The 42,419-nt window shown below is 72.2% G+C and carries 37 protein-coding genes and 1 pseudogene; 10 read left to right on the top strand and 28 right to left on the bottom strand.

Annotated features, from left to right (window positions below):
* The 16 genes from BZZ08_RS29160 to BZZ08_RS29235 form a co-directional block, all read right to left on the bottom strand.
* Positions 1-209 (bottom strand): flavodoxin-dependent (E)-4-hydroxy-3-methylbut-2-enyl-diphosphate synthase (locus tag BZZ08_RS29160; RefSeq protein ID WP_198601749.1); only part of this gene is annotated, 209 nt, incomplete at its 3' end.
* A gap of 4 nt (positions 210-213) precedes the next feature.
* Positions 214-1,236 (bottom strand): adenosyl-hopene transferase HpnH, encoded by a 1,023-nt coding sequence (gene hpnH, locus BZZ08_RS29165; RefSeq protein ID WP_104635199.1) that lies wholly within the window; start codon positions 1,234-1,236, stop codon positions 214-216.
* Positions 1,237-1,242: 6 nt separating this feature from the next.
* Positions 1,243-1,884 carry a phosphorylase family protein gene (locus BZZ08_RS29170; RefSeq protein ID WP_104635200.1) on the bottom strand — a complete coding sequence of 214 codons (642 nt, stop codon included), beginning with the start codon at positions 1,882-1,884 and terminating at the stop codon, positions 1,243-1,245.
* On the bottom strand, positions 1,884-3,926 hold the full coding sequence (shc, locus tag BZZ08_RS29175; RefSeq protein WP_104635201.1) for a squalene--hopene cyclase: 2,043 nt from the start codon (positions 3,924-3,926) through the stop codon (positions 1,884-1,886). The genes BZZ08_RS29170 and shc overlap by 1 nt, the downstream gene beginning before the upstream one ends.
* A 114-nt stretch (positions 3,927-4,040) precedes the next feature.
* Complete coding sequence (locus BZZ08_RS29180; RefSeq protein ID WP_198601758.1) at positions 4,041-5,105, bottom strand: polyprenyl synthetase family protein; 1,065 nt, start codon at positions 5,103-5,105, stop codon at positions 4,041-4,043.
* A 68-nt stretch (positions 5,106-5,173) separates the two neighbouring features.
* Positions 5,174-6,610 carry a hydroxysqualene dehydroxylase HpnE gene (hpnE, locus tag BZZ08_RS29185; RefSeq protein WP_104635203.1) on the bottom strand — a complete coding sequence of 479 codons (1,437 nt, stop codon included), beginning with the start codon at positions 6,608-6,610 and terminating at the stop codon, positions 5,174-5,176.
* Positions 6,607-6,765: a DUF6380 family protein gene (locus BZZ08_RS39690; RefSeq protein WP_104635204.1), complete on the bottom strand. Its 159-nt coding sequence runs from the start codon at positions 6,763-6,765 to the stop codon at positions 6,607-6,609. The genes hpnE and BZZ08_RS39690 overlap by 4 nt, the downstream gene beginning before the upstream one ends.
* A complete protein-coding gene (gene hpnD, locus BZZ08_RS29195; protein WP_198601750.1) occupies positions 6,765-7,715 on the bottom strand; it encodes a presqualene diphosphate synthase HpnD in 951 nt (316 codons plus the stop codon). The genes BZZ08_RS39690 and hpnD overlap by 1 nt, the downstream gene beginning before the upstream one ends.
* The gene (hpnC, locus tag BZZ08_RS29200) at positions 7,712-8,641 is read right to left on the bottom strand and encodes a squalene synthase HpnC (RefSeq protein WP_104635205.1); all 930 of its coding nucleotides are present in this window, start codon (positions 8,639-8,641) and stop codon (positions 7,712-7,714) included. Before hpnC ends, hpnD begins: the two co-directional genes overlap by 4 nt.
* Positions 8,642-9,000: 359 nt before the next feature.
* Positions 9,001-9,789, bottom strand: a complete 789-nt coding sequence (locus tag BZZ08_RS29205) for an ABC transporter ATP-binding protein (RefSeq protein ID WP_198601751.1) — start codon at positions 9,787-9,789, stop codon at positions 9,001-9,003.
* Positions 9,782-10,711, bottom strand: a complete 930-nt coding sequence (locus BZZ08_RS29210; RefSeq protein WP_104635206.1) for an ABC transporter permease — start codon at positions 10,709-10,711, stop codon at positions 9,782-9,784. Before BZZ08_RS29210 ends, BZZ08_RS29205 begins: the two co-directional genes overlap by 8 nt.
* 98 nt (positions 10,712-10,809) lie before the next feature.
* On the bottom strand, positions 10,810-11,682 hold the full coding sequence (locus BZZ08_RS29215; protein WP_104635207.1) for a glycosyltransferase family 2 protein: 873 nt from the start codon (positions 11,680-11,682) through the stop codon (positions 10,810-10,812).
* Positions 11,683-11,690: 8 nt separating this feature from the next.
* Positions 11,691-12,470, bottom strand: coding sequence for a CDP-alcohol phosphatidyltransferase family protein (locus BZZ08_RS29220; RefSeq protein WP_198601752.1), 780 nt, complete (start codon positions 12,468-12,470; stop codon positions 11,691-11,693).
* A complete protein-coding gene (locus BZZ08_RS29225; protein WP_104635209.1) occupies positions 12,448-13,509 on the bottom strand; it encodes an iron-containing alcohol dehydrogenase family protein in 1,062 nt (353 codons plus the stop codon). Before BZZ08_RS29225 ends, BZZ08_RS29220 begins: the two co-directional genes overlap by 23 nt.
* Positions 13,497-14,249: a phosphocholine cytidylyltransferase family protein gene (locus BZZ08_RS29230; protein WP_104635210.1), complete on the bottom strand. Its 753-nt coding sequence runs from the start codon at positions 14,247-14,249 to the stop codon at positions 13,497-13,499. The genes BZZ08_RS29225 and BZZ08_RS29230 overlap by 13 nt, the downstream gene beginning before the upstream one ends.
* Entirely contained in the window at positions 14,246-16,102 is a 1,857-nt protein-coding gene (locus BZZ08_RS29235; protein ID WP_104635211.1) for a DUF5941 domain-containing protein, read from the bottom strand. The genes BZZ08_RS29230 and BZZ08_RS29235 overlap by 4 nt, the downstream gene beginning before the upstream one ends.
* Before the next feature lie 477 nt (positions 16,103-16,579).
* Here BZZ08_RS29235 and BZZ08_RS29245 point away from each other — a divergent pair, with 477 nt between their 5' ends.
* Positions 16,580-17,518, top strand: a complete 939-nt coding sequence (locus BZZ08_RS29245; RefSeq protein ID WP_104635213.1) for a cation diffusion facilitator family transporter — start codon at positions 16,580-16,582, stop codon at positions 17,516-17,518.
* Positions 17,519-17,762: 244 nt separating this feature from the next.
* Complete coding sequence (idi, locus tag BZZ08_RS29250; protein WP_104635214.1) at positions 17,763-18,356, top strand: isopentenyl-diphosphate Delta-isomerase; 594 nt, start codon at positions 17,763-17,765, stop codon at positions 18,354-18,356.
* 1 nt (position 18,357) lies between these two features.
* Here the strand turns inward: idi and BZZ08_RS29255 are convergent, their stop codons facing one another.
* Positions 18,358-18,810, bottom strand: a complete 453-nt coding sequence (locus BZZ08_RS29255) for an ATP-binding protein (RefSeq protein ID WP_198601753.1) — start codon at positions 18,808-18,810, stop codon at positions 18,358-18,360.
* Between the two features lie 195 nt (positions 18,811-19,005).
* Between BZZ08_RS29255 and BZZ08_RS29260 the strand changes: the two genes are divergently transcribed.
* A complete protein-coding gene (locus tag BZZ08_RS29260; protein WP_198601754.1) occupies positions 19,006-19,761 on the top strand; it encodes an enoyl-CoA hydratase/isomerase family protein in 756 nt (251 codons plus the stop codon).
* Here BZZ08_RS29260 and BZZ08_RS29265 read toward each other — a convergent pair.
* Entirely contained in the window at positions 19,748-20,383 is a 636-nt protein-coding gene (locus BZZ08_RS29265) for a DJ-1/PfpI family protein (protein WP_104635216.1), read from the bottom strand. The two genes, BZZ08_RS29260 and BZZ08_RS29265, sit on opposite strands and share 14 nt — an antisense overlap.
* A 48-nt stretch (positions 20,384-20,431) precedes the next feature.
* Entirely contained in the window at positions 20,432-21,400 is a 969-nt protein-coding gene (locus BZZ08_RS29270) for a GlxA family transcriptional regulator (protein ID WP_104635217.1), read from the bottom strand.
* A 114-nt stretch (positions 21,401-21,514) separates the two neighbouring features.
* Between BZZ08_RS29270 and BZZ08_RS29275 the strand changes: the two genes are divergently transcribed.
* The 3 genes from BZZ08_RS29275 (at position 21,515) to BZZ08_RS29285 (ending at position 25,063) form a co-directional block, all read left to right on the top strand.
* Entirely contained in the window at positions 21,515-22,384 is an 870-nt protein-coding gene (locus BZZ08_RS29275; protein WP_198601755.1) for an SCO6745 family protein, read from the top strand.
* Between the two features lie 107 nt (positions 22,385-22,491).
* Entirely contained in the window at positions 22,492-22,623 is a 132-nt protein-coding gene (locus tag BZZ08_RS39880) for an LPFR motif small protein (RefSeq protein WP_010042827.1), read from the top strand.
* A 112-nt stretch (positions 22,624-22,735) separates the two neighbouring features.
* Positions 22,736-25,063, top strand: coding sequence for a Tex family protein (locus tag BZZ08_RS29285; protein ID WP_104635219.1), 2,328 nt, complete (start codon positions 22,736-22,738; stop codon positions 25,061-25,063).
* A gap of 100 nt (positions 25,064-25,163) precedes the next feature.
* Here BZZ08_RS29285 and BZZ08_RS29290 read toward each other — a convergent pair whose 3' ends face one another.
* Together BZZ08_RS29290 and BZZ08_RS29295 are read right to left on the bottom strand one after the other, a co-directional pair.
* The gene (locus tag BZZ08_RS29290; RefSeq protein ID WP_104635220.1) at positions 25,164-26,810 is read right to left on the bottom strand and encodes an ABC-F family ATP-binding cassette domain-containing protein; all 1,647 of its coding nucleotides are present in this window, start codon (positions 26,808-26,810) and stop codon (positions 25,164-25,166) included.
* 35 nt (positions 26,811-26,845) lie between these two features.
* On the bottom strand, positions 26,846-27,892 hold the full coding sequence (locus BZZ08_RS29295; RefSeq protein WP_104635221.1) for an oxidoreductase: 1,047 nt from the start codon (positions 27,890-27,892) through the stop codon (positions 26,846-26,848).
* A 66-nt stretch (positions 27,893-27,958) separates the two neighbouring features.
* Here BZZ08_RS29295 and BZZ08_RS29300 point away from each other — a divergent pair, with 66 nt between their 5' ends.
* Entirely contained in the window at positions 27,959-28,909 is a 951-nt protein-coding gene (locus BZZ08_RS29300) for an FAD-dependent oxidoreductase (protein ID WP_104635222.1), read from the top strand.
* A 32-nt stretch (positions 28,910-28,941) separates the two neighbouring features.
* Here the strand turns inward: BZZ08_RS29300 and BZZ08_RS29305 are convergent, their stop codons facing one another.
* Positions 28,942-30,678: a BCCT family transporter gene (locus tag BZZ08_RS29305; RefSeq protein ID WP_104635223.1), complete on the bottom strand. Its 1,737-nt coding sequence runs from the start codon at positions 30,676-30,678 to the stop codon at positions 28,942-28,944.
* A gap of 80 nt (positions 30,679-30,758) precedes the next feature.
* Positions 30,759-32,057, bottom strand: a complete 1,299-nt coding sequence (locus tag BZZ08_RS29310) for a M14 family zinc carboxypeptidase (protein WP_104635224.1) — start codon at positions 32,055-32,057, stop codon at positions 30,759-30,761.
* A 455-nt stretch (positions 32,058-32,512) separates the two neighbouring features.
* Between BZZ08_RS29310 and BZZ08_RS29320 the strand changes: the two genes are divergently transcribed.
* Positions 32,513-34,009 (top strand): M1 family metallopeptidase, encoded by a 1,497-nt coding sequence (locus tag BZZ08_RS29320; protein WP_198601756.1) that lies wholly within the window; start codon positions 32,513-32,515, stop codon positions 34,007-34,009.
* Positions 34,010-34,022: 13 nt separating this feature from the next.
* Here the strand turns inward: BZZ08_RS29320 and BZZ08_RS29325 are convergent.
* Both BZZ08_RS29325 and BZZ08_RS29330 read right to left on the bottom strand, forming a co-directional pair.
* Positions 34,023-34,265 (bottom strand): annotated as a pseudogene (locus tag BZZ08_RS29325) (Appr-1-p processing protein); the annotation flags it as partial.
* A gap of 33 nt (positions 34,266-34,298) precedes the next feature.
* Positions 34,299-35,765, bottom strand: coding sequence for an amino acid permease (locus BZZ08_RS29330; RefSeq protein WP_104635227.1), 1,467 nt, complete (start codon positions 35,763-35,765; stop codon positions 34,299-34,301).
* A gap of 231 nt (positions 35,766-35,996) precedes the next feature.
* Between BZZ08_RS29330 and BZZ08_RS29340 the strand changes: the two genes are divergently transcribed.
* Complete coding sequence (locus BZZ08_RS29340) at positions 35,997-36,719, top strand: MerR family transcriptional regulator (RefSeq protein WP_198601757.1); 723 nt, start codon at positions 35,997-35,999, stop codon at positions 36,717-36,719.
* Between the two features lie 6 nt (positions 36,720-36,725).
* Here the strand turns inward: BZZ08_RS29340 and BZZ08_RS29345 are convergent, their stop codons facing one another.
* From BZZ08_RS29345 to BZZ08_RS29355, 3 genes are read right to left on the bottom strand one after another with little or no spacing between them, the layout of a single operon-like run.
* Entirely contained in the window at positions 36,726-38,906 is a 2,181-nt protein-coding gene (locus BZZ08_RS29345; RefSeq protein WP_104635229.1) for a 3-hydroxyacyl-CoA dehydrogenase NAD-binding domain-containing protein, read from the bottom strand.
* A gap of 43 nt (positions 38,907-38,949) precedes the next feature.
* Positions 38,950-40,164, bottom strand: coding sequence for an acetyl-CoA C-acetyltransferase (locus tag BZZ08_RS29350; RefSeq protein ID WP_104635230.1), 1,215 nt, complete (start codon positions 40,162-40,164; stop codon positions 38,950-38,952).
* Between the two features lie 11 nt (positions 40,165-40,175).
* The gene (locus BZZ08_RS29355; RefSeq protein WP_104635231.1) at positions 40,176-41,357 is read right to left on the bottom strand and encodes a CaiB/BaiF CoA transferase family protein; all 1,182 of its coding nucleotides are present in this window, start codon (positions 41,355-41,357) and stop codon (positions 40,176-40,178) included.
* A gap of 207 nt (positions 41,358-41,564) precedes the next feature.
* Between BZZ08_RS29355 and BZZ08_RS29360 the strand changes: the two genes are divergently transcribed.
* On the top strand, positions 41,565-42,419 hold an 855-nt coding region (locus BZZ08_RS29360; RefSeq protein WP_104635232.1), incomplete at its 3' end, for a saccharopine dehydrogenase family protein.

Here is a 42,419-nt window from a genome sequence, read left to right on the forward strand (position 1 = left end):
CGGACGATCTGGCAGCCCGACGCCGTCAGCTCGGCGATCTGCTGGAGCGTCGCCCCGATGTCGGACGTACGGGTGGTCGTCATCGACTGCACCGACACCGGGGCCCCGCCCCCGACCGCCACCGGCCCGACCTGGATCCGCCGCGACACGCGCCGCTCGGCGATCGGCCGGACCGGTACCTCGGGGAGCCCCAAGGGGATGGCGGTCATGACATCACTCCCGGTTCGAGGAGACGGTCTCGCGCATGGCGCGCAGGGACTCCTTGAGCGAGCCCATGGTGGCCAGGACGGCGGTGGGCTCGTAGCCGCAGTGCGCCATGCAGTTGTCGCAGCGCGGGTCCTTGCCCCGGCCGTACTTGTCCCAGTCGGTTTCCTCGATCAGCTCCCGGTAGGTCGGGACGTATCCGTCGCTCATCAGGTAGCAGGGGCGCTGCCAGCCGAAGAGGGAGTAGTTGGGGATCGCCCAGGCGGTGCACGGGAAGTCGACCTTGCCCTCGAGGAAGTCGAGGAACAGCGGGGAGTGGTTGAGCCGCCAACGGGCGCGGTTGCCGCCCGAGAACGCCTTCTTGAACAGCTCGCGGGTCTGCTCCACGCCCAGGAAGTGCTCCTGGTCGGGTGCCTTCTCGTAGGCGTAGGCGGGCGAGATCATCATCTCGTCGACCTTGAGGTCGTCGTTGAGGAAGTTGAGCACCTCGACGATGGTCTGCGGGGTGTCGGTGTTGAAGAAGGTCGAGTTGGTGGTCACCCGGAAGCCGCGCCGCTTGGCCTCCTTGATGGCCTCCACGGCCTCGTCGAACACGCCCTCCTTCGCCACGGACTCGTCGTGCCGCTCGCGCAGTCCGTCGATGTGCACCGCGAAGGCGAAGTACGGCGAGGGCGTGAACTTGTCCATCTTCTTGCGCATGAGCATGGCGTTGGTGCAGAGGAAGACGTACTTCCGCTTGGCCACCAACTGCCGCACGATCTCGTCGATCTGCGGGTGCATCAAGGGTTCGCCACCGGCGATGGAGACCATCGGCGCGCCCGATTCCAGCACCGCCCCGACGGCCTGCGCGACCGGCATGCGCTGCTTGAGCACACCGGCGGGGTGCTGGATCTTGCCGCACCCCTCGCACGCCAGGTTGCAGGCGAAGAGCGGTTCCAGCTCCACGATGAGCGGGAACTTGTCCCGTCGGCGAATCTTCTGTTCGGCCAGGTATGTAGCGACCTTGATGGACTGGCGCAGGGGCATGGCCATCTGGGCTCACCTCCGGGGGAGCAACAAAGAACGGTGCCATTCGAAAAATGCGGGAAGAACGGATCGAAGAACGCGGAAAGCCGATATTCCACCGCGCACGGTGCCGATCCGGACGAGTTCGTGTTCTGGAGCGTCCACGACCACTCGGACGGCCGCAACCGGGCGCGGGCCCGTGCGGACGGCGCTCAGGAGCGTGGCCGCGGACTCCATGTCCACGGCGATCGCGCCGGTCGCGAGCAGGTCGGCGCGTTCGGGGCCGCGGACGACGTGGTCCGAGCCGGTCAGCGGCCCGGTGTGGACGGTGCGCCCGGGGACGGCTCGTGCGAGTTCCTTGACGAGCCGGTCGGTCGCGACGCAGGCGACGGTGGAGCGCGGGTCCCGGGTCTCCTCGGCGACGACCAGGTCGCCGGGGTGCATGCCGGGGGCCAGTCCCGCGCAGAAGCCGGTGGCGAGCACCGCGGCGGATTCGAGACCCGGGTCGGCGAGGACCCGGGTGACCGAGCGTTCGGCCGCCTTGGGGCCCATGCCGGTGCGCAGGACGGTGACCGGCCCGCCGGCGCCGGCGCGGTCGCCGGTGCGCAGGGCGAAGTGCTCGATGCCCAGCGCGCAGGCGATCAGCAGCGGGGACGGGCCGGTCCGTGGGGTCATCAGCTGCCCTTCACCTCGGCCGTGGCGGGCTCGGTGGGTGCCTCGGCCGCGCGGGGCTTCTTGGCGAAGGGCTCCCCGTGGACGTACCGGCCCAGCGCGGTGAGGGGGAAGACCTGGCGGTAGAGGTGGTAGTTGATGGAGAAGTCCCACGGGAAGCCGGTTCCCGTGAAGTAGGGCTCGTCCCAGGAGCCGTCCTCCCGCTGGGTGGCCGCGAGCCACTCGATGCCGCGCTCCACGGCCCTGGACTCCCGCTCCCCCGCCGCCAGCAGGGCCATCAGCGCCCAGCCGGTCTGCGAGGGGGTCGAGGCGCCCCGGCCGCTCCACTCCCGGACGTAGCGGTAGGAGCGCAGGTCCTCGCCCCAGCCGCCGTCCTCGTTCTGGACGGACTCCAGCCAGCGCACCGCGCGCCGGATGGCCGGGTGCGAGGTGGGCAGCCCGGCGGCGGTCAGGGCGGGGATCACGGACCCGGTGCCGTAGACGTAGTTGACGCCCCAGCGGCCGAACCACGAGCCGTCCGCCTCCTGCGCGTCCAGGAGCCACTGGATGCCGCGGCGGGTGCGCGGATCGTGGGCGAGGCCCTCGACGGCGAGCATCTCGACGACGTGCGCGGTGACGTCCGCGGACGGCGGGTCGATGACCTCGCCGAAGTCGCAGAACGGCAGCCGGTTCGGGAAGGCGCTGGTGTTGTCGACGTCGAAGGCGCCCCAGGCGCCGTTCTTGGACTGCATGCCGAGGTTCCAGCGCACCCCGCGGCCGATGGCCTTCTCCACCCGCTCCGGGTCGTGGTGCTTGACCCGGCGCAGGGCGAGCACCACCTCGGCGGTGTCGTCGATGTCGGGGTAGTTGTCGTTGTGGAACTCGAACGCCCAGCCGCCGGGCGGGAGTCCGGGGCGTTTCACCGACCAGTCGCCGGGACGCACGATCTGTTCGCCCAGCATCCAGTCGGAGGCCTTGACCAGTTGCGGGTGGTCCTCGGGCACGCCCGCGTCGGCCAGCGCGATGGTGGCCAGGCAGGTGTCCCACACCGGGGACTGGCAGGCCTCGATCATCCGGGCCCCGTCCTCGCGCCACACGGCGAAACGGTCCAGCGACTCGAGTCCCGCGCGCATCACGGGGTGTTCGAGGTCGTAGCCGAGCAGGTAGAGCGCGATCACCGAGTAGACCGCCGGGGGCTGGATGCCGCCCCAGCAGCCGTCGTTCTCCTGCCGCTCGATGATCCAGCGGGCGGCGCTGTTCATCGCGGCCCGGCGCAGGCGGCGCGGGGCGACCTTGCGGTAGGCGTGCAGGGCCTTGTCGATGCGCTGGAAGGCGCCGTCCCAGCTGGCCACCGGTGCGAGCGGGCGCGTGGGGTTGGGACGGGCCGGGTCGGTGTGCAGTTCGTCCAGCGGGAAGGGCGCGGGACGCACCGGCCGCTTGGCGGACACGATGGTGAGCGGCACGATGGTCTGCCGGGCCCAGCAGCCGAAGTCGTAGATGTTGAGCGGGGCCCAGGTGGGGAAGTAGATGAGCTCCGGTGGGAGTTCGGGCAGGTCGTCCCACTTCCACCAGCCGAACAGGGCCAGCCAGATCCGGGTGAAGACCCGGGCGGAGGCGATGCCGCCGCGGGACCTGATCCACTCGGCGGCCCGCGCCATGTGGGGCGCGTCGGGCGCGTCGCCGGCCAGGCGGAGGGCGAGGTAGGCCTCGATGGTGGTGGACAGTTCGCCGGGGCCGCCGTAGAAGGTGGCCCAGGTGCCGTCCTCGCGCTGCTCGCCGCGGATGAACAGGGCGGCGGCGCGGGTGGTCTCCTCGTCCTGGATGCCCAGGAACTGACGCAGGAGCAGGTCCTCGGCGTCCATCGTGACGTTCGTCTCGAGGTCGCCCTTCCACCAGCCCTCGTCGTCCTGCTGGGAGAGCAGGAAGTCGGTGGCGCGCCGGGTGGCGCGTGCGGCGGCTTCTGGTGCCCCGGCCGCCGCGGCGGGGATCGTGATGTCGGTGTCGCTGGCCGAGGCTGCCAGGGGCCTCAGGGAGGCCCCGGTGCTTCCGTCGGTCGTCGCTGTCATGGCTTCCCCTTCGTGCAGTGTGCGTGGTGCGTCTGCTGGGTCCGCCGTCGGCCGGTGCTCGTGTCTCCACGACACCGGCCGGCGACTACGCGAGGGCTATTCGACCGATAATGATCATCTCTTTCGTACGACGACGAAGTCCGCGAGTGCCGTGAACCGGTCCCGCACCCGGTCGGGCATGTCGACGGCGTCGAGGGCTTCGATGGCGATGGTGTGCTGGCGACGCGCCTCGTCGGCGGTCCACTCCCGCCCGCCCGCTTCCTCGATGAGGGCGGCGCGGGCCGCGAACTCCTCCTCCGAGAAGTTCGCGAAGTCACTGGCCTTGGCGTCGGCGGCGAGGATCTCGCCGAGCCGCTCGGAGGCAGGCCCCCCGGCGGCGAGGGCGGCGACGACCGGCAGCGACTTCTTGCGCTGGCGCAGGTCGCTCCAGGTCTGCTTGCCGGTGGCGTCCGGGTCGCCCCAGATGCCCAGCAGGTCGTCGACGGCCTGGAAGGCGAGGCCGAGGTGGTAGCCGTACGTCTCGAGGGTGTCGGCGGTGCGCTCGTCGGCGCCGCCGAGCACCGCGCCGATGGAGCTGGCGGAGGCGAGCAGGGCGCCGGTCTTGTTGCCCTCCATCTCCAGGCACTCCTCGACGCTGACGCGGTCGCGGTGCTCGTAGGAGATGTCCTGGGCCTGACCGTCGATCAGGGCCCGGGTGGCGCTGGTGAGGCGGCGGGTGGCGCGGCCGGCCTCGACGGTGCCCAGTTCCAGCAGCACCTCGTTGGCCAGGGCGAACAGGGCGTCGCCGACCAGGATGGCCTGGGCGGGGCCGTGCACCTTCCAGACGGTGTCGCGGTGGCGGCGCTGCTCGTCGCCGTCCATCAGGTCGTCGTGCAGGAGGGAGAAGTTGTGCACCAGTTCCACGGCCACCGCGCCGGGCACGCCGACCTCGGGCGCGGCGCCGGTCACCTCGGCGGAGAGCACGGCGAGCGCGGGGCGGACGGCCTTGCCGCCGTCACCGTGCGCGGGGTTGCCCTGGGCGTCGATCCAGCCGAAGTGGTAGGCGGCGACGGTGTCCATGGGAGGGGCCAGTCGGTCGACCGCCGCCCGCAGGACCGGCGTGGCCAGGGTCCGGCCGCGCTCCAGAAGCGCGGTCACGTCCACCGTGGTCCGTCGATCGGCCTTGGGGGCCGGGGGCACAGTGGGCACAGTCTTTCCTCCAGTTGCGGTGCCGGGAGTGCGGGAGCCGGTCCCGCGTGGATCGGCTCTCACGCCGCCTCCTCGAAGAAGTCGGGCAGGAGGCCGCGGGACCGGCCCGGGGTGCCGAGCGCGGCGGCCGCCGCTCCGACACCGCTGCGAACCGCACTCTCCATGGTCGCGGGCCACCCGGTGGCGGTCCACGCCCCGGCCAGGTAGAGGCCGGGTGCCTTGGTGCGGGCGCCGGGCCTCAGGCGGCCGACGCCGGGGGCGGGGGCGAACGTCGCGGTGCGCTCCCTGGTCACGAAGAAGTCCTTCACCTCGGCACCCCGGGTGCGGGGCAGCAGCCGCTCCAGTTCCGGCAGGTACCGCTCGCGCAGCGCGGCCACGGGCTCGTCGATCTCGTTCTGCGCCGTCGACTGGGAGAGCGCCAGGTACTGACCCTCCTTCAGTCCGGAGGCCTCGGTACGGTCGAACACCCACTGCACCGGGGTACCGAGGGCGGTGAGGAACGGTGCGGCGAGCACCTTGCGGTCGTAGACCACGTGGATGTTGAGGATCGGCGCGGTGCCGATCCGCAGAAGGTCGTCCGGGGCGTCCAGCGCGCCGTCCGGCAGCAGGTCGTACGCCTCGCGCTGGGGTACGGCGAGGACGACCGCGTCCGCTTCGAGCGTCTCGCCGGGAACCTGAACGCTCCAGCCGCCGTTCTCGTTTACAGAGACGGAGGTGACGCGTGTACGGACCTCGGTACGGACGCCCGCGGAGTCGAGCGCCTTGCGGGCCAGCCGGTCGTGCAGTTCGCCCAGCGGGACGCGGGCCCACCCGATGTCGGCCGCTCCCGGGTCGGACAGCAGACCGGTCTTGAACACCATCGCGGCGAGCCCCAGCGAGGCGTCGCCCGCGACCGCGTTGAGGGTGGCGACCCCGACCAGGTCCCACAGGGCCTCGACGGCACGCGCCGACTGACCGTGCGCGGTCAGCCAGCTGCCGAAGTCCTGGGTGTCCAGGGCCGGATCGGCGAGGTCGAGCCCCTTCAGCGCGAGCGCGGCACGCCCCACCGAGGCGCGTTCGGCGAGGGAGAGGTGCGGGTAGGCCGCCAGGCTGCGCCCCAGATGCAGGGGTACGGGCAGCGCGTCGCGCCGCAGTCTGCCGAGCCGGTTGCCCTCGGGCCGCGCCAGGTCGACCACGGGCACGTCGAGACGGTTCTGCACCGGTGCGAGCGCCGCTCCGCCGATCCGGTCGAGGAACCACCGGTAGGCGGTGCAGCAGCGCAGGTACACGTGCTGGCCGTTGTCGACGGTGAGGTCGCCGCGCTGGAAGGAGAAGGCGAGCCCGCCGAGGCGTGGGCGTCCTTCGAGCAGGGTGACGCGCACGCCGGCGTCGGCGAGTGCGAGCGCGGTGGTGACCCCCGCGAGTCCGCCGCCGACCACGACGGCGTGCCCGCCGGGGCCGAGGGCCGAGACGTCCGCGAGCACGCCGCCCTCGCGCGTGCCGTTGCCCTGCGTCATGGTGCGCCCTTCCCGGTCCGGTCGCCGTGGTGTTTGAACTGCGTACGGCCGACCGTCTCAGTCAGGGACGCCGACCGCCACCGGAGGGTTGCCCGCCGTTGTCCGCCGGTGGTTCCGTGCGGGTCCTGGGCGTCCAGTGTGCCCGGTGTGTCCATCAGGCGCGCCTCCTGACGGTCCGCCGGGTGACGTGCCGGGTGTCGAGGCCGGACAGACCGCGCACGGCGACATACGCCTTCTCGCGTCCCGGCAGGGAGACCCGGCCGCGCAGCACGGCCTCGGGGTCGCGCTCGATGCGGTCCAGGAGGCGGCGGTAGATGCCGGCCATGGCGGCCACGCAGGCGCCGCTGCGCCGGTCGAGCATGGGCAGCAGCCGGTAGCCCTCGGCGAAAAGGGCGCGGGCCCGACGCACTTCGAAGTGCACGAGGCCCGCGAAGTCGGAGCCCTCGGGTGGTGTGGGTCCGTCGAAGCCGGCCGAGCAGCCGAACTTGGCGAGGTCGTCGGCGGGCAGGTAGGTGCGGCCGCCCTCGGCGTCCTCCCGGACGTCGCGCAGGATGTTGGTGAGCTGGAGCGCGAGACCGAGCGTATCGGCGTACTCGGGCGCGCGCTCGGCGCCGCGCGCCCCCGGTTCGGTGCCGAAGACCCCGAGCGAGAGGCGTCCGATGGCGCCCGCCACACAGCGGCAGTAGACCTTCAGGTCGTCCCAGGTCTCGTAGGTCTCGCCCCGCAGGTCCATCTGGACGCCGTCGATCAGCTCGTCCAGGCCGCCGAGCGGGATCGGGAACCGCCCGGCCGCGTGGGCGAGGGCGACGGCGACCGGATCGGTGTCGTCCTCGTCGACCGCGCCGTCCTGGATCCGGGCGAGCACGGCCCGGGTCTCGTCCAGCCGGGCGACCTTGACGTCGTCCGCCAGCACCCCGTCACCGATGTCGTCGACCCGGCGCGAGAACGCGTACAGCGCGGACATCGCCCGCCGCTTGGGCGTGGGCAGCAGCCGGATGCCGTAGGCGAAGTTACGTGCCTGCTGACCGGTGACGGTCTCGCAGTAGCTGTAGGCGGCGAGCACCGGTGCCGACGTGTTCGCTGACGACTCCACGGACCCGATCACCCCTCTCCTCGCAGGACCACGCCCGCCTCGCGCAGCAAGTGGACCTTGCCTGACTTGGGCGGGCCGGGAAGTACGTCGTGATCCGCCGCGGCGATCGCGCGGAGCGCCGCCCTTCCACCCGCCACGAAGCCCGCCAGGAGCAGCCGCAGCCTGCCGTGGACGCTACCCACCAGGGGGGCTCCTTCATTCAGCAGGTCGCGGGCGCGTCCGGCCTCGTAGGCGATCAGGGCGCGCACGGACGCGTTGGCGGTGGGCGCGGCGAGGTCCGTCTCCCGGACGTGGAAACGTTTCATGTCCTCGGCGGGCAGGTAGACGCGGTCCCGGCCCAGGTCCTCGGCGACGTCCTGGAGGTGCTCGACGATCTGCAGGGCGGTGCAGATCTCGTCGGAGCGGCGGATCCGTTCGGGGGTGGAGGTGCCGGTGACGGCCAGGACGAGACGGCCGACCGGGTTGGCGGACAGCTCGCAGTAGGCGAGCAGGTCGTCGTACGTCTCGTACCGTGCGACCAGTTGGTCCTGGCGATTGGCGGCGATCAGGCCGAGGAAGGGCTCGGGGGTCAGCGCGCGGCGGCGCACCGTGGGCACCAGACGGCGCAGCAGCGGGTGACGGGGCGGGCCGTCGGAGCCGTCCGATCCGTGGGGGCCGTCGAACACACGGCGCAGGTCCGCCTCGAAGGCGTCCAGCATCAGCAGCCGGTCGTCGGCGCGGTCCTCGGGGACGCCGAGGAGGCGGGCGTCCGCTCCGCCCGGGGCGAGGTCGCCGTCACCGATGTCGTCGACGAGGCGGGCGAAGCCGTACACCGCCATCAGGTCGGTGCGCCAGGCGCGGGGCAGGAAGAAGGGGGCGACCGGGAAGTTCTCGTCGGCGGCCTTGGCGAGGGTGCCGCGCTCCGGATCGACGGCGTGCGCCGTGTCGGTGGCCGTCATCGCGGGCTGCCCTGGGCGGGGACGGCGCACGCTTCGCGGAGCTGGGGAGTTTCCGTAGCCATTGCCGTCACATCTCCCGTTCTACACTGCCGACCCAATACACACTATTTCGGACACGCCGCCCCGCCACCCGCGCGGCAGGCCCGCTCAAGGGTGTCGGGCATTATCGCCCCATGTGCCGCGATTCGGGACCGGTCCAGCTTACGTTGTACAACTCACGGGCGTCCGTCGGGGTGCACTGCGCATCACAACAACACACCGATCGACTTCAAGATTCCTGAGAACGCCAGGAGTTGACGTTTCCTTTGCACACGCGGGGCCCCGCCGGAACAGTTCCGGCGGGGCCTCGGCGTGTCGGGCTACTTGCCCGTGAACTTCTCGTACTCCTTGAGCACCTCGTCGGTCGGGCCGTCCATGCGCAGCTCGCCGCGCTCCAGCCACAGGACCCGGTTGCAGGTGTCGCGGATGGACTTGTTGTTGTGGCTGACCAGGAAGACGGTGCCGGCCTCCTTCTTCAGTTCCCGGATGCGCTCCTCGGAGCGGGTCTGGAACTTGCGGTCGCCGGTGGCCAGGGCCTCGTCGATCATCAGGACGTCGTGGTCCTTGGCGGCGGCGATGGAGAAGCGCAGCCGGGCGGCCATGCCGGAGGAGTAGGTGCGCATCGGCAGGGTGATGAAGTCGCCCTTCTCGTTGATGCCGGAGAAGTCGACGATGTCCTGGTAGCGCTCCTTGATCTGCTCGCGGGTCATGCCCATCGCCAGTCCGCCGAGGATGACGTTCCGCTCGCCGGTCAGGTCGTTCATCAGGGCCGCGTTCACACCCAGCAGGGAGGGCTGGCCGTCGGTGTAGACCTTGCCGCGCTCGGCCGGCAGCAGACCCGCGATGGCCCGCAGCAGCGTCGACTTGCCGGAGCCGTTGGAGCCGATCAGGCCGATGGCCTCGCCCCGGTACGCGGTGAAGGAGACCCCGCGCACGGCGTGCACCTTGCGCACGCCCCGCGCCGCGTCGTCGGAGCCTCTCTTGAGAATGCGGCTCAGGGCGGCGGTGGCGCTGCCCTTGCCGGTCCTGGCGCCGTTGACGCGGTAGACGATGTGCAGCTCGTCCGCGATGACCGTCGGCACCCGCTGGTCCTGCTGCTGCTCAGCCACGGCCGTACCTCTCCTCCGCCTTCCAGAAGTACACGAAGCCGCCCGCGGCGAGGACCACGGCCCAGCCCAGTGCGACCGCCCACACGTGCGGCGGCAGGTTCTCGGAGCCGTACCCGTCGATCAGCGCGAAGCGGATCAGGTCCATGTAGACGGCGGCCGGGTTCCACTGGAGCACGTCCGCGAGCCAGGCCGGCTTGTCCTCCAGCATGATCGGGATGGAGAACATGACGCCCGACGCGTACATCCAGGTCCGCATGATGAACGGCATCAGCTGCGCGAGGTCCGGCGTCTTGGCCCCCATGCGGGCCACGATGAGCGCCAGGCCCATGTTGAACAGGAACTGCAGGACGAGCGCCGGCAGGACCAGCAGCCAGGACAGCGAGGGGTAGCTGCCGAAGCCGATGACCACCGCGAACAGGACGATCATCGAGGCCAGCAGTTGCTGGAGCTGCTGGAGCGCGAAGGAGATGGGCAGCGAGGCGCGCGGGAAGTGCAGCGCCCGCACCAGTCCGAGGTTGCCGGAGATGGCGCGCACGCCCGCCATCGCGGAGGACTGGGTGAAGGTGAAGACGAACACCCCCGTCACCAGGAACGGGATGTACACGTCCTTGGGCATGCCCTTGCCCGCGTTGAGGATCAGGCCGAAGATCGCGAAGTAGACGAACGCGTTCAGCAGCGGGGTGGCCACCTGCCACAGCTGGCCGAGCTTGGCCTGGCTGTACTGGGCGGTCAGCTTCGCCTGGGAGAAGGCGAGGATGAAGTGCCGCCGGCCCCAGAGCTGACGGACGTACTCCATGAGGGAAGGTCTGGCACCGCTCACGGTCAGCCCGTACTTGGCGGCGAGCCGGGCCGGTGTGAGGCCCTCGTCGGGCGACACGGGCTTGGTCATGGCGACCGTGCCGTCGTGCGTTGTCTCACTCACTGGTGGAAACTTTCGTCTTCGGAAACGCTCGGCCGCGCGGGCCTGGCATGGACCTGGTGGCCCCGGTCGGGGCCGGAACGCTCTCGGGTACGAGCTTGTCAGATCACCGGGGGGCGGCCCAGCCGGGTCAGGCGCCACACCGTACGCCACCGCATGGGCCGGCGGGGACCGCACGGGGTGCCCCAGCCCTCGCGGAAGCCGCCGAACCAGGCCTTCAGGGCAGGTCGCGACGGCCGGCGCAGCAGGGTGAGCAGCATCCAGACGCCGAGGTAGACCGGGACCAGGAGCGCGGGGAGGTTGCGGCGGGCGAGCCAGACCCGGTTGCGGGCGACCATGCGGTGGTAGACCGCGTGCCGGGACGGCGCGGTCGTGGGGTGGTTCAGCACCATGTCGGACCGGTAGTCGATCATCCAGCCCGCGTCGAGGGCCCGCCAGGCCAGGTCGGTCTCCTCGTGGGCGTAGAAGAACGCGTCCGGCAGCCCGCCGACCTGGGTGAGGACGCGGGTGCGCACGGCGTTGGCGCCGCCGAGGAAGGTGGTGACCCGGGAGGAGCGCATCGGGTCCGAGGCGCGCAGCCGCGGGACGTGCCGGCGCTGGGTCTCGCCGGTCTCCGGGTCGGCGATGCGGAAGCTGATGATGCCCAGCTCGTCGTCGGCGGCGAACGCCTGGCGGCACAGCTCGGCGGTGTCGGTGCGGGCGAGCAGGCCGTCGTCGTCGAGGAAGAGCAGGACGTCGACGTCGCTGCCGCCCGGTCCGAAGGCCTCGATGCCGACGTTGCGGCCGCCGGGGATGCCCAGGTTCTCGGGCAGCTCGACGGTGCGCACGCCGTCCGGCACCTCCGGGACGGGCGAGCCGTTGCCGACCACGACCACCTCGACCGGGTCGCCGTCCTGCTTCGCGACCGAGTCGAGCAGGGCACGCAGCTCCTCGGGGCGGTTGCCCATCGTGATGACGACGGCGCCGACCTTCATGGGCGCGCTCACTTCAGCCTGCTGGAGGCGAGGATGGACACCAGGTGCAGCAGGGTCTGCAGCAGCGCGATGCCGGCGAGTACGGCGGTGCCGAGGCGGGTGAAGAACAGGTCGCCGCGGGCCTGGTCGACGATGGCGAGGACCAGGATCAGCAGGGACGCCTCGATGCCGAGGATCAGCCGGTGGAACTTGAGCGCCCCGGCGGCCCGGCGGGCCAGCGCCATGCCGGAGGAGCGGATCTCGGAGGCGGCCTCCTTGACCGGGGGCATCCCGTTCTGGTGCCGGGCGACGCCCACCAGGTCGGTCTCGGCCTTGATCAGGATCGCGCCGAGGGCGGCCAGGGTGCCGAGGAAGGCCCACAGCCAGTCGATGCGTCCGGTGCCCCAGAGGTCGGCGGCGCGCAGGCCGAGGCCGACCAGGACGGCGGCGTCGGTCAGGTAGGCGCCGACCCGGTCCAGGTAGACGCCGCCGAGCGAGTACTGCTTCCGCCAGCGGGCGATCTCGCCGTCGACGCAGTCCAGCAGCAGGTACAGCTGGACCGCGACCACGCCGAGCACCGCGCCCCAGATGCCCGGCACGAGCAGCGCCGGGGCCGCGAGCACGCCGCAGACGGTCATCAGGTACGTGAGCTGGTTGGGCGTGATCCTGGTGTTCACCAGGTAGCGGTCGATCCGCAGCGAGACCTCGCGCATGTAGAGGCGTCCCGCCCAGTGCTCACCGCTGCGCCGGTCCTTGACTCCCGCGGGATGGACGACCGGGCGTAGTTCAGCTACCGATGGCCTTGACATAGTCGGCGTACAGGTCCTTGATCTGGTCGGTTTTCAGGTCGAGGTGCTCGAGGATCGTGTAACGGCCGGGCCGCGTCTGGGGGGCGAACTCCACGGCCCGGAAGAACTCCTCGGGCGTGAACCCGATCTCCTCGGGCAGCACCGGCAGCCCGTGCCGCCGCAGGACCTCGGCCATGTGGGCGGACTCCTCGTGGGCCCCGCGCAGGTACATCGCGAAGGCCGCGCCCAGGCCGCACTGCTCGCCGTGGGAGGCCGCGCGGGTGGGGAAGAGCAGGTCGAAGGCGTGGTTGATCTCGTGGCAGGCGCCGGAGGCGGGCCGCGAGTCGCCGGAGACCGACATGGCGATGCCGGTGAGGACCAGTGCCTCGGCCAGCACCTGGAGAAAGTCGTTGTCGCCGATGCCACCGGGGTGCCGCAGCACGGCCTCGCCGGCCTGCCGGGCCATCGCGGCGGCCAGACCGTCGATCTTCTCGCCCTTGACCCGGTTGGCCAGCTCCCAGTCCGCGATCGCGGAGACGTTGGAGACGGCGTCGCCGATGCCGGCGCGCACGAAGCGGGCCGGGGCGGCGCGCACCACGTCCAGGTCGATGACGACGGCGATCGGGTTCGGCACGCCGTAGGAGCCGCGGCCCGCGTCGTTGTCGAGGGTGGCGACCGGGGAGCACAGGCCGTCGTGCGCGAGGTTGGTCGGCACGGCGACCAGCGGGAGGCCGATGCGCGCCGCCGCGAACTTGGCGCAGTCGATGATCTTGCCGCCGCCGAGACCGACGACCGCGTCGTAGTGGCCGCCCTTCATGGCGCCGGCCAGCTTGATGGCGTCGTCCAGGGTGCCGCCGCCGACCTCGTACCAGTCGGCGCCGGGCAGGGACGGGGCGACGCGGTCGCGCAGCCGGGCGCCGGAACCGCCGCTGACGGCGACGGCGAGCTTGCCCGAGTGGGAGATGCGCTCGTCGGCGAGGACAGCCCCCAGGTCGTCGAGGGCACCCGCGCGGATGTCCACGACGACCGGCGACGGGATGAGCCTCGTCAGTACTGGCACGCGATCTCCCTGCCCTTGGCGAGGTCGTCGTGGTTGTCGATCTCGACCCACTTGACGTCGCCGATCGGCGCCACGTCGACCTTGAAGCCGCGGTTGACCAGCTCCTGGTAGCCGTCCTCGTAGTACAGCTGCGGGTCGCGCTCGAAGGTGGCCTTCAGCGCGTCGGCCAGCTCCGCGGCGGCCTCGCCCTCGATGAGGGTGACGCCGATGTACTCGCCGGTCGCCTCGGCGGGGTCCATCAGCTTGGTGATGCGCTGGACGCCCTTGTCGGGGTCGACGACGACCTTCATCTCCTCCTCGGCGAGGCTCTTCACCGTGTCGAGGGCGAGGATGATCTTCTTGCCGTCGCCGCGGGCGGCGAGCAGGGTCTTCTCGACGGAGACCGGGTGCACGGTGTCGCCGTTGGCGAGGATCACGCCGTCCTTGAGGGCGTCACGGCCGCACCACAGGGAGTAGGCGTTGTTCCACTCCTCGGCCTTGTCGTTGTCGATGAGGGTGAGCTTGACGCCGTACTTCCGCTCCAGCTCCTCCTTGCGGTCGTACACGGCCTCCTTGCGGTAGCCGACGATGATCCCGACCTCGGTCAGGCCGACCTCGGCGAAGTTCGCCAGGGTCAGGTCCAGCACCGTGATGCTGTCCTCCGCCCCCTCGGGGCCGACCGGCACCAGTGCCTTGGGCAGGGTGTCGGTGTAGGGACGCAGACGCCGGCCGGCGCCGGCCGCCAGCACGAGGCCGATCATGCGGGTTCTCCTTCGTCGTGTACGGCGGGCGCGCCGACCTTGTGGGCGGCGACCCAGAAGCGGATGCTCTCGACGAGCACCACGAGTGCCACGGCCACGGCGAGGACCGTGAGCGCGACCTTGAACTGTGTGGCGGTGAGCAGCACGGCCAGCACGCAGATCACCAGCGTGCGGCCCTCGTGCCCCCCGATCGTCCGCACCAGCCACTGCGGCGGCGCGCCCGCGTCGCCGCGGATGCGGTAGACCGTGTCGTAGTGATGGTAGGCGACCGCGGCCACCAGCCCGAAAGCCGCCGGAAGGGCCCCGTTCACGTCGGCTTTCGCGGCCAGTACCAGGACGGTGAGGTACTCCGCGGCCCGGAAGAACGGCGGGACCAGCCAGTCGAGGGCGCCCTTGAGGGGGCGGGCGACGGCGAGCGCCGAGGTCAGCACGTAGACGATCGCGGCGACGAGCGGCCCGGGGCCGCCGAAGTCGGTGAGGGCGGCCGTCGCGACCACGGCGGCACCGCCGAGGAGGGCGACGGCGGGGGCGGTGAAGCCGGGCAGTCGGCGGGCGGCGGTGCGCAGGCCCCGGGCGGCCGCCTCGGCGAGCGGTCCCGAGTCGGCGAGGTCGGCCAGCGCCTTCGCCGCCCGGTCGGTGCGCACGGCCTTGCGGGTCAGCGAGCGCAGGACGCGGCCCGCGGTGGTGTACGTCGCGGAGAACGCGCAGCCGATCAGCAGCGCGTAGAAGGTGATCCGGGGCGTGGTGAGCGCGGTCAGCACCGCGATCATGGCCCAGCGTTCGCCGATCGGCAGCACGATCATGCGGCGCACCCAGACCGTCCAGCCGACGCTGTCGAGCTTGTCGGAGAGGGCGGCGGTGGGGCTGGTATTGGCCGAGGCGTCGTGATTGGCCTCGTTGAAGGAGAAGTCGACGACGTGGCGACAGGTCTGGAGGACCATCGCGCCGAGCGCGAGGGCCCAGACGTCGTCATGGCCGCCGCGGGCGGCTCCGAGGCCGAGACCCGCGTAGTAGGCGTACTCCTTGGCCCGGTCGAAGGTGGCGTCGAGCCAGGCGCCGAGCGTGGAGTACTGCAGGGAGTAGCGGGCCAGCTGTCCGTCGGTGCAGTCGAGGACGAAGGAGGCGATGAGCAGCACACCGGCGGCGACGAACCCGGCGCGAGTGCCGGTGGCGGCGCAGCCCGCCGCTATGAGCGCGGTGATCAGCGAGGCGGTGGTGACCTGGTTGGGCGTCAGCCCGCGCCGCGCGCACCAGCGGGCGATGTAGCGGGAGTACGGGCTGATGAGGAAGGTGGTGACGAAGCCGTCGCGGGCCTTGACCGCCGACTTCAGGCGTACGGCCTCGTCGTCGACGGCGGCGACGGCCTGCCGTGCCTCGTTGCGGGCCTGCGGGTCGGCGGGGACGGCGGCGACGAGGCTGCCCAGCTCGGGGCGGTGCACGTCCGCGCCGTCGGCGTCGAGGGCGGTGGTGATCCGGTCGGCGAGGCTGTCCACCTCCCCCACGCTCGGCTTCGCTCGCGCGGGGGCACCCCCCTGCGCGCTGCCGCCGCCCGCGGAGTTCTCGCGGGCCATCGCGCGGGTCAGTGCCTGGCGGGCGGCCGGCTGGGCGGTCACGGCGCCCGGGATCGCGGCGAGCGGGAAGCGGGGGTCGGTGAGGCCGAGGCGCAGGGCGTGCGGGTGGCCCACGAAGCGGGCGTCGACCACGGCGACCCGTTCCTCGCCGGGAGCCCGGGCGAGGAGGGTCTCGGTGTCGGCGGCATCCGAGGCGAGGTGCACGTCGAAGCCCAGGGACCGCAGCTCGCTCTCGATCGACGAACCGGGGACCGGCTGACCGGTGAGGATGGCGGTCGGCAACCGAACTCACTCCCTGGTGCCGGCGCCTGGGCGCCGGGCCTGTGCATGGTGGAGCGCCCGTGCCTGGGGCACCCGGGCGGCATGTCGGCAGAGGTTATCGGATGCGGGGAACGCCGTGTTCACCGCCCGTTTCACGGTCGGTCGACGCCGCTTGCTCCCGCCTTTGCCGCGATCATCATCAGGGATGCGGGGCCCGCCCCACAAACCGCGCTCCCAGACCGGGCATCGCGGACATCACACTGTGTCGGCGGTCGCGCGCACAGGGTCAGGGCGCCCCTTGGCTACCGTGGGCGCCCCAAGGCGGAAGCCGCACCTCCGGATTCCTTCCAGCGCCCTGACCTGCGGAACGTTTTCGCAGGTCAGAGCAGATGACAACGGTGTTCAGTGCCGCGTTGCCCGATACCCCCTACCCGTAGTTGACTGTCATCCGGGCGCCGGGACACCGGACGCCGGGACGCACAGGGAGGCGGCTTTCTCATGGGGGCTGGGCACGATCACGGGCACGCGCACGGCGGGCACGCCGGCGGGACGGCGACGGCCGCCTACCGGGGCAGGCTGCGGGCGGCGCTGGCGATCACCCTCACCGTCATGGTCGTCGAGATCGTCGGCGGGCTGCTCGCCGACTCGCTCGCGCTGATCGCCGACGCCGCGCACATGGCGACGGACGCCCTGGGGCTCGGCATGGCCCTGCTGGCCGTCCACTTCGCGAGCCGCCCGCCGAGCGACCGCCGCACCTTCGGCTACGCCCGCGCCGAGATCCTCGCCGCCCTGGCCAACTGTCTGCTGCTGCTCGGGGTCGGCGGTTACGTCCTGTACGAGGCGATCGACCGGTTCGTCACGCCGGCCGACACCGCGGGCGGCCCGACCGTCGTCTTCGGCGCGATCGGCCTGGTGGCGAACATGGTGTCGCTGTCGCTGCTGATGCGCGGCCAGAAGGAGAGCCTGAACGTGCGGGGCGCCTTCCTGGAGGTGGCCGCCGACGCGCTGGGCTCCCTGGCGGTGATCGTCTCGGCGCTGGTGATCCTGGCCACGGGCTGGCAGCCGGCCGACCCGATCGCGTCGCTGCTCATCGGTCTGATGATCGTCCCGCGCACCTTGCGCCTGCTGCGCGAGACCCTGGACGTGCTCCTGGAGGCGGCTCCCAAGGGCGTGGACATCGCCGAGGTGCGCGCCCACCTACTGGCCCTGGACGGGGTCGAGGACGTGCACGACCTGCACGCGTGGACCATCACCTCGGGCCTGCCCGTGCTGTCGGCGCACGTGGTGGTGAACGGCGACGCGCTCAACGCGATCGGCCACGAGAAGATGCTCCACGAGCTGCAGGGCTGCCTGGGCGACCACTTCGACGTGGAGCACTGCACCTTCCAGCTGGAGCCCAGCGGTCACGCGGAGCACGAGGCCCGGCTCTGCCACTGAGCCGGGGCGGCACGGCGGACGACGGGGGCGCGCACGCACCGGCACGCGCCGCCGATCGCTCCGACGGAAGGGTTCCGGGGCCGCGGCCCGGGAACGCTCACTCATCGGACCCCTGCTCGGCGTCCGGCCGGCCGCCCCCGGTGCCGACACGGGCCCGCGGGACATGCGGGTGTGCCGGGAAGTGCCGAGAGTGCCGGATTCGTACGGCACACTTGGGGCGCGAGGACCGATGTGAAGGATGGGTATGCCGATCACTCCTGCCACCGCGACGCCCAGCTCGTCGAACGGCACCGCAGACGCGATTTTGCTGGAACTGGTCGACGAGAACGGCGTGACGATCGGCACCGCGGAGAAGCTCTCCGCGCACCAGCCGCCGGGGCGGCTGCACCGCGCCTTCTCCGTGTTCCTCTTCGACGAGCGGGGGCGGCTGCTGATCCAGCAGCGGGCCCTGGGCAAGTACCACTCCCCCGGCGTGTGGTCGAACACCTGCTGCGGCCACCCCTACCCCGGCGAGGCGCCGTTCGCCGCGGCGGCCCGGCGGACGTTCGAGGAGCTGGGGGTGTCGCCCTCCCTGCTCGCCGAGGCGGGCACGGTGCGCTACAACCACCCGGACCCGGCCTCGGGGCTGGTCGAGCAGGAGTACAACCACCTCTTCGTCGGCCTGGTGCAGGCCGAGCCGCGCCCGGACCCGGAGGAGGTGGCGGACACGGTCTTCGTGTCCCCGGCGGAGCTGACCGAGCGGCACGCGCGGGACACCTTCTCGGCGTGGTTCATGACGGTGCTGGACGCGGCCCGGCCGGCCGTCCGCGAGCTGACGGGCCCGTCCGCGGGCTGGTGACCTAGCGCGCGGCGTGCTTGAGCGGCAGGGCGGCCCAGATCACCTTGCCGCCGCTCGCGGTGTGGGCCACGTCGCAGGCCCCGCCCGCCTCCCGGGTGATCTCACGGACCAGGAGCAGGCCGCGCCCGCCGGTGCGGCCGTGGTCGGTCTCCAGGGCGGTCGGACGGTAGGGGTGGTCGTCCTCCACGGCCACCCGCACCCACTCGGGTCCGACGGCGACCTCCACGGCGAGCACCGGCGAGAGCACCGCCGCGTGCCGGACCGCGTTCGTGACCAGTTCCGAGACGATCAGCAGCAGGGCCTGGGTCACGTCGTCGGAGACCGGCACGCCCTGGCGGGTCAGCAGGTCGCGCACGGCATGCCGGGCCTGCGGCACCGAGGCGTCCACGGCGGGGGCGGTGAACCGCCAGACACCTTCGTACGGCAGCGGCCCGGCGGGCCCGGTCTCGTCCATCGTCCGGTCGCCACCCCTGGGATCGATTGTCACCACACCCCCGAGTGTTGGTAACACACCGCGCCGCCCCGGACGCCTGAACACAAGTCAGCAGGTATCGAGCGATTTCTGATCGTTGGCGCATGACACGGGACCGTTCCTGACCCGCCTGCCCGGCCGCCGGCCGCGCCGGGGCCGGTGGATAACATCCGGCCCATGGAGCCGCAGCTGCTGCACCGGGTCGCCGACTCGGTCGCCACCGTCGTCGTCCACCACCCGGCCAAGCGCAACGCCATGACGGCCGCGATGTGGCGGGCGCTGCCCCGCGTCCTCGACGACCTGGCCGCCGATCCCGGGGTGCGGGCGCTGGTGCTGACCGGCGAGGGCGCGACCTTCTGCGCCGGTGCCGACATCTCGGCCCTGCGCGAGTCGGCCGAGGAGGCACAGGGCTTGGCGGTGCGGGCCGAGGAGGCTCTCGCCGCCTTCCCCAAGCCGACGCTCGCCGCGGTCCGGGGGCACTGCGTGGGCGGCGGGGCGCAGCTGGCGGCGGCGTGCGACCTGCGGTTCGCCGAGGAGACGGCCCTGTTCGGCGTGACCCCGGCCAAGCTGGGGGTGGTGTATCCGGCGTCCGCCACCCGGCGGCTGGTGGCGTTGACGGGGCCCGCCACCGCGAAGTACCTGCTGTTCAGCGGGGAGTTGATCGACGCCGCACGGGCGCTGCGCACCGGTCTGGTGGACGAGGTGCTGCCGGAGGGCGAACTGGGCAAGCGGGTGGCGGAGTTCACCCGGGTGCTGGCGTCCCGCTCGCTGCTGACCCAGGCGGCGGCGAAGGAGTTCGCGAACGGGCGCACGGACCGGGACGCCCACTGGGCCGCGCAGGCGCGCGGCAGCGGCGACACCGCGGAGGGGGTCGCCGCCTTCCTGGAGCGCAGGCAGCCGCGTTTCGGCTGGAGCGGGCCTACGTCAGGGTGAAGCGGTTCCCGGTGCGGAACTCCTCGACGAGCCGGGCGGGCGCCTTCTCGGGGGAACCCGCGTCGTAGGGCGGCCGCGGGTCGTACTCGGTCAGCAGCTGCACCGCCTGGGCGTGCTCGTCGCCGGCGATCCGGCCGACCAGGGTGAGTGCCATGTCGATGCCGGCGGAGACGCCGGCCGCGGTGACGTACTTGCCGTCGGTGACGACCCGTTCCCCGGTCGGCTCGGCGCCGTGCCGCTTCAGGAGGTCCAGGGCCAGCCAGTGCGAGGTGGCGCGGCGGCCGCTCAGCAGGCCCGCGGCGCCGAGCAGCAGCGAGCCCGAGCAGACCGAGGTGGTCCAGGTACTGGTGGCGTCGGCGGCGCGCAGCCAGTCCAGCAGGGCCTCGTTGTCCATCTGCGCGTCCTGGCCCGGGCCGCCCGGGACGACGACGACATCCGGGGCGGGCCGGTCCGCCAGGGTCCGGTCGGCGGTGAGCGCCAGGCTCCCCGTGTCGTTGCGGACGGGGCCGGTCCGCTCGGCGACGAAGACGGTCTCGGCGTCCGGAACGCGGCTCATGATCTCGTACGGGCCCACGGCGTCGAGGGCGGTGAAGCGGTCGAAGAGGACGATGGCGATCTGCACGTGTTTCCTCCCGGGGTCGGTCGGTGGACGGTGGTGCGGTGACGGGCGTCAGTGGGCCGGGACGGGGCGGAAGCGGCGGCGGTACTCCGCGGGTGAGGCGCCGAGGGCCTTGACGAAGGCGCGGCGCATGGCCTCCGGCGTGCCGTAGCCGCTGGCGCGGGAGACCTCCTCGACGCCGTCGCCGGTGTCCTCCAGGAGCCTGCGGGCGTGCTCCAGGCGGACCCGGTCGACGTACCGGCCCGGTGTCGTGCCGGTCTCCGCCCGGAAGGCGCGGGCGAAGTGGCGCGGCGAGAGGCTGGCGCGGGCGGCGAGGGACTCCACGCTCAGGTCGGCGCCGGGGTGCTCGGTGATCCACTGCTGCACGTCGCGCAGCGGTTCCCGGCGTGCGGTCTGAGCGGCCAGCTGGGCGCTGAACTGGGCCTGGTTCCCCGGCCTGCGCAGGAACACCACCAGGTGCCGGGCGACGGTCAGGGCGACGTCCCGGCCCAGGTCCTCCTCCACCAGCGCGAGGGAGAGGTCGATGCCGGAGGTGACGCCGGCGGAGGTGGAGACCTTCCCGTCCCGGATGTAGATGGGGTCGGGATCGACGTCCACGGCCGGGTGGTCGCGGGCGAGCCGGCCGCTGTAGGCCCAGTGGGTGGTGGCACGGCGGCCGTCCAGCAGCCCCGCCCGGGCCAGCAGGATCGCCCCGGTGCAGACGGAGACCAGACGCCGGGCGCCGGGTCCGTGCTCGCGCAGCCAGCCGATCAGGCGCGGGTCGGGGTTCCGCGAGCCCTGGCCGCCGGGGACCACCAGCGTGTCCGGTGCCGGCCCGTCGCCGAGTGCCTGGTCCGGTACGACGGTCAGACCGCTGGAGGTGCGCACGGGAGCCCCGTGCAGGGAGGCCGTGCGGATGCGGTAGGTGCCCGGCGTGTGCGTCTCCGCGCCCGCGAAGACCTCCACGGGGCCGGTGACATCGAGGCTCTGGACGTCGTCGAAGAGGAGCACCAGAACGGTTCGGCCGGTTCGCTGTGCCATGCCGTTGATTCTTGGCCCCGCCGCGGTACGTCCGCAATGACGAGAACCCCACCTTTCCTGCCGTCCACCGCACCGGCCCGGACGACGTACTGAGCGGTTGGTAACGTGCGTGGCATGACGACTGCCGCCATCGACGCACGCGCGGGCCGCCGCTGCCACAACGCACTCAACTCCCTGCACTCGACGCACTACTTCTCGCCCGACCTGGGGCGGGAGCTGGGCGCTCTCGGGGTCACCGACGCCCGTGCCGTCAACTTCGCGGTGCGCGCCGCCGCGCTGGGTCCGGTGGGCGCCGGTGCCGTGACGGCGGCGTTCTACAACTACAAGCACGACCTCGTCGCCCGGCACGTGCCCGCGGTGTGGGAGAAGGTCACGCCGGAGCAGGCGCTGGCGGGGCGCGTGCGCGCCGTCGACGCGACACTGCGCCGTCTGCTGGGCGAGGAGGCCGTGGCGTCGGCCGAGATGGCGGAGGCGGCCGAGCTGGCCCTGCGCGCCGCCGAGGGCTGTTCCCGCAGCGCCCGCCCGCTCTATTCGGCCCACGCGGACCTGCCCGTGCCCGACGCCCCCCACCTGGCGCTCTGGCACGCCGCGACGCTGCTGCGCGAGCACCGCGGCGACGGCCACCTCGCCGCGCTGATGACCGCGGGCCTGGACGGCCTGGAGGCGCTGGTGACGCACACGGCGACCGGCAAGGGCATGGCACCGAAGTGGATCTTCACCACCCGGGGCTGGACCCGGGAGGAGTGGGACGCGGCCGCGGGCCGGCTGCGCGAGCGCGGGCTGGTCGACGCGGCCGGCGAGCTGACCGAGGAGGGTACGGCCCTGCGCGAGGGGATCGAGCGGGAGACGGACCGGCTGGACACGGCCCCGTACGCGCACCTGGGCGCGGAGGGTGTGGCACGTCTGACGGAACTCGGGACGGCCTTCGCGCGTAAGGCGCTCGGTGCGGGCGCCTTCCCGGCGGACCTGCTCGCCAAGCGCTGACGACACGCCCGGGTTCGGACGGAGTGTACGGACAGGCATGCGAGGCCGCGACCGAGGTACCCGTAAGTCTCCCGGCCGGGGCGGCCGGGAGACGAAAGGGGCTACCCGTGTTCCGTGCCATCGCAGACGTTCTGCGCCAGATCGGTGGAGCGATCGCCACCGTGGTGACGCTTCCCTTCCGGGCCCTGGCCCGGCTCTTCGGCGGGGCCTCGTCCTCCACCCGGAGCCGCAGGGTCTGATCCGGGCCCCTCTCGTCGGTCGCGACCGGCCCGGACGGCGCCCTGATCCCCGATTGTCGGTGTCACCTGCCACAATTGCCGCGCAACCTCAGTGAGAAGGCGGTACGGCATCGTGACGACACCCGACGTAGGGTCCATCGAAAGCAGGATCGCCGACGAGCTCGGCGTGCGGGAGCGGCAGGTGAAGGCCGCGGTGGAGCTGCTCGACGGCGGCTCGACGGTGCCCTTCATCGCCCGCTACCGCAAGGAAGCGACCGAGATGCTCGACGACGCGCAGCTGCGCACGCTCGAGGAACGGCTGCGCTACCTGCGGGAGCTGGAGGAGCGGCGCTCGGCGATCCTCGACTCGGTGCGCGAGCAGGGCAAGCTCACGGAGGAGCTTCAGGCGCGGATCCGCGCGGCGGAGACCAAGGCGCGCCTGGAGGACATCTACCTGCCGTTCAAGCCGAAGCGGCGGACGAAGGCGCAGATCGCGCGCGAGGCGGGTCTGGAGCCGCTGGCCGAGGGCCTGCTCGCCGACGCGTCGGTGGACCCGCCGGCCGCGGCGGCCGCGTTCGTCGACGCCGACAAGGGCGTGGCCGATCCGCAGGCCGCCCTGGACGGGGCGCGCTCGATCCTCACGGAGAAGTTCTCGGAGGACGCCGACCTGATCGGCGAGCTGCGCGAGCGGATGTGGACGCGCGGGCGGCTCGCCGCCAAGGTCAAGGAGGGCAAGGAGGAGGCCGGCGCCAAGTTCGCCGACTACTTCGACTTCGCCGAGCCGTTCACCGAGCTGCCCTCGCACCGGGTCCTCGCGATGCTGCGCGGCGAGAAGGAGGGCGTGCTCGACCTCGTCCTGGAGCCCGAGGAGCCCACCGAGGGTCCGTCCTCGTACGAGGCGATGGTCGCGAGCCGGTTCGGGATCGCCGACCGGGGCAGGCCCGCCGACAAGTGGCTGGTGGACACCGTCCGCTGGGCCTGGCGCACCCGCATCCTGGTGCACCTCGGCATCGACCTCAGGCTGCGCCTGCGCACCGCCGCGGAGGACGAGGCGGTCGACGTGTTCGCCGCCAACCTGCGCGACCTGCTGCTGGCCGCCCCGGCGGGCACCCGCGCGACGCTCGGCCTCGACCCCGGTTTCCGTACCGGCGTGAAGGTCGCCGTGGTCGACGCGACCGGCAAGGTGGTGGCCACGGACGTGATCCACCCGCACGTCCCCGCCAACCGGTGGGACGAGGCGATCGCCAAGCTCGCGCGCCTCGCGAAGGAGCACACGGTCGACCTGATCGCCATCGGCAACGGCACGGCCTCCCGCGAGACCGACAAGCTCGCCGGGGAACTCATCGCGAAGCACCCGGAGTTGCAGCTCACCAAGGTGATGGTGTCCGAGGCTGGCGCCTCGGTGTACTCGGCCTCCGCCTTCGCCTCCCAGGAACTGCCGGACATGGACGTCTCGCTGCGCGGCGCGGTGTCGATCGCCCGGCGGCTGCAGGACCCGCTGGCCGAGCTGGTGAAGATCGACCCGAAGTCGATCGGCGTCGGCCAGTACCAGCACGACCTCTCCGAGGTGAAGCTGTCCCGGTCGCTGGACGCGGTGGTCGAGGACTGTGTGAACGGCGTGGGGGTGGACGTCAACACCGCCTCCGCACCCCTGCTCGCCCGGGTGTCCGGCATCACCTCCGGACTCGCCGAGAACATCGTGGCGCACCGCGACGCGAACGGGCCGTTCACGTCGCGGACCGCGCTGAAGAAGGTGCCGCGGCTCGGTCCCAAGGCGTACGAGCAGTGCGCGGGCTTCCTGCGGATCCGGGGCGGCGAGGACCCGTTGGACGCGTCCAGCGTGCACCCCGAGGCGTATCCCGTGGTGCGGCGGATGGTGAGGACCGCCGGGCAGGAGGTGACCGGGCTGATCGGCAACACGTCGGTGCTGCGGTCGCTGAGGCCGGACCAGTTCGTGGACGAGACGTTCGGTCTGCCGACGGTCACGGACATCCTGCGGGAGCTGGAGAAGCCGGGGCGCGACCCGCGGCCCGCCTTCAAGACGGCCACCTTCAAGGAGGGCGTGGAGAAGCTCTCCGACCTGTCGTCCGGGATGGTGCTGGAGGGGGTCGTCACGAACGTGGCGGCGTTCGGGGCCTTCGTGGACGTCGGTGTGCACCAGGACGGGCTCGTGCACGTGTCCGCGATGTCGAGGACGTTCGTGAAGGATCCGCGGGACGTGGTGAAGCCCGGGGACATCGTGAAGGTGAAGGTGATGGACGTCGACATTCCGCGCAAGCGGATCTCGTTGACGCTGCGGTTGGACGACGAAGCGGCTCCGCAGGGGGAGCCCAAGAAGGAGCGGGGTGGGAAGCCGCCCCGGCAGCGGAAGGCCGCCGGCGGTAAGGGGCGGCCTACGTCGGCGCCTGCTCCGTCCAGCGGGGCGATGGCGGATGCGTTGCGGCGGGCCGGGTTGGCGTAGGCGCCCGGCGCTGGGGCGGGGCGGGGGTGGGTGCGCAGCCCGGCGTTGCGGGGTGCCGCTGCGCCCACCCGTGCCGCCCCAGCGGCACGATTGCCCGCAGTCAGGCGGAGGTCTCCGTCACCTTGCCGTTCGTCACCTCCAGGCGGCGGGTCACTCTTACCGCGTTGAGCATGCGGCGGTCGTGGGTGATCAGGAGGAGAGTGCCTTCGTAGGCGTCCAGGGCCGACTCGAGTTGTTCGATGGCCGGCAGGTCGAGGTGGTTGGTCGGCTCGTCCAGGACCAGGAGGTTGACGCCCCGGCCCTGGAGGAGGGCGAGGGCGGCCCGGGTGCGTTCGCCGGGTGAGAGGGTCGACGCCGGGCGGACGACGTGGTCGGCCTTGAGGCCGAACTTGGCCAGCAGGGTGCGGATCTCCGCCGGGTCCATGTCCGGGACGGCCGCGCGGAAGGCGTCGAGCAGGATCTCGGGGCCGTGGAACAGCGCGCGGGCCTGGTCGACCTCGCCGAGCAGGACACCGGAGCCGAGCGCCGCGTGCCCGGCGTCGAGGGGGACGCGGCCGAGGAGGGCGCCGAGGAGCGTGGACTTGCCCGCGCCGTTGGCTCCCGTCACCGCCACCCGGTCCGCCCAGTCGATCTGGAGGGAGACCGGGCCGAGCACGAAGCCGCCGCGCCGGACCTCGGCGTCGCGCAGGGTGGCGACGACCGCGCCCGAGCGGGGCGCCGAGGCGATCTCCATGCGCAGGTCCCATTCCTTGCGCGGCTCCTCGACGACCTCCAGGCGTTCGATCATGCGCTGGGTCTGGCGGGCCTTGGCGGCCTGCTTCTCGCTGGCCTCGCTGCGGAACTTGCGGCCGATCTTGTCGTTGTCGTTGCCCGCCTTGCGCCGGGCGTTCTTGACGCCCTTGTCCATCCAGGCGCGCTGCGTCTGGGCCCGGTCCTGGAGGGAGGCCCGCTTATCGGCGTACTCCTCGAACTCGTCGCGGGCGTGCCTGCGGGCCACCTCGCGTTCCTCCAGGTAGCCCTCGTAGCCGCCGCCGTAGAGGTTGACCTGCCGCTGGGCGAGGTCGAGTTCGAGGACCTTGGTGACGGTGCGGGTGAGGAACTCGCGGTCGTGGCTGACGACGACGGTGCCGGCCCGCAGGCCGGTCACGAAGCGTTCGAGGCGCTCCAGGCCGTCCAGGTCGAGGTCGTTGGTCGGCTCGTCGAGGAGGAAGACGTCGTAGCGGGACAGGAGGAGGGAGGCGAGGCCGGCGCGCGCGGCCTGGCCGCCGGACAGCGAGGTCATCGGCTGGTCCAGGTCGACGGTCAGGCCCAGCGCGTCGGCGGTCTCCTCCGCCCGGTCGTCGAGGTCGGCGCCGCCCAGGGCCAGCCAGCGCTCCAGGGCGGTCGCGTAGGCGTCGTCGGCGCCGAGGCTGCCGTCGACCAGGGCCTGGGTGGCCTCGTCCATGGCGCGCTGGGCCTCGGTGACGCCGGTGCGGCGGGCCAGGAACGCCCGGACGCTCTCGCCGGGGCGGCGCTCCGGCTCCTGCGGGAGGTGGCCGACGGTGGCGGTGGGCGGGGACAGGCGCAGTTCCCCCTCCTCCGGCGTGGTCAGCCCGGCGAGCATCCGCAGCAGGGTGGACTTGCCCGCGCCGTTGGCCCCGACGAGACCGATGACGTCGCCGGGTGCGACGACGAGGTCGAGCCCGGTGAACAGGGAGCGGTCGCCGTGGCCGGCGGCGAGGTTCTTGGCGACGAGGGTGGCAGTCATCAGACCGTCGATCCTAACGCCGCTCCCGCGGCCGCTCAGCCGGGTTCGACCGGCCCCGGTCCGTCCCGCGTCACCGCCGTCACCAGCACGCTTTCCGGCGTCCGCGCCACCACGTAGGCCTCCCCCTTCACCGCGCCCGCGGCCAGGGCGACGCGGTGGCCGCCCGGTTCCAGTACGCCGTCGAAGACCTCGTGGACGTGGGTGCGGTGCAGGCGGTCGAGGCGGTACGCGGTGAGGCGTACCCGGCAGGGCGAGGTCACCTCGATGTCGGCGGCGGCGGCGTTCGCCGTCAGGCGGGTCAGGCGGTGGCGTTCGGCCGGGCCGCGGTCCAGGGCGTGTTCGATCTGGGCGACGAGCACCGGGACGACCGGGGCCAGGCCGTCGACGTGGGTCACCTCCACGCCGGCGTCCGCGAAGGCCCGGCGTACGGACGCGCGCTGGTCCTCGGTGACCGCGCGGCCGAAGGCGACGGCGCCGTAGGTCCGCAGTTCGTCGGCCGGCACGTCGCGGGCGTCCTGGGTGATGTCGGCGCCGATGCCGATGGTGCGCAGCGCGGCGGCGAGCCGGGCGAGCTGGGCGACCCGGGCGCCGATGAGCAGGACGCGGCGGCGGGGGTGCGGTGTGCCGTCGAGCAGGGTGGCGAGCGCCGTGCGGTAGTCGGCGCCGGCGAAGCGGTAGGGGCCGATGCCGTGGTAGCCGTTCAGCTCCAGGTCGGCGTGTGCGCCGGTCTGCCATGCGAAGTCGCGCCAGACGAAGTCGTCGCCGTCCCGCAGGATCACGGCGGTCACCGCGCCGCAGGCCAGGTCCGCGCACTCGGGGCAGCCGTAGATGACGTACCGGCCGCCGGGCAGGGGTGCGTCGGTCTCCAGGAGGAGGCCGCGGACCTGTGCGGTGAAGATGGCGGGCGGTACGTCGGAGGCGAGCGGGGAGACCGCGTCCAGGTCGGAGAGGCGGAACAGGAGGGGGCGCCCGTCGACGACGAAGTCCATGAAGTCGCGGTGGACCTGGAAGTCGCCGTTGGTGTGGACCCCGCCGGCGCGCGTCGCCGGGGCCAGACCGAAGGTCGCGTACTCGGCAGCCATGCGGTGAGTATTCCCGCGGCGGGGCCGCTTGGAGCACGGCGCCCGGGCTTCGGTTAACGTCGCGGTGTGGAAACCGAACTGGATGACGAGGTCGTCGTGGTCGGCGGCGGGGTGATCGGGCTGACGACGGCCGTCGTCCTCGCCGAGCGGGGCAGGCGGGTCCGGCTGTGGACCCGGGAACCCGCGGAGCGGACCACCTCGGTGGTCGCGGGCGGCCTGTGGTGGCCGTACCGGATCGAGCCGGTCGCGCTGGCGCAGACCTGGGCGCTGCGGTCCCTGGACGTGTACGAGGAGCTGGCGGCCCGGCCCGAACGGACCGGCGTACGCCTGCTCGAAGGGGTGCTCGGCGAGACCGGCCTGGACGAGGTGGACGGGTGGGCCGCGGCCCGGCTGCCGGGACTGCGTGCGGCCCGTGCCGCCGAGTACGCCGGTACGGGGTTGTGGGCGCGGCTGCCGCTCATCGACATGTCGGCTCATCTGCCGTGGCTGCGGGAGCGGCTGCTGGCCGCGGGCGGCACGGTGGAGGACCGCGCGGTGACCGACCTGGCCGAGGCGGACGCGCCGGTCGTGGTCAACTGCACCGGTCTGGGCGCCCGGGACCTGGTGCCGGACCCGGCGGTGCGGCCGGTGCGCGGGCAACTGGTCGTCGTGGAGAACCCCGGCATCCGCACCTGGCTGGTCTCGGCCGACGCGGACTCCGGGGAGACCACGTACTTCCTTCCGCAGCCGGGCCGGCTCCTGCTGGGCGGGACGGCCGAGGAGGACGCCTGGTCGACCGAGCCGGACCCGGCGGTCGCGGAGGCCATCGTGCGGCGGTGCGCGGCCCTGCGTCCCGAGATCGCCGGGGCGCGGGTGCTCGCGCACCTGGTGGGGCTGCGGCCGGCCCGGGACACGGTCCGGCTGGAGCGCGGGACGCTGCCGGACGGGCGGCGGCTGGTGCACAACTACGGCCACGGCGGCGCGGGCGTCACCGTGGCCTGGGGCTGCGCCGAGGAGGCGGCCCGGCTCGCCTCCTGACGCCGGTGTTCCGGTCGGCCGGGCCGCGGGGCTCAGTCCTCGTGGTGCTTGCCGATCGGGTCGCCCTCCACTTCCGTGCCGGGGCCGGGGCCGATCCGGATCTCGAAGTCGCCCTCGTACTGCTTGTGGCCCTCGATGACGGCCAGTTCGACGGCTTCGTTGGCCATCTCGCCGCGCACGATGAGCGAGTCGCGGCGCAGATCGCGCATGAGGGCGACGCACATGAAGATCATCACGATGACGAAGGGCGCCGCCGCGAGGATCGTGAGGTTCTGCAAACCGGTGAGCGCGTCCGCCTCGCCGCTGCCGATCAGCAGCATGATGGCCGCGACGGCGCCGGTCACCACGCCCCAGACGATCACCACCCAGCGGCTGGGTTCGAGCGCGCCCTTCTGCGAGAGCGTGCCCATCACGATGGAGGCCGCGTCGGCGCCCGAGACGAAGAAGATGCCGACGAGGATCATCACCAGCAGGCTGGTGGCGGTGGCGATGGGGTACTCCTGGAGCACGCCGAAGAGCTGGCCCTCCGGGGTCGAGTCGTCGCCCAGCCGGTTCTGCTCCTGCAGCCGCATCGCCGAGCCGCCGAAGATCGCGAACCAGACCAGGCTGACCGTGCTGGGCACCAGGATGACGCCGCCGATGAACTGACGGATCGTCCGGCCCCGGCTGATGCGGGCGATGAACATGCCGACGAAGGGCGTCCAGGAGATCCACCACGCCCAGTAGAAGACGGTCCAGCTGCCCAGCCAGTCCGCGACCCCCTTGCCGCCGCTGATCTCGGTGCGGCCGGCCATCTGGGGCAGCTCGCCGAGGTAGGCGAAGACCGAGGTCGGCAGCAGGTCGAGGATGAGGATGGTCGGACCCGCGATGAACACGAAGACGGCGAGCAGCAGGGCCAGCACCATGTTGGTGTTGGACAGCCACTGGATGCCCTTCTCGACGCCGGAGATCGCGGAGGCCACGAACGCCACCGTGAGCACCGCGATGATGCCGACGAGGAGTCCGGTGCTGACCTTGTCCATCCAGTCGAGCTTCTCCATGCCGGAGCCGATCTGGAGCGCGCCGAGGCCGAGCGAGGCCGCGGAGCCGAAGATCGTCGCGATGATGGCCAGGATGTCGATGACCCGGCCGCCGGCGCCGTTGGCGTGCCTCTCGCCGATGAGCGGGGTGAACACCGCGCTTATGGTCTGCCTGCGCCGCCTGCGGAAGGTGCTGTAGGCGATGCCGAGACCGACCACCGCGTAGATCGCCCACGGGTGGAGCGTCCAGTGGAACAGGGTGGTGGCCATGGCCGTGGCCATGCGGTCGCCGGAGTCGGCCGGGTCGGTGCCGGGCGGGGGCGTGGTGTAGTGCGCCAGCGGCTCGCTCACGCCGTAGAACATCAGACCGATGCCCATGCCCGCGCTGAACATCATGGCGACCCAGGACACGGTCCGGAACTCGGGTTCCTCGCCCTCGGCCCCCAGGTGGATGCGGCCGTAGCGGCTGGCCGCCAGCCAGAGGGCGAAGACCACGAAACCGGACGCGGCCAGGGTGAACGCCCAGCCGCCGTTGTGCAGCAGGCCACCGAGCATGCTGCTGGAGACGTCCTCCAGCGAGTCGGTGGCGGCGGCACCCCACACGACGAACGCCAGGGTCAGGACAGCCGTGACGCCGAAGACGACGCGGTCGGTCCGGGGCTTGTGCTCCTGCCCCGGCAGGCCCGCTTCCGAACCCGGAAGCGTGCCCCTTTCGTGCTCTTCCTTGTCGCTTGGTCGGTCCTGCGTCACAGACGGCACCTTTCACGTCGATCAGGCCGAAAATACTCCTCCGCTACGCCCTTACCACGTAAGACGCGGAACTCACCTCCTCAACAGCGGGCGTCCGGTTCGCCCACCGTCACGTGGTACGTCGCGCGCTCGTCCAGGAGCAGCGGCACCAGGGCTCGCTGTGCCTGGCGCAGCGGTACGTAGGCGCCCTTCTCCCCGGTCGGACGCACCTTTACACCGTGCAGGGCGAGTTCGTCCGCGACGTCCCGGTACTGGGCGGGGGTCAGCCGGTAGCCGCAGGGCGGGTCCTGGAGCACCTCGGAGTCCTCGGCCGGGTCGTTGTCCGCGCCGCCCAGGTACACGGGTCCGGAATCGGCCAGTCCGGCCCGGCGGGCGGCGCCCGTGGCCGCCTCGACACGTCCGCGCCGTACGTCCGTGAAGCGGAACAGGCCGTCCAGGGCGGCGAGCTGGGAGTCCACCCGGCGCCGGTGGTTCAGGGCCGGGTCCTCGCGCTCGGCGTCGGTGAGGGCGTCGACGCGGCTCTCGATGAGCAGGCCGACCGCGTGTTTGACGCCGGACATGTTGCGCAGGATGCGTTCCTGACCGTCGCCGGCGGTCTGTTTGACCGGGTCGCCGGTCTTGGGGTCGGTCCAGATGCCGTACGTGCCCGTCGAGTGGCCGGCGTGCTCGGCGGCGGGGCGGACGTACGCGCCGGACAGGGTGCGGGCCTCGTCGTGGACCGGCGCGGCGGTGTTGAGGTTGCGGGGCCAGAGGTCGAAGAGGTCCTTGTCGTAGTACGGGGGCGTGGCGCCGTACTCGTGCAGGTCGTAGATGGCGTCGGGGCGCTCGTCGCGGACGACGGCGGCCAGGGCGCGGGCCTCGGCCGTCGCGAGGGCCAGGTGGTCGCGGTTGACGTCGACGCCGTCGCTGTTGCCGCGGGTGTCGGCGGCCCGGCCGTCGGGGTTGGCGGTGGGCACCACCAGCACGGCGGTGCGGTCCAGGAAGCGCCGGGTCGCGCGGTCGGTGGCGTAGGCGAGGTCCCGCACGGTGGTCAGGCAGGCCTCGCGGCCGGAGGGTTCGTCGCCGTGCTGGCTGCACACCAGGAGCACCTTGTTCGCGGCGGAGGGACTGCCGATGGTCACGAGCTGGAGCGGACGGTTCTGCTTCGTGGTGCCGATGCGGTCGAGGCCGACCCGGCCGCTCGCCCGGTCGACGGCGGCCAGGAGGGCCTGTTCCTCCGGCTGGCTGGTCCAGCGGGCGCCGTTCGTCCGCTCGAACCCGGTGCGAGGCGGGTGGTGTACGGCGTCGTCGGCGTGGGCGGGTGCGGTGAGGAGGGACGGGACGAGGAGGGACGCGGCGAGGGCCGCGATGGTCGCGGTGAGGGTGCGCAGGCGGTTCATCGGCCTCCCTTCGGGACGCGGTGCGTGGGGTGCGGTGCGGTCACGCCGCGGTGCGGCGCGAGTGCCTGAGCGGCGGTCCTCGTACCGGCGGGGGGCCTGGTGCACGCGGCGGTGCCGCCGACGAACGGTATGCGGGCCGACCTGCGGGAGAGGTCCAAGGCGCATGTCGGCGTGTCGGTGGAAGGGCCGTCGAGGCCCTTGTCGACGCGCGGGGCGGACAGGTGGGCCGGGGCCGCCGTCGCGAGCGGTCTCCGGAGGGTGAGGCGCATGCGTATCGGCATGCGCGGACGGTACATCGGTCCACCCCCGCGCATAAGAGGGCCGAGGGTGACCCATGACGGCCGGATGGCGATCGTGTGACAGGAGTGGCCGTGGACATGACGGTGCGCTCAGGGGCTGAATAGGCTCCGAACGGATTCCGAACGGATCTCGTGTCCCTACGACTTGGAGCTTTCGTGCACCGCAGATTCATCGTGCCGGGCGCACTGGGCGCCGCCTCCCTCATGCTGGCGATCCCGGCGTCGGCGGCGGCCCACTCCCCCGGCGCTCCGGGTATCGGCGACCCCTACTACCCGGCCTACGGCAACGGCGGATACGACGTCTCGCACTACGACCTGCGCCTGAAGTACCAGCCGGCCACGGACCGGCTGGAGGGGACGGCGACGATCCTGGCCCGCACCACCGCGGACCTGTCGCGGTTCAACCTCGACTTCCTGCTGGACGTCGGCGAGGTGCGGGTGAACGGCGCCAAGGCCGCGTTCACGACCTCGGGCCAGCAGGAGCTGGTGATCACTCCGAAGAAGCCGCTGGACAAGGGCTCGTCCCTCACCGTCGTCGTCCGCTACAGCGGCGTGCCGTCCTCGAAACAGGCGTTCGGCTTCACCAGTTGGCACCGCACCCCGGACGGCGGGGTCGCCGCGAACGAACCCGAGGCCGCGGCGTGGTGGTTCCCCAGCAACGACCACCCGCTCGACAAGGCCACCTACGACGTGTCGGTGCAGGTGCCGGACGGCACCCAGGCGATCTCCAACGGCACGCTCCAGTCGACGAGTTCGCGCCTCGGCTGGACGCGCTGGAACTGGCGCTCGGACCAGCCGCAGGCCACGTACCTGGCCACACTGGCGGTCGGGAGGTTCGACCTCACCACGGGCACCACCGAGGGCGGCATCCCGGTCGTCAACGCCTACAGCAGGGACCTGGGCGCGAACGACGGCGCGGCGCGGGCCAGCGTCGAGCGGACCGGGGAGGTCGCCGACTGGCTGAGCGACTACTTCGGGCCGTATCCGTTCGACGCGCTCGGCGGCTATGTGCCGAACACCGACACCGGGTACGCCCTGGAGACGCAGACCCGGCCGTTCTACAGCCCGCGGCAGTTCGCGAACGGGTCGAACGTGTCCGTCGTCGTGCACGAGCTGGCCCACCAGTGGTACGGCGACCTGGTCTCGGTGCGCGGCTGGAAGGACATCTGGATCAACGAGGGCTTCGCTCGGTACGCCCAGTGGCTGTGGTCCGAGCACGAGGGCGAGGGCACGGCGCAGGAGCTGGCCGACTACACGTACGCCTCGCACCCGGCCGACGACGCGTTCTGGACGGTGAAGCCCGGCGACCCGGGTCCGGAGAACCAGTTCGACGGGGCCGTCTACGACCGGGGTGCGCTGGCCGTGCAGGCGCTGCGGAACGAGATCGGGGACGAGGACTTCTTCGCGATCCTGAAGGGGTGGCCCGCGAAGTACGCCCACGGCAACGCGTCCGTCGCGGACTTCCAGCGGTACGCCGAGGAGGTGTCGGGCGAGCCGCTGGCCGCGCTGTTCGACACCTGGCTGTTCCAGCCGTCGAAGCCGGACGCCCCGGCGGCGAGCGCCCGGTCCCTCGCGAAGGCCCCCGTGGCGCCGACCGTGCAGCCCCGTTCCTGGCAGAAGATCGCCGCGACGAACGACGTGCACGAGCACTGAGTCGCGCAGCGTCCTAGGCGCTGTCCCCGTGGTCGTAGACGGTCACGGGGATGCCGCGCCGGACGAGGCGGTCGGATATGAGCGGCTCCACGCGGGACCACTCGCCGCCTGCCAGGCCGCAGCCTATGCGGGGCAGGTGCACGGACGCGTCCAGCTCGGCCGCCTTGCCGGCGAGACGGCCGAGCGCGCTGCCGATGGCCTCGTAGCGCACGGGGACGCCCTTGCTGCCGGTTCTCGTGCCGCGCTGGCCGATCATGCAGGGGCTGCCACTGACAACGGCCCCGGGCCGCTACTTCGCCGGCGTCGACGGCTCCTGCCCGGCGTCGCGCGCCACCCGGCGCCGGACGCCGAACCAGCCGGCCACCAGCATCACCGCGATCACGGGCACCAGCAGCACGGTCTTGCGGCCGACCTCCTCGTCGTTCCACATCAGGCCGATGACCGCCAGCAGGAAGACGATCGTGACGATCTCCGTGACGGGGCTGCCGGGCAGCCGGAAGCTCGGCCGTTCGACCAGGCCCGCACGCGCCCGGCGGACGAACACCAGGTGGCAGATCATGATGATCACCCACGTGCTGATGATGCCGAGGGAGGCGACGTTCAGCACGATCTCGAAGGCCTTGCTCGGCACCAGGTAGTTCAGCCCGACACCGAGGACGCACACCGCGCAGGTCAGCAGGATGCCGCCGTAGGGGACCTGGCTGCGGCTCATCACGCCGGTGAACTTGGGCGCGGAACCCGCCATCGCCATGGAGCGCAGGATGCGGCCGGTGGAGTACAGGCCGGAGTTCAGCGACGACATCGCGGCGGTGAGGACGACGAGGTTCATCACGTCACCGGCGGCCGGCACACCGATCCCCGACAGCACCGTGACGAAGGGGCTCTCGTCGCCCGAGTAGAGCGAGCTGGGCAGCAGCAGGGCCAGGAGCACGACCGAGCCGACGTAGAACAGCGCGACCCGCCACATGATCGAGTTCACCGCGCGGGGAACGATCTTGTGCGGCTCGGCGGTCTCGCCGGCGGCGACGCCGACCAGTTCCAGGGCCGCGTAGGAGAAGATCACGCCCTGCATGACCAGGACGACGGGCATCACACCGTGCGGGACGAGGCCGCCGTGGTCGGTGATCATGCCCACGCCCGGGGTCTGCCCGCCCACCTCGTGCTGGGTGGCGAGCAGGAAGATGCCGATCAGCATGAAGCCGACGAGGGTGGCGACCTTGACGATCGCGAACCAGAACTCCATCTCGCCGAAGATCTTCACCGAGATGAGGTTCACGGCCAGGACCACCGCGAGGGCGATCAGGGCGAGCACCCATTGGGGGATGCTCGTGAACATGCTCCAGTAGTGCGTGTACAGCGCGATCGCGGTGATGTCGGCGATACCGGTCGTCGACCAGTTCAGGAAGTACATCCAGCCGGCGACGTAGGCGCCCTTCTCGCCGAGGAACTCGCGCGCGTACGACACGAAGGATCCGGAGGAGGGCCGGTAGAGCACCAGCTCACCGAGTGCCTTGACGACGAAGAAGGCGAAGACGCCGGCGACGAGGTAGGCGATCGCGAGCGCCGGTCCGGCGTCGCGCAGGCGCCCGCCGGCGCCGAGGAAGAGGCCGGTGCCGATCGCGCCGCCGATGGCGATCATGTTGACATGGCGGGCCTTGAGGTCCTTGCTGTAGCCGGCGTCGCCCGCGTCCGCGGGTCGTTGGGCCGCCTGTGGGTGGGCGGCGGCCTGTGCCGTGGCGACGGCGTCCTTGCTCACGGGTGGTTCCACTCTCTGGTGCGCCCGGGCGGGATGTGCCCGGGTCGTCCGTACAGTGACAAGGCCCGCACCACCCTCGCGGCACAGACCAAGGCAGCACCTTCCCACGACGCTGCGTAGACATGCGGTGTCTCATGTCACACAGCGTGACTTCTCACATGATCCACCGATCGCCTCCACCCGGTGCACAAGAGGTGTCACAGCATTGGTGAGACAGCGATACTGCTGCACATGACGACGAGCGACACCGAGGCAGCCGAGGCCGGGGGGCAGACCCTCACGATCGACGAGCTGGCCGCGCGGGCCGGCGTCACCGTGCGCACGGTCCGCTTCTACGGCACCCGGGGGCTGCTGCCGCCGCCGGTGATCGGCCCGCGCCGGGTGGGGCACTACGACGGGGAGCACCTGGCCCGGCTGGCGCTGATCGAGGAGCTGCAGCACCAGGGCATGACGCTGGCCGCGATCGAGCGCTACCTCGGGCAGCTGCCGTCGGACCTGAGCGCGCACGACCTGGCGCTGCACCGCGCGGTGGTGGCCTCCTGGGCGCCCCGGACGGTGGAGCGGGTCACCCGCGACGAGCTGGGCAGGCGGGCGGGGCGCCCGCTCACCGACGAGGAGGTGGACCGGCTGGGGGCGATGGACATCGTGGTGCCCGACGGCGACGGCTACCGCGTCGACGCCGGGCTGCTCCGGCTCGGCGTCGAGCTGCTCGACCTGCCCTTCTCCCCCGAGACGGTCCTCGCCGCCCGTACCGCCCTCCTGGAGCACTCCCGCGCCGCCGCGCGGGACCTGTCGCGGCTGCTGCGCGACGCGGTCGCCGAACGCGACGCGCGGGACGTGCGGTCCCTGTCGGCGCACATGCGCCCGCTGGTGGTGCAGGCACTGCTCACCACGTTCCAGCGGTCGCTGCGCGAGGAGCTGCGGGAGTGGCTCGACCGGGAGGCCGGTGAATGATCCGGCTCAGCGGCCGTCCGTGAAGACCTCGCCCTTCTCCGCCTTCTCCACCAGCAGCGCCGGCGGGGTGAAGCGCTCGCCGTAGCGGTCGGCCAGCTCGCGCGCGCGGGCGACGAAGCCCGGCAGGCCGCCGTCGTAGCCGTTGATGTACTGGAGGACGCCGCCGGTCCAGCCGGGGAAGCCGATGCCGAAGATCGAGCCGATGTTGGCGTCGGCGACGGAGGTCAGGACGCCCTCCTCCAGGAGCTTGACGGTGTCCAGCGCCTCCGAGAAGAGCATGCGCTCCTGCATGTCGGCGAACGGGATCTCGTACCCCGGGTCGGTGAAGTGCTCGCGCAGCCCCGGCCACAGCCCGGCGCGCTTCCCGTCGTCCCCGTACTCGTAGAACCCGGCGCCGCCGGAACGCCCCGGGCGCTCGAACTCGTCGACCATGCGGTCGATGACCGCCTCGGCGGGATGCGCGGTCCAGGTGCCGCCCGCCTCCTCCACGGCCCGCTTCGTCTCGTTGCGGATCTTCCGCGGGAGGGTCAGGGTCAGCTCGTCCATCAGGGACAGCACCTTGGCCGGGTAACCGGCCTGGGCCGCCGCCTGCTCGACGGAGGCGGGCTCGACGCCCTCGCCGACCATCGCGACGCCCTCGTTGATGAAGTGGCCGATGACCCGGGAGGTGAAGAAGCCGCGCGAGTCGTTGACCACGATCGGCGTCTTGCTGATCTGCCGGACCAGGTCGAACGCCCGCGCCAGCGCCTCGTCCCCGGTCCGCTCCCCCTTGATGATCTCCACCAGCGGCATCTTGTCCACGGGAGAGAAGAAGTGCAGCCCGATGAAGTCGGCCTGGCGCTCGACCCCCTCGGCCAGCGCCGTGATGGGCAGCGTCGAGGTGTTGGAGCACAGGAGGGCGTCGGGGGCGACGACGTGCTCGATCTCCTGGAACACCTTGTGCTTGAGCGAGGTGTCCTCGAACACCGCCTCGATCACCGCGTCACAGCCCGCCAGGTCGGCCGCCTCGGCGGTCGGCGTGATCCGGGCGAGCAGCGCGTCGGCCTTCTCCTGGCTCGTACGGCCCTTCGCGACGGCCTTGGCGCACAGCTTCTCCGAGTACGCCTTGCCCTTGAGCGCCGACTCCAGCGAGACGTCCTTGAGCACCACCTCGATGCCCGCACGGGCACACGAGTAGGCGATGCCCGCGCCCATCATCCCCGCGCCCAGCACGGCGACCTTGGTGACCTTCCGGGACTCGACGCCCTTCGGGCGGTTCGCGCCCGAGTTGACCGCCTGGAGGTCGAAGAAGAACGCCTGGATCATGTTCTTCGAGGTCTGCCCGGCGGCCAGCTCGACGAAGTAGCGGGCCTCGATGACCTGGGCGGTCTCGAAGTCGACCTGGGAGCCCTCGACGGCGGCGGCCATGATGTTGCGCGGCGCCGGGTAGGGGGCGCCGTTCGTCTGCTTGCGCAGGTTGGCCGGGAAGGCGGGCAGGTTGGCCGCGAACTTCGGGTGCGCCGGGGTGCCGCCGGGGATGCGGTAGCCGGGCCGGTCCCAGGGCTGGGCGGACTCCGGATGCGCGTCGATGAAGGCGCGGGCCTTGGCGAGCATGTCCTCGCGGCTGTCGGCGACCTCGTCGACCAGGCCGTTCTCCCGGGCGCGACGCGGGTTGTACTGGGTGCCCTGGAGGAGGACCTTCAGCAGGGCGTCGGTGATGCCGAGCATCCGGACGGTGCGGACGACGCCGCCGCCTCCGGGGAGCAGGCCGAGGGTGACCTCGGGGCAGCCGATCTTGGAGCCGGGCGCGTCGAGGGCGACGCGGTGGTGGCAGGCCAGCGCGATTTCGTAGCCGCCGCCGAGGGCCGCGCCGTTCAGGGCGGCGACGACGGGCTTGCCGAGGGTCTCGATGCGGCGCAGGTTCCGCTTGATGGCCATGCCGCCGTCGAAGAGGTCCTGGGCGGTCTCCGGGGTGACCCGGATGAGGTCGCGCAGGTCGCCGCCCGCGAAGAAGGTCTTCTTGGCGGAGGTGACGATGACGCCGCGGAGGGAGTCCTTCTCGGCCTCCAGGCGGTCGGTGATCGCCGCCAGGGAGTCGCGGAACGCCTGGTTCATGGTGTTCGCGGACTGGTCGGGGTCGTCGAGGACGAGGGTGACGACGCCGGTGTCGTCCTGTTCCCAGCGGATGGTGGTGGGCTCGGTGCTCATGAGGGTGTGCTCCAGGTGATCCGTCGTATCCGTCGGGAGGGGGTCAGATGCGCTCGACGATGGTGGCGATGCCCATGCCGCCGCCCACGCACAGGGTGGCGAGGCCGTAGCGCTTGTCCTGGCGCTCCAGTTCGTCGACGAGGGTGCCGAGGATCATCGCGCCGGTGGCGCCGAGCGGGTGGCCGAGCGCGATCGCACCGCCGTTGACGTTGACCTTGTCCAGGGACAGGCCCATGTCCTTGACGAAGCGCAGGACGACCGCCGCGAAGGCCTCGTTGATCTCGACCAGGTCGATGTCGTCGATGGTCAGCTGGGCCTTGGCGAGCGCCTTGCGGGTGGCCGGGGCGGGCCCGGTGAGCATGATGGTGGGCTCGGAGCCGGAGACGGCGGCGGAGACGATCCGGGCGCGCGGGGTGAGGCCGTGGCGGTCGCCGACCTCCTTGGAGCCGATGGCGACCAGGGAGGCGCCGTCGACGATGCCGGAGGAGTTGCCCGCGTGGTGGACGTGGTCGATCTTCTCCACCCAGTGGTACTTCTGCAGCGCCACGGCGTCGAACCCGCCCAGCTCGCCGATGTCGGCGAAGGACGGCTTGAGCTTGCCGAGGGAGTCGGCGGTGGTGCCGGGCCGCGGGTGCTCGTCGTGGTCGAGGACGGTGAGACCGGCGCGGTCCCGCACCGGCACGACGGAGCGCTCGAAGCGGCCCTCCTTCCAGGCGGTGGCCGCGCGCTCCTGGGACAGGGCCGCGTACTCGTCGACGTCGCGGCGCGAGAAGCCCTCGATGGTGGCGATCAGGTCGGCGCCGATGCCCTGGGGCACGAAGTTGGTGGCGAGGTTGGTCATCGGGTCGTTGAACCAGGCGCCGCCGTCCGAGGCCATCGGCACGCGGGACATGGACTCGACGCCGCCCGCGAGGACCAGGTCCTCCCAGCCGGAGCGCACCTTCATGGCCGCCATGTTGACGGCTTCCAGGCCCGAGGCGCAGAAGCGGTTCTCCTGGACGCCCGCCACGGTGTCCGGCAGTCCGGCGGCGATGGCCGCGATGCGGGCGATGTCGGAGCCCTGGTCGCCGACCGGACCGACGACACCGAGCACGATGTCGTCGACGGCGGCCGGGTCGAGGCCGGGGAAACGGGCGCGGATCTCGTGGATGAGGCCGACGACCAGGTCGACGGGCTTCGTGCCGTGCAGGGCGCCGTTCGCCTTGCCGCGTCCGCGCGGGGTGCGGATCGCGTCGTACACGTACGCTTCGGTGCTCACTGGCAGGCCTTTCACTGAGGGTGGTGCACTTCGGGATTCGGGAGGGGGGCCGGGGCCCAGCCGGGGGCCAGACCCCAGTCGCGGACCACGGCCTCGGTGTCGGCACCGGGCAGGGCGGGCCCGGTGCGTACGGCGGTGGGGGTCGCGGAGAAGCGGGGCGCGGGGGCGGGCTGGGTGATGCCGTCGTGGTCGGTGAAGGTGGAGCGGGCGGCGAGGTGCGGGTGGTGCGGGGCCTCGCGCAGCGACAGGACGGGGGCCGTACAGGCGTCGGAGTCCTCGAAGACCGCCGTCCACTCGTCTCGGGTACGGGTCCTGAACCGGGCGGCGACGGCCGCGCGCAGCTCCGGCCAGCGGGCCAGGTCGTCGCGGGCCGGTGCCAGGTCGGGGAGGCCGAGCAGCCGCGTGAACTCGGCGTAGAACCGGGGCTCCAGGGCGCCGACCGCCATGTACCGGCCGTCGGCGGTCTCGTAGGTGCCGTAGAAGGGGCAGCCGCCGTCGAGGAGGTTGGCGCCGCGCCGGTCCTGCCAGCCGCCGGCGGACAGCATGCCGTGGATCATCGCGGAGAGGTGGGCGGTGCCGTCGACGATGGCGGCGTCCACGACCTGCCCGGTGCCGTTCTCGCGCGCGTGGTGCAGGGCGGCGAGGATGCCGACGACCAGGTAGAGGGAGCCGCCCGCGTAGTCGCCGAGGAGGTTGGCCGGGGCGGCCGGGGGCCTGCCGGGGTCGCCGATCATGCCGAGGGTGCCGGTGAGCGCGATGTACCCGATGTCGTGCCCGGCGCGGGGGGCGAGCGGGCCGTCCTGGCCCCAGCCGGTCATGCGGCCGTAGACGAGGCGCGGGTTGCGGGCGTGGCAGTCCCCGGGGCCGACACCGAGGCGTTCGGCGACGCCGGGGCGGTAGCCCTCGATCAGGACGTCGGCGCGTTCGGCGAGGTCGAGGACGCGGGCCGGGCCGTTGGCTGCCTTGAGGTCGACGAGCACGGAGCGCTTGTTGCGGTTGGTGACGTCGTGGGCGGGGTCGATACCGAGGCCGGGCCCGCCGGGACGGTCGACGCGGACGACGTCGGCGCCCAGGTCGGCCAGGAGCATGGCGGCGAAGGGTCCGGGACCGATACCGGCCAGCTCGACCACGCGCACACCGGCGAGCGGGCCCTCGGTGCCCGGCGTCCGCGTCGGCGTCCTCGCTTCCGACATCCAGCCCCCAGCTCTGTGACACAACCGATGTAACACCAGTGATGCTAAGAACGTGTTCCACTGGGCACAAGACCCGGGCGAGCAAGCGCTTAGCCAATTATGGTGCAGGCTCCTCTCCGGTTCGCGCGATCCTCACGCTAGCCTCAGCCACCGGCAACGGCGCGTGCTGCGGACCCAGGGGTTGCCGACGGGTGACGAAGGGATGTCATGAGCAGGCTGAAGGCGGCCGACCGGCCGTACGACATCGTGCTGTTCGGGGCGACGGGGTTCGTCGGCGAACTGACCGCGCGCTACCTCGCCGCGCACGTACCGGCCGGACTGCGCTGGGCGATCGCCGGCCGCGGCGAGGAGAAGCTGCGCCGTCTGCGCGACCGGCTGACCGGTGCGGCGGGTGCCGCGGCCGACGTCGGCGTGCTGCTCGCGGACGTGTCCGATCCGGCCTCCCTGCGCGAACTCGCCGGGCAGGCGCGCGTGGTGGCCACGACGGTCGGCCCCTACATCCGGTACGGCGACGCGCTGGTCGCCGCCTGCGCGGAGGCCGGCACGGACTACCTGGACCTCACCGGGGAGCCCGAGTTCGTGGACCTGACGTACGTCCGCCACGACGCCCGCGCGCGGGAGACCGGCGCCCGTCTGGTGCACGCCTGCGGCTTCGACTCCGTCCCGCACGACCTCGGCGTGTACTTCACCGTGCGGCAGCTGCCGGAGGGCGTGCCGCTGAGCGTGGACGGCTTCGTGCGGGTCGGCGCCACGTTCTCGGGCGGTACGTTCGCCTCCGCGCTGGGCCAGTTCGCGCGGGGCCGCGCGCTGCGGGCCGCCGCGCTGGAACGCCGGCGGCACGAGCCCCGGCTGGTCGGCCGCCGTGTGGTGACGCCGATGGGGACGCCGCGGTTCGCCGGGGAGGTGGGGGCGTGGGCGCTGCCGCTGCCGACCGTGGACGCGCAGATCGTGCGCCGGTCCGCCAAGGCCCTGGACCGCTACGGCCCGGACTTCCGCTACCGCCACTACGCGGCCGTGCGGCGGCTGCCCGTCGCGGTGGGCGGGGTGGCGGCCGTCGGCGCG

It is taken from the genome of Streptomyces sp. MH60 (assembly GCF_002939385.1).
In the GTDB taxonomy this organism is placed as follows: Bacteria; Actinomycetota; Actinomycetes; order Streptomycetales; family Streptomycetaceae; genus Streptomyces.

What these genes read in the sequence shown, in the direction of transcription:
- BZZ08_RS29260 (WP_198601754.1), top strand. Translation starts at nt 19,006, where the DNA reads ATGGAGCCGCAGCTGCTGCACCGGGTCGCCGACTCGGTCGCCACCGTC.
- BZZ08_RS29170 (WP_104635200.1), bottom strand. Translation starts at nt 1,884, where the DNA reads ATGACCCCACGGACCGGCCCGTCCCCGCTGCTGATCGCCTGCGCGCTG.
- BZZ08_RS29220 (WP_198601752.1), bottom strand. Translation starts at nt 12,470, where the DNA reads ATGTCAAGGCCATCGGTAGCTGAACTACGCCCGGTCGTCCATCCCGCG.
- BZZ08_RS29290 (WP_104635220.1), bottom strand. Translation starts at nt 26,810, where the DNA reads ATGACTGCCACCCTCGTCGCCAAGAACCTCGCCGCCGGCCACGGCGAC.
- BZZ08_RS29245 (WP_104635213.1), top strand. Translation starts at nt 16,580, where the DNA reads ATGGGGGCTGGGCACGATCACGGGCACGCGCACGGCGGGCACGCCGGC.
- BZZ08_RS29340 (WP_198601757.1), top strand. Translation starts at nt 35,997, where the DNA reads ATGACGACGAGCGACACCGAGGCAGCCGAGGCCGGGGGGCAGACCCTC.
- BZZ08_RS29255 (WP_198601753.1), bottom strand. Translation starts at nt 18,810, where the DNA reads ATGGACGAGACCGGGCCCGCCGGGCCGCTGCCGTACGAAGGTGTCTGG.
- shc (WP_104635201.1), bottom strand. Translation starts at nt 3,926, where the DNA reads ATGACAGCGACGACCGACGGAAGCACCGGGGCCTCCCTGAGGCCCCTG.
- BZZ08_RS29215 (WP_104635207.1), bottom strand. Translation starts at nt 11,682, where the DNA reads ATGAAGGTCGGCGCCGTCGTCATCACGATGGGCAACCGCCCCGAGGAG.
- BZZ08_RS29310 (WP_104635224.1), bottom strand. Translation starts at nt 32,057, where the DNA reads ATGAACCGCCTGCGCACCCTCACCGCGACCATCGCGGCCCTCGCCGCG.
- idi (WP_104635214.1), top strand. Translation starts at nt 17,763, where the DNA reads ATGCCGATCACTCCTGCCACCGCGACGCCCAGCTCGTCGAACGGCACC.
- BZZ08_RS29230 (WP_104635210.1), bottom strand. Translation starts at nt 14,249, where the DNA reads ATGATCGGCCTCGTGCTGGCGGCCGGCGCCGGCCGGCGTCTGCGTCCC.
- BZZ08_RS29270 (WP_104635217.1), bottom strand. Translation starts at nt 21,400, where the DNA reads ATGGCACAGCGAACCGGCCGAACCGTTCTGGTGCTCCTCTTCGACGAC.
- BZZ08_RS39690 (WP_104635204.1), bottom strand. Translation starts at nt 6,765, where the DNA reads ATGGACACACCGGGCACACTGGACGCCCAGGACCCGCACGGAACCACC.
- BZZ08_RS29295 (WP_104635221.1), bottom strand. Translation starts at nt 27,892, where the DNA reads ATGGCTGCCGAGTACGCGACCTTCGGTCTGGCCCCGGCGACGCGCGCC.
- hpnH (WP_104635199.1), bottom strand. Translation starts at nt 1,236, where the DNA reads ATGGCCATGCCCCTGCGCCAGTCCATCAAGGTCGCTACATACCTGGCC.
- BZZ08_RS29355 (WP_104635231.1), bottom strand. Translation starts at nt 41,357, where the DNA reads ATGTCGGAAGCGAGGACGCCGACGCGGACGCCGGGCACCGAGGGCCCG.
- hpnE (WP_104635203.1), bottom strand. Translation starts at nt 6,610, where the DNA reads ATGACGCAGGGCAACGGCACGCGCGAGGGCGGCGTGCTCGCGGACGTC.
- hpnC (WP_104635205.1), bottom strand. Translation starts at nt 8,641, where the DNA reads ATGACGGCCACCGACACGGCGCACGCCGTCGATCCGGAGCGCGGCACC.
- BZZ08_RS29275 (WP_198601755.1), top strand. Translation starts at nt 21,515, where the DNA reads ATGACGACTGCCGCCATCGACGCACGCGCGGGCCGCCGCTGCCACAAC.
- BZZ08_RS29345 (WP_104635229.1), bottom strand. Translation starts at nt 38,906, where the DNA reads ATGAGCACCGAGCCCACCACCATCCGCTGGGAACAGGACGACACCGGC.